The organism is Coralloluteibacterium thermophilum (assembly GCF_042654365.1).
Classification (GTDB): Bacteria; Pseudomonadota; Gammaproteobacteria; order Xanthomonadales; family Xanthomonadaceae; genus Coralloluteibacterium; species Coralloluteibacterium thermophilum.
Genome location: NZ_JBHSGG010000014.1, coordinates 108127 through 162139 on the forward strand (window position 1 = coordinate 108127; position 54013 = coordinate 162139).

Consider the following 54013-nt stretch of genomic DNA (forward strand, 5'->3'; position numbering starts at 1 on the left):
GAGAACGACCCCGGTGCCGACGACGGCCCCCCCGGCCCGGAGGACAACAACGGCCACGGCTCGCACACCGCGTCCATCGCCGCCGGCAACGTGCGCCTGGCCCGGGTGCCGGGCGGCCCGGAGCGCCTCGTCAGCGGCGTCGCCCCGCGGGCCAACCTGGTCGTCTACGACACCTGCTACGTGGCCGGGGACGGCCGGGGGCTCTGCCCGAACGTGTCCACGCTGGCCGCGGTCGAGCAGTCGATCGTGGACGGCGTGGTGACCGCCATCAACTACTCCATCGGCGGCGGCACCTCGCCCTGGACGCAGGCCGGCTCGCTCGCCTTCCTCGACGCGCTGGAGGCCGGCATCAGCGTCGTCGCCTCCACCGGCAACAGCGGCCCCTCCAGCGCGACCCTCGGCCATGTCGAACCCTGGACGCTGAGCGTCGCGGCCGCGAGCCATACCCGCGGCCCCTTCGCGAACGCGCTGCGGATCACGGGCCCGGCACCGGTGCCCGCGCCGCTGCAGGCGATCGACATCACGTTCCCGGCGAGCAGTACGCCGCTGATCGAGCCCATCGCCGGCGGCCTGGCCTACGACCCGCAGGACCCGCTGCTGTGCACGCCGCCGGCGCCGGGCTCGATGGCCGGCCGCGTGGCCATGGCGCGCCGGGGCGACTGCACCTTCGTGATCAAGGTGGAGAACGCGCAGATCGGAGGCGCCAGCGCGGTGATCCTCGCCAACAACGTCGACGGAGCGCTCAACCCGGCGCTCGACGGGACGGTCATCCCGGTCGGCGTGGTGGGGCGGGCGGACGGCGACCGCCTGCACGACTTCCACGTCGAGCGCGGCGAGGCCCAGGTGCTGCTGGACTACCCGGCCGAGGCGCGGGCGAGCGAGCCCGACGTCATCGCCACCTTCAGTTCGCGCGGGCCGAGCGGCTACGCCCTGCTCAAGCCGGACGCGACGGCACCGGGCGTGAGCGTGCTTGGTGCGGTCGCGGGCGAGCCCGGCGCGATCGGCCTGATGAACGGCACCTCGATGGCGTCGCCGCACGTCGCCGGCGCGGTCGCGCTGCTGCGGGCGCGGCATCCGGACTGGACGCCCGCCGAGGCCAAGTCCGCGCTCATGCTCACCGCGACCGAGGAGGTGCTCGATGCGGCGGACGGCCTGCCGGCGACGCCGCACGAGCGCGGGGCAGGGCGCATCCGCCTCGACCTCGCGGTGGAGCCGGGGCTGGTGATGGACGAGACCGCGGCGCGCTTCCGCGCCGCGGATCCCGCGCAGGGCGGCGATCCGTCCGCGCTCAACCTGCCCAGCATCGGCGCACTGTCCTGCATCGGGACCTGCACCTTCGAGCGGACCGTGCGCGCGGTGAGCGCCGGCCAGTGGAGCGCCGAGCTCGACGGCATCGCCGGCAGCGTGACGCCGTCCCGCTTCACCCTCCGGGCCGGCCAGAGCCAAACCCTCACCATCGTCATCGACGCGGCCGGGGCGGAGCAGGGCGCCCATGCCTACGGCGCGGTGCGTCTGACGCCGGCCAGCGTGCTCCTGCCGCCGCTGCAGATGCCGGTCGCCGTCCACGTCGATGCGATGGCCCTTGAGGTGGGGCCGGACCACATCGAGGCGAGCGCACCGGCCGGAGGCCGCGCGCAGGCCACGCTGGAACTCGGCAATGCCGGCAACGACGGCCTGGGCTGGTCGCTGTACTCCGGGGTGCGCGCGGTGCCGGCGATCGACCAGCCGGCGACGACGCTCAACGGTCTGGTCAGCACGCAGTACGCGGACACCGGGACCGGCGCGCTCGTCGCCGACGACTTCGAGCTGTCCGTGGAGACGGCGTTCGAGACCCTGAGCGTCGACGGCTTCCTGTTCGCCAACTACGGCGACACCCTGGACATGTACGCCAGCGCGCTGACCTGGAGCATCCATGCCGACGCGGACGGCCGGCCCGCCGGCGCACCGGGGCAGGGCGAGGCGCCGGTCTGGAGCTTCACCGCCGCGCCGGGAACCCCCGGCGTCGCCGGCGGCACCACGCGCATGGATCTCGATCTGGTCGAGGCCGGGCAGAGCCTGGTGCTGCCGCCGGGCCGCTACTGGCTCGTGGCCTACCCGACCTTCGACTCGCTCTCGGTCGGCGGCGTGCCGATGGTGATCTGGTACCGCTTCCTGCGCGACGTGCAGGACGGCCTCGTCGGACAGGAACTCAATACGGATCCCGAATTCGGCGGCAGCCCCGACGCCACCTGGGGGCCGCTGGACGGCGCTTCGAGCGGGCACTACGGCGCCGCCATGACCGCGCTCGCCGAAGGCATCTGCACGCCCCCATGGCTCAGTGCCGCCGAGACCGCAGGCAGCCTCGCTGCCGGACAGAGCAAAAGCGTCGCGCTGACTCTGGACGCAGCGGCACTGGAGCCCGGTACGCACACCGGACGCCTGTGCGTGGAGAGCAACGACCCCGCACGTCCGCTGACGGTCGTGCCGGTGACCTTCCGCGTCGGCTGAGCGTCGCGCCGGCAGGCGGAAACGAAGAAGGCCAGCCTCGCGGCTGGCCTTCTGCGTCGATTGGTGGAGGTGGCGGGAGTCGAACCCGCGTCCGAAGGCACTCCATCTCCGGTCCTACATGCTTAGCTCACCGTTGTATCTCGTCCCGCGACAGCACGGTGTGCGAAGCGCGTCCCGGAACCAGCCTGCTGAGTCTTTACCGGTTGCCGACAGGCGGCGGCTTCCCGGTGCGTCCCGTGATAGTGACCCTACATCCACGAGCACGAGCACAAGTGGGTTCGGGGCTTACGCCTTAAGCGGCGAGAGCGTAGTTGTCGTCGTTGGCAACTAAAAGTTTGCCGCTGGATTAACGAGGAAAGCTGCCCCCTCGGCATGCACCAGACAACTTCGCGACCCCCGTCGAATCCGGAACACCCCCGGGTAGAACAGGTATCGGCTGTCCGATCGTCCAGCAGTATAGGGACATCGGTCCCCGCATCAAGGCCGGTCGCGGCGGGGCGCGACCGGGCGTTCAGGCATTGCGGTTGTGGCTGCGCATGACGCGCTGCTTGTCGCGCTGCCAGTCGCGCTCCTTGGTGGTCGCGCGCTTGTCGTGGGCCTGCTTGCCCTTGGCCAGCGCGATCTCGAGCTTGATCTTGCCGTTCTTCCAGTACATCGCCGTCGGCACGAGGGTGTAGCCCTCGCGCTCGACGCGGCCGAGCAGGCGGTCGATCTCGTGCCGGTGCAGCAGCAGCTTGCGGTCGCGGCGGTCGTTGGCGACCACGTGGGTCGAGGCGGAGATCAGCGGCGTGATCTGCGATCCGTAGAGGAAGATCTCGCCGTTGCGCACCATGGCGTAGCTCTCGCCGATGTTGGCGCGGCCGGCGCGGATCGCCTTGACCTCCCAGCCCTGCAGGGCGAGCCCGGCCTCGAAGCGGTCTTCCAGGTGGTAGTCGTGGCGGGCGCGCTTGTTGAGGGCGATCGTGCCGCCGCCGCCCTCCGTGCCCTTGTCCTTCTTCTTGTTCGACATGAATCCCTCGTTCGACGCGCATTCTGGACCAGCGCGCATGGATGTGGCGAGCGTGGCGCCGCGGCGTGCGTCCCTGCACGTGGCCGTGGCGGCATCGGCTTACACTGCACGGCTTTCCTCCGCGGCAGCCGCCTGCTCCGAATCAAGAGCCTCGATGACCCACGTCCACCGTCACGCCCTGGTCCGTCACTCCGCCGAGCGCATGTACGCGCTCGTCAACGACGTCGCCGCCTATCCCGCGCGCTTCGCCTGGTGCGAGAGCGCGGACATCCTGGAGCAGTCGCCGGAGCACATGGTGGCGCGCCTCGGCGTACGCCTCGGGGCGCTGCGTACGGCGTTCACGACCCGCAACACCCTCAGCGAGCCGTTGCGCATCCGGCTGGAGCTGGTGGACGGCCCCTTCCGCAGCCTCACCGGGCTGTGGGAATTCCACGCTCTCGACGAGGACGCCTGCAAGGTGAGCCTGACCATGGATTTCGAGGCCTCGAACCGGCTGATCGGCTCCGCGCTCTCGCTCGGCTTCAAGACGCTCGCCGATCGCATGGTCGACGACTTCCGCCGCGCCGCGGACGCCGAGGCCTGAGAGCATGACGCAGGCGCTCAGGGTCGAAGTGGTGTTCGGGCACGCGACGCAGGTCTGGCGGCAGCAGGTCGCGCTGTCGCCCGGCGCGACCGTGGCCGATGCGTTGGCGGCTGCCGACCGCGTGCGCGAGGCGGTCGCGCGCTGCGATGCGGACCTGCTCCATGATCCGTCGGCACTGGCTGTCCATGGCCAGCCGGTCGTGGGAACACGTACGGTCGCCGACGGCGAGCGGGTCGAGATCGTCGGACGGCTCCGGATCGACCCCAAGGAGGCGCGCCGGCGGCGCGCCTCGGGAGGCTGATCAGCGGCGGCCGCGGCGGTTGTTCTCGCGCGGCAGGTTGCCGCCGAAGATGCGGATGGCGACCTGGGCGAGCTCCTGGTCCTGCTTCGGGAAGTACTCGCCCTCCCACGCGGCCAGGCTGTCGCCCTCGAAGAACACCGTGAGGTTCTTGACCTCGGTCTCGTCGCGGCGGCCCACCCGCTGCGTGGCGACGTAGTCCCAGCGCGACTGGTGGAAGGGGTCGGCGACCATCGGCGAGCCCAGCAGCACCGCGACCTGGCGCCGGGTCATGCCCTCGCGCAGTTGCTCCACGTTCTCGGCATTGAGCAGGTTGCCCTGGTAGATCGGCTGCTTGTAGAGGATTCCGCAGCCGGCGAGCAGGCCGGCGGTGAGCAACGTGATCAGGATCTTCTTCATCGGGCGCGGAGTGCCTTGCGGGGAGCCGGGTGACGAGTGCGCGATGATACACTAGCGCCCCGGCTGCGCCCTTGGCGGCGGGGCAATGTTCACGTGCCGTTGGAGGGCCCATGGAATCGCAGGAACTACGCAAGGTCGGCCTCAAGGTGACGCATCCGAGGCTCCGGATCCTCGCGCTCCTGGAGGCCGCGAGCCCGCGCCACATGACCGCCGAGGACGTCTACCGCAACCTGCTGGAAGCGGGCGAGGACATCGGCCTGGCCACGGTCTACCGCGTGCTCACCCAGTTCGAGGCCGCCGGCCTCGTCCTCAAGCACAACTTCGAGGGCGGCCAGGCCGTGTTCGAGCTCGACCGCGGCGGCCACCACGACCACATGGTCGATCTGGACACCGGCAAGGTCATCGAGTTCACCAGCGAGGAGATCGAGCGTCTCCAGCACGAGATCGCCGAGAAGCACGGCTACATCCTCGAGGAGCACTCGCTGGTGCTCTACGTGCGCCAGAAGGCGCAGAAGAAGGCAAGCTAGCCACGCGCCGGCAGGCGCACCGGACAGGGAGGTCGGATACATGGTTCTGCGACGCGCTTTCGGGATCGTCCTCGCGGCAGTGCTTCCGTTCGCCGCGGCCACGACGGCAGCGGCACGCGAGGCGCCTGCGCCGGGGTGCATGGACGCCCGCCGCATGGTCTCGGCCCATCAGCTCGACAGCGCGCTCTTCGCGGTCGCCCTGGACGATGGCCAGCGCTTCCGCATCGATCTCGTCGAGGACTGCCCGCTCGAGGCGGGAGCAGGGCTCGACGGCCTGCAGATCCTCGCGCCCGACGCCTGGCTCTGCCCGGGCAGCGTCGGGCTGGTGCAGCGGGGCGAGGTGCGGTGCCCGGTGCGCGCGCTGGCCGAGCTGGATGCGCGCGACTATGCGGCCCTCGGCCGCCTCTCTGCGCAGCGGGACGTGGCTCTGCTCGACCCTGTGGAAGTGCGGGGCGCGCGTCGCCATGGCTTCAGGGGATCCCCGGACTTCTGTTTCGCGCCGCGTTTCATGCGCGGCTGGTCGGAGGACAGGAAGGGGCTGCTCGTCGAGGTGTCGCCGATGCGTTCCGGCGGGAACCGCTTCTACCGTGTGGAACTGGCAGGTTCCTGTCCCGCCCTGGCCAGCGCACGCCGGATCGAGCTGCACTCGGGGCCGATGAACGGGCTGGTCTGCGGCAATGCCGGCGACCACGTCAGGATCCTGCCTACGCCGGAAGGGCTCGGCGCCGGCCTGTTCGACCACGACGCGGGCCTGACGTCCAGCATCATGGATCAGGTGGCTTCGCTGGGCACCTGCCCGGTCGTCGCGGTCTATCCCCGGGAGGAGGATCGGGCGCGCTGAGCCGGCCTAGCCGGCCTGCGCGCGCTCCAGCATCTGCCGCGCATGGGCGCGGGTGGTCTCGGTGATCTCGACCCCGCCGAGCATGCGGGCGATCTCCTCGACGCGGTCCTCGGCATCCAGCCTGCGCACGCCGCTGTGCGTGCTGCCCTCGGCGACGTCCTTGCTGACCCGGTAATGCCCGTGGCCCTGGGCGGCCACCTGCGGCAGGTGGGTGACGCACAGGGCCTGGCGGCGCGCGCCGAGGGCGCGCAGCTTCTGTCCGACGACCTCGGCCACGGCGCCGCCGATGCCGGTATCCACTTCGTCGAACACCATGGTCGGCACCGCCTCGGCATCCAGCGTGGCGACTTCCAGCGCAAGGCTGATGCGGGCCAGTTCGCCGCCCGAGGCGACCTTGCGCAGCGGGCGGGGCGGCTGGCCGGGGTTGGCCGAGACCATGAACTCCGCCCGCTCCGCGCCCTGGGCGTCCGGGCGGGCGTCGGCGTTGGGTTCGAGCGCGACCTCGAAACGCCCGCCGCCCATGCCGAGTTCCTGCATCAGTTCCGCGACCTGCGCGCCCAGGCGGGTCGCCGCCTCGGCACGCGCGGCGCTCAGCGTCGAGGCGCATGCCTGCCAGGCCTGCTGCGCCTCGGCCATGCGCAGCGCCAGCGTCTCGCCGTCGATCCCGGCGGCGCGCAGGCTCTCGAGTTCCTCGGCCAGCGCGTCGCGCCGCGCCGCGAGCCCCTCGAGCGGGACGCGGTGCTTGCGGCCGAGCTCGTGCAGGCGCGCGAGCTGGGCCTCCAGGCTCTGCAGGCGCTCCGGATCAAGGTCGAAGCCGTCGCGCAGCCGTTCGACCAGCGCCGCGGCCTCGTCGATCTGGATCTGTGCGCTGTCGAGCAGCGCCGCGGCCTCGCCCAGCGCGGGCTCGTCCGCCGCCAGTTGCTGCAGCTCCGAATGCGCCTGGCGCAGCAGGGGGGAGATGCCGAAGCCGTCGTCTCCCGAGAGTCGTGCCAGCACGCGCTCGCAGCCTTGCAGCAGGCCTGCCGCGTTGGCCTGGCGGCGGTGCAGGGCGATGAGCTCCTCGATGGCCTCCGGCGCGAGGTTCTCGCGCTCGAGTTCGTCGAACTGGTGCTGAAGCCAGTCGATGCGCTCGCCGGGATCGCCGTCGCGCGCCAGCTCGGCCTGCCGCCGCGCGAGCGCCGCCCAGGCCTCCGCCGCCGCACGGACCTCGGCGACGAGGTGGCCGTGCCCGCCGAAGCCGTCGAGCAGGGCCAGCTGGTGGGCGCGCGAGAGCAGGGCCTGGTGCTCGTGCTGGCCGTGGATCTCGACCAGCAGGGCGCCGAGTTCGGCCAGCTGGCCGACGGTCGCCGGGCGGCCGTTGATCCAGGCGCGCGAGCCGCCGTCGGCGCGGATCACCCGGCGCAACTGGCACAGCCCGTCCTCGTCCAGCTCCGCCTCGCGCAGCCAGGCCGCGGCGGCGGGGGTGTCGTCGAGTTCGAACTCTGCGGCCAGTTCCGCGCGCTCGGCGCCGTGGCGCACCATGCCGCTGTCGCCGCGGCCGCCCGAGAGCAGCATCAGCGCGTCGACCAGCAGCGACTTGCCGGCGCCGGTCTCGCCCGAGACCACCGTCAGGCCGGGGCCGAAGGTCACCGTGGCCGCGCTGACGACGGCGAAATCCTTGATCTGGAGTCGGGTGAGCATGGAGGCAGGGAATGGAAAAACCGGCAAAGCGTAACGGCCGGCCCCGAACCCTGAAAGCGTCCCGTCTCGTGGACTGCGACGGCTTGCGCCGCCGCGGCGGGGCCCTTATGTATGCGCGACGTCCCAGGTAGCCGTGCCCGCCGCGCGATGACCCGCTCCAGCCGCCAGCTCGATTCCCGCGCACGCCACCTGCTGCGGACCCTGATCGCCCAGTACGTGCGCGACGGCCAGCCCGTGGGCTCGCGCACGCTCGCCGAGTCCTCGGGCCTGGACGTGAGTCCCGCGACCATCCGCAACATCATGAGCGACCTGGACGAGATGGGGCTGGTGCAGGCGCCGCACACCTCGGCGGGGCGCGTTCCCACCGTGCAGGGCTACCGCGTCTTCGTCGACAGCCTGCTGCAGGTGAAGCCGCTGGGCGAGGGCGAGATCGCGCGGATGCGCGCAAATCTGCCGGCCGGCGCGGGCACCCAGGCCCTGCTCGGCAACGTCTCGGACATGCTCTCGGCCATGAGCCGCTTCGTGGGCGTGGTCACGGTGCCGCGGCGCGCGCAGTTCGCGTTCCGCCACATCGACTTCGTGCCGGTGGACGGCAACCGCGTCCTCGCCATCCTGGTGTTCACCGACAACGAGGTGCAGAACCGGCTGTTCGAGACGCGCAGGCCCTACGGCCGCGACGAGCTCGAGCAGGCGGCCAACTACCTCAACGCGCACTTCGCCGGGCGCACGCTGGCGGAGATCCGCGCCCAGCTGCTGCGCGAGCTGCGGGAGACCCGTTCGGCGATGGAGCGGACGCTCTCGGCCGCGGTCGAGCTCTCCGAGCACGCCCTGAGCGGGGACGACGAGGACATGCTCGTGGCGGGACAGACCCGGCTGATGGGCCTGCAGGACCTGTCCGACCTCGACCGGCTGCGCGAGCTGTTCGAGGCCTTCTCCAGCAAGCGCGAGATCCTCCAGCTGCTGGAGCGCACCCAGAAGGCGCAGGGCGTGCGCGTCTTCATCGGCGAGGAGGCCGGCCTGCCGTCCCTCGGCGGCTGCACGGTGGTGACCGCACCCTACGCGGCCGAGGGCCAGGTGCTCGGCGTGCTGGGCGTGATCGGGCCCACGCGCATGGCCTACGAGCGGGTCATCCCCATCGTGCAGGCGACGGCGGACGTCCTCGGCGCCGCGATCCAGCCCGGGCGCGCCGCCGGGGCTTGAAACGCACCGTTGCGTCCGCATGTGGCGCTCCGGGGCGCGGCGACATGCCGTGCCGCGACACAGACACGGCCTACAGGACGCACCGAATGCAGCATCCCGAGAACGAGCAGGGCGCACGCACGCCCTACGACGATATCCCCAAGGACCAGGAGAACGCCGCCGAGCAGGCCGGTCTGGCGGAGGATGCCGCCGCGGGCCTGGCCGCCGCGCGCGAGGAGATCGCGCGGCTGCGCGAGGACGGCCTGCGCGAGCGCGCCGAGCTGGAGAACCAGCGCCGCCGCATGAGCCGCGATCTGGAGCAGGCGCGCCGGTTCGCCAACGAGCGCCTGCTCGCCGAGCTGCTGCCGGTCTTCGACAGCCTCGAGGCGGGACTCGCAGCGGTGCCGGAGGCGGGCCCCGTGCGCGACGGCCTGGAGCTGACCCTGCGCCAGTTGCAGAAGGTCACCGGCGAGCACGGCCTGAGCGTGGTCGATCCCGCCGGCCAGCCGTTCGATCCGGAGCACCACCAGGCGATCGGCGTGGTGGACCCCGCCGGGCATGCGCCCAACACGGTGGTGCAGGTCGCGCAGAAGGGCTACGTGCTCAACACGCGCCTGCTGCGCCCGGCGCTGGTGCTGGTGGCGCGCGACGGCGACTGAACCGGCGCGCGGCAGCGCCCGCGGCAGGGCGCTCCGGCGCTTGAACCCGTGAAGGCGGCCCCCAGATCCGGGGGCAGAACAGGCGGCCGCGGTCGCCCAGCTTTTCAAAGACATCCGGTATTCGGCGACGGCCTGCGTGCCGTCCATGCACTTCGAGGGAGCACTCACATGGGCAAGATCATCGGCATCGACCTGGGCACGACCAATTCGTGCGTCGCGGTCATGGAGGGCGGCAAGGCCAAGGTCATCGAGAACAGCGAGGGCGACCGCACCACGCCGTCCATCATCGCCTTCACCAAGGACGGCGAGGTGCTGGCCGGCGCCTCGGCCAAGCGCCAGGCGGTCACCAACCCGAAGAACACCTTCTACGCCGTCAAGCGCCTGATCGGCCGCAAGTTCGAGGACGCCGAGGTCCAGAAGGACATCGGCCTGGTCCCGTACGCCATCGTCAAGCACGACAACGGCGACGCCTGGGTGCAGTCGGCCGAGGGCAAGAAGATGGCCGCGCAGGAGATCTCCGCGCGCGTGCTGGAGAAGATGAAGAAGACCGCCGAGGACTACCTGGGAGAGAAGGTCACCGAGGCCGTCATCACCGTCCCGGCCTACTTCAACGACTCGCAGCGCCAGGCGACCAAGGACGCCGGCAAGATCGCGGGCCTCGAGGTCAAGCGCATCATCAACGAGCCCACCGCGGCCGCGCTGGCCTACGGCCTCGACAAGAAGGGCGGCGACCGCAAGGTCGCGGTCTACGACCTCGGCGGCGGCACCTTCGACGTGTCGATCATCGAGATCGCCGAGGTCGACGGCGAGAAGCAGTTCGAGGTGCTGGCCACCAACGGCGACACCTTCCTCGGCGGCGAGGACTTCGACAAGCGCGTCATCGACTACCTGGTGGACGAGTTCCAGAAGGACCAGGGCATCGACCTGCGCAAGGATCCGCTGGCCCTGCAGCGCCTGAAGGACGCGGCCGAGCGCGCCAAGATCGAGCTGTCCTCGTCGCAGCAGACCGAGGTCAACCTGCCGTACGTCACCGCCGACGCCTCGGGCCCCAAGCACCTCAACATCAAGCTGACCCGCGCCAAGCTCGAAGCGCTGGTGGACGAGCTGGTCCGCCGCACCATCGAGCCCTGCCGCATCGCGCTCAAGGACGCCGGGCTGCGCGCCTCGGACATCGACGAGGTCATCCTGGTCGGCGGCCAGACCCGCATGCCGAAGGTGCAGGCGGCGGTGGCTGAGTTCTTCGGCAAGGAGCCGCGCAAGGACGTCAACCCGGACGAGGCGGTCGCCATCGGCGCCGCGGTGCAGGGCGGCGTGCTGGCCGGCGACGTCAAGGACGTGCTGCTGCTCGACGTGACCCCGCTGTCCCTGGGCATCGAGACCCTGGGCGGCGTGTTCACCAAGATCATCGAGAAGAACACGACCATCCCGACCAAGGCCTCGCAGGTGTTCTCGACCGCCGAGGACAACCAGTCCGCTGTGACGGTGCACGTGCTGCAGGGCGAGCGCGAGCAGGCCCGCTTCAACAAGTCGCTGGCCAAGTTCGACCTGTCGGGCATCGACCCGGCGCCGCGCGGCATGCCGCAGGTCGAGGTGTCCTTCGACATCGACGCCAACGGCATCCTGCACGTGTCGGCCAAGGACAAGAAGACCGGCAAGGAGCAGAAGGTCGAGATCAAGGCCGGCTCGGGTCTCTCCGAAGAGGAGATTCAGCGCATGGTCGCCGACGCCGAGGCGCACCGCGAGGAGGACAAGAAGTTCCAGGAGCTGGTCGCCGCGCGCAACGGCGCCGACGCCCTGATCCACTCCACGCGCACCGCCATCGCCGAGCACGGCGAGAAGGTGGGCGGCGAGGTGATCGCCCGCGCCGAGGCCGCGCTGTCCGAGCTCGAGAGCGCCATGAAGGGCGACGACAAGGCGCAGATCGAGGCCAAGTCCAAGGCGCTCGAGGAGGCCGCGCAGTCGCTGTACGCGGCGGCCGCCGCTTCCGCGCAGACCGGCACCAGCGGCGATGCCGCCAGCGGCCCGAACCAGGGCGGCGTGGCCGACGACGTGGTGGACGCCGAGTTCACCGAGGTCAAGGGCGACGACAAGAAGTCCTGAGCGCAGGACACGGGGAAGCGGCCGTGGGACCGGTAGCGGAGGCTTCCGGTCTCCGGTCCATGTTCTGCAGCCAACAGTAGGTATCGAAGCCATGCACATCCTGCCGCCGGAGGCTTCTGGCTCCGGGTCCCGGACCCCGAGTCCCGCACCATGACCAAGCGCGACTACTACGAGGTGCTGGGCGTCAGCCGCACCGCCTCCGACGACGAGCTCAAGAAGGCCTACCGCCGCCTGGCGATGAAGCACCACCCGGACCGCAATCCGGGCAACGCCGAGGCGGAAGCGGCCTTCAAGGAGGCGAAGGAGGCCTACGAGGTGCTCTCCGACGCCGGCCGGCGGCGCGCCTACGACCAGCACGGCCACGCGGCCTTCGAGCACGGCATGGGCGGCGGCGGTGCCGCCTACGGCGACGTGGGCGACATCTTCGGCGACATCTTCGGCAGCATCTTCGGCGGCGGTCGCGGCAGCCGCGGTCCGGCGCGCGGCGCCGACCTGCGCTACGTGCTCGACATCGACCTGGAGGAAGCGGTCGCGGGCGTCGAGCGCGAGATCGTGGTGCCGAGCCTGGTCGGCTGCAGGAGCTGCGGCGGCTCCGGCTCGGAGGACGGCGCGGTCGAGACCTGCGGCACCTGCAGCGGCATGGGCCAGGTGCGCCTGCAGCGCGGGATCTTCTCGGTGCAGCAGCCGTGCCCGACCTGCGGCGGCCGCGGCAAGGTCATCAAGAATCCCTGCCGCCGCTGCCACGGCAACGGCCGGGTCGAGGAGGACAAGACCCTGCAGGTCAGGATCCCGCCGGGCGTGGACACCGGCGACCGCATCCGCCTGCAGGGCGAGGGCGAGGCCGGGCCGCCCGGCGCCGCCAACGGCGACCTCTACGTGGAGATGCGGGTGCGCGAGCACCCGATCTTCCAGCGCGACGGCGACGACCTCTACTGCGAGGTGCCGATCCGCTTCTCGCAGGCGGCCCTGGGCGCGGTGATCGAGGTGCCGACGCTGACCGGTGCGGCGGAGATCCGCCTGCCCGCCGAGACGCAGACCGGGAAGATGTTCCGCCTGCGCGGCAAGGGCGTGAAGTCCGTGCGCAGCGCCGCCCCCGGCGACCTGATGTGCCGCGTGGTGGTGGAGACGCCCGTCAACCTCACCGCAGAGCAGCGGCGCCTGCTCGAGGAGTTCGAGGCGACCTTCGAGGGCGAGCACGCGCGCCGGCACTCGCCGAAGTCGAGCACCTTCCTGGACGGCGTGAAGTCCTTCTGGGAACGCATGACCTCCTGATGCGGCACCGGGCGCCACGCCCGGTTTCGCTTGTCGGTTCGCGGAGCGGCGGCTAGCCTTCCGCGATGCGCGACGACAGCCCGATCCGACTTCTCATCCACGGCGCCAGCGGGCGCATGGGCCAATCCATCGTGCGCCTGCTGCACGGCGACGGCCGCTTCGCGCTGGTGGCGCTGGTGGCGCGCAGCCCGGTGCAGGCGCCGGACGGGGTCGAGGTGCTGGCGCCCGACCGGCTCGACGCCGCGCCCGAGTTCGATCTCGCGATCGACTTCAGCCTGCCCGAGGCGTTCGACGCCATCCTCCACGTCTGCCACGAACGCCGCTCGGCGCTGGTGAGCGGCACCACCGGCCTCGCGCCGGCGCAGTGCGCGGCGCTGGACGCCGCGGCGCTCGACATCCCCGCACTGTGGGCGGCGAACTTCAGCCTGGGCGTCGCCGTCATGGCCGCACTGGCGCGTCGTGCCGCCGCGGCGGTGCCGGGCTGGGACTGCGACATCGTCGAGGCTCACCACGTACACAAGAAGGACGCGCCCTCCGGCACCGCACTGGCGCTGGGCGCGGCGGTGGAGCAGGGGCGCGGGCGGGAGCCGGCCTACGCGAGCCTGCGCGCCGGCGACATCGTCGGCGAGCACACCGTGCAGTTCGCCACCGCGGGCGAGCGCATCGAGCTGGTCCACCGCGCCACCAACCGCGACATCTTCGCCCGCGGCGCGATCGAGGCGGCCGCCCGGCTCGCCCAGCAGCCGCCGGGCCAGTACCGCTTCGCGGACCTCATGTTCCCCGGGCTCGACTGAGCCCGGTCCGCGGCGTGCGTGGAGAGGAGTGAGAAGCGAGGACGCCTGTGCCGCGTTTGCGCGGCCTGCTCCTTCTCCGCCAGGCAGGATTCTGCCTTGGGGTGAACGCGAAGCGCCCAGGGAACCAGGGCGGTCGCCCAGCCTTTCCCGCTCCTGATTCTCGCTCCTTGCCTGAAGGTCGTGAACGGCGGCCGCGGGGCGATGTCATCCGGTCGTCATGCCGCTGGCGTGAAGCCCCCGCGCCCGCTAGAATTCCGGCTCGCCGTAACCCCCTACCTCGACCCGCCCGGATCGGTTCCTGACGCCGCATCCGCGGGTTTTCGCGCATCCAAAGGCAGCGCGGCGAGGCCCAGCCTGGCGAGACCCCAAGTGACCCAACCCGCAATCCTCGCACTCGAAGACGGCAGCGTATTCGAGGGCGTCTCCGTCGGCGCAGCCGGCAGCCGTGTCGGCGAGGTGGTGTTCAACACCGCCATGACCGGCTACCAGGAAATCCTGACCGATCCCTCCTACGCGCGGCAGTTGGTCACGCTGACCTATCCGCACATCGGCAACACCGGCTGCACCGACCAGGACAACGAGTCGTCCCGGGTCTGGGCCTCCGGCCTGATCTGCCGGGACGTGCCGCGCCGGCCCTCGAACTGGCGCAGCCAGCTGTCGCTGCCCGAGTGGCTGCGGAAGAACGACACCGTCGCCATCGCCGACATCGACACCCGCCGGCTCACCCGCCTGCTGCGCTCGACCGGCGCGCAGAACGGCTGCCTGGTGGCGGGCGAGGGCATCGATGCCGACGCCGCCGTGGAGGCGGCGCGCAAGTTCCCCGGCCTGAAGGGCATGGACCTCGCGAAGGAGGTCGGCGTGCGCGAGCGCTACACCTGGACCGAGGGTCGCCTCGACATGGACACCGGCACCTTCGCGCAGAGCGAGGGCCGCTTCCACGTCGTCGCCTTCGACTACGGCGTCAAGACCAACATCCTGCGCATGCTCGCCGAGCGTGGCTGCCGCATCACCGTGCTGCCGCCGCAGACCCCCGCGTCCGAAGCGCTGGCGCTGCAGCCGGACGGCATCTTCCTGGCCAACGGCCCCGGCGATCCGGCGCCGTGCGATTACGCCATCGCGGCCATCCGCGAGGTGCTCGCGGCGAAGGTCCCGACCTTCGGCATCTGCCTCGGCCACCAGCTGCTGGCGCTCGCCGCCGGCGCGCGGACGGTCAAGATGAAGCACGGCCACCACGGCGCGAACCACCCGGTGATCGACCTCGACACCGGCCGCGTGATGATCACCAGCCAGAACCACGGCTTCGCGGTGGACGAGACGACGCTGCCGCCCAACGTCCGCGTCACCCACCGCTCGCTGTTCGACAACACCAACCAGGGCATCGCCTTGACCGACGCACCCGCCTTCGGCTTCCAGGGCCACCCCGAGGCCAGCCCGGGCCCGCAGGACGTGGCCGGCATGTTCGACACGTTCGTTTCGATGATGGAGGCCCGCTGAGATGCCGCGTCGCACTGACATCCAGACCATCCTCGTCATCGGCGCCGGCCCGATCGTCATCGGCCAGGCCTGCGAGTTCGACTACTCCGGGGCGCAGGCCTGCAAGGCGCTCAAGGCCGACGGCTTCCGCGTGGTGCTGGTCAACTCGAACCCCGCCACGATCATGACCGACCCGGAGACGGCCGACGCCGTCTACATCGAGCCGATCAACTGGCGGACGGTCGAGAAGATCATCGCCAAGGAGAAGCCCGACGCGCTGCTGCCGACCATGGGCGGCCAGACCGCGCTCAACTGCGCCCTCGACCTCGCCGACAACGGCGTGCTCGAGAAGTACGGCGTCAAGCTGATCGGCGCGTCGCGCGAGGCCATCCGCACCGCCGAGGACCGCGAGCTGTTCCGCGTGGCGATGGGCGAGATCGGCCTGGAGTGCCCGAAGGCCGAGGTCGCCAAGACCTTCGAGCAGGCGGTCGAGATCCAGGCCAAGGTCGGCTTCCCGACCATCATCCGCCCGAGCTTCACCCTCGGCGGCTCGGGCGGCGGCATCGCCTACAACCGCGAGGAGTTCGAGGAGATCGTCAAGCGCGGCCTGGAGCTGTCGCCGGTGCACGAGGTGCTGGTCGAGGAGTCGGTGCTGGGCTGGAAGGAGTTCGAGATGGAGGTGGTCCGCGACACCGCGGACAACTGCATCATCGTCTGCTCGATCGAGAACCTCGACGCCATGGGCGTGCACACCGGCGACTCGATCACGGTGGCGCCGGCGCAGACCCTGACCGACAAGGAGTACCAGCGCCTGCGCGACGCCTCGATCGCCGTGCTGCGCAAGATCGGCGTCGACACCGGCGGCTCGAACGTGCAGTTCGGCATCAATCCGAAGAACGGCCGCGTGGTCGTGATCGAGATGAACCCGCGCGTCTCGCGCTCCTCGGCGCTGGCCTCCAAGGCCACCGGCTTCCCGATCGCCAAGGTCGCCGCCAAGCTCGCGGTGGGCTACACGCTGGACGAGCTGAAGAACGAGATCACCGGCGGCCTGACCCCGGCCTCGTTCGAGCCGTCGATCGACTACGTCGTCACCAAGATCCCGCGCTTCGCCTTCGAGAAGTTCCCGCAGGCCGACGCCCGCCTCACCACGCAGATGAAGTCGGTCGGCGAGGTCATGGCGATCGGCCGCAGCTTCCAGGAGTCGGTGCAGAAGGCCCTGCGCGGCCTGGAGACCGGCAAGGTCGGCTTCGACCCCACCGGCATCGATCTGGGCACGGAGGAGGGCATCGCCACCCTCCGGCGCGAGCTCAAGGAGCCGGGCGCCGAGCGCATCTTCCACCTGGCCGACGCCTTCCGCGCCGGCATGAGCGTCGAGGAGGTGTACGCGCTGTCCTTCGTCGACCCGTGGTTCCTCGACCAGATCGAGGAGATCGTGCATCTGGAGCAGGCGGTGGCCGCGGACGGCCTGGCCGCGCTCGACGCGCGGCGGCTGCGCACGCTCAAGCGCAAGGGCTTCTCGGACGCGCGCCTCGCCCAGCTCGTCGGCACCGACGAGGCCGCGGTGCGCGCGCTGCGCCACGCCTTCAAGGTGCAGCCGGTGTACAAGCGCGTGGATTCCTGCGCCGCCGAGTTCGCCACCGACACCGCCTACCTCTACTCGACCTACGAGGAGGAGTGCGAGGCCAACCCGTCCGACCGCCGCAAGATCATGGTGCTCGGCGGCGGCCCCAACCGCATCGGCCAGGGCATCGAGTTCGACTACTGCTGCGTCCATGCCGCGCTCGCGCTCCGCGAGGACGGCTACGAGACCATCATGGTCAACTGCAACCCGGAGACGGTCTCCACCGACTACGACACCTCCGACCGCCTGTACTTCGAGCCGCTGACGCTCGAGGACGTGCTCGAGATCGTCGCGCTGGAGAAGCCCGAGGGCGTGATCGTGCAGTACGGCGGGCAGACCCCGCTGAAGCTGGCGCGCGCGCTGGAGGCCGCGGGCGTGCCCATCGTCGGCACCTCGCCGGACTCCATCGACCTCGCCGAGGACCGCGAGCGCTTCCAGCAGCTGGTCGAGAAGCTCGGCCTGGAGCAGCCGCCGAACCGCACCGCGCGCACCGCCGAGGAGGCCCTGGTGCTCGCCCGCGAGATCGGCTACCCGCTGGTGGTGCGTCCGAGCTACGTGCTCGGCGGCCGTGCGATGGAGATCGTCTATTCCGACGCGGACCTCGCCCGCTACGTGCGCGATGCGGTGAAGGTGTCGAACGACTCGCCGGTGCTGCTCGACCGCTTCCTCGACAACGCGGTCGAGGTGGACGTGGACATCATCGCGGACAAGGACGGCAAGGTCCTGATCGGCGGCATCATGGAGCACATCGAGGAGGCCGGCGTGCATTCCGGCGACTCCTCGTGCTCGCTGCCGCCGTACTCGCTGTCCAAGGGCATCCAGGACCGGCTGCGCGAGCAGGTGGCCCAGCTCGCCAAGGGCCTGAACGTCGTCGGGCTGATGAACACCCAGTTCGCGATCCAGGACGAGACGATCTTCATCCTCGAGGTGAACCCGCGCGCCTCGCGCACGGTGCCGTTCGTGTCCAAGGCGATCGGCCGCCCGCTGGCCAAGATCGCCGCGCGCTGCATGGTCGGGCAGACGCTCGCCGAACAGGGTGCGACCGAGGAGATCGTGCCGGGCTACCACTCGGTGAAGGAGGCGATCTTCCCGTTCGCCAAGTTCCAGAACGTCGATCCCATCCTCGGCCCGGAGATGCGCTCCACCGGCGAGGTCATGGGCGTGGGCCGCGGCTTCGCGCAGGCCTTCGCGCGTGCGCAGGAGGCGGCCAGCATCCGCGCGCCGCAGGTCGGCAAGGCCTTCGTCTCGGTGCGCGACCCCGACAAGGCGCGCCTGCTGCCGGTGGCGCAGGAGATGGTCCGCCGCGGCTACCAGCTCGTGGCGACCACCGGCACCGCCGCCTACCTGCGCGAGCAGGGCGTGGCCTGCGAGGTCGTGAACAAGGTGGTCGAGGGCCGCCCGCACATCGTGGACCTGATCAAGAACGGCGAGATCGTGTACATCGTCAATACGACCGAGGGGCGGCAGGCCATCTCCGACTCGTTCTCGATCCGTCGCGAGGCGCTGCAGCACCGGGTGACCTATTCCACGACGATCGCCGGCGCGCGCGCGCTGGTCCAGTCGCTCGATCATCGCGGCGAGGGCGAGGTCGCCTCGCTGCAGGAACTGCACAAGGAGTTGCACGGATGACCACACGCATCCCGCTGACCGCCGCAGGCGCCGCGCGCCTGCGCGCCGAACTCGACGAGCTGACCCGGGTGAAGCGCCCGGCCGTCATCGCCGCCATCGCCGAAGCCCGCGAGCACGGCGACCTCAAGGAGAACGCGGAGTACCACGCGGCCCGCGAGCAGCAGGGCTTCATCGAGGGGCGCATCAAGCAGCTCGAGGGCGACCTGTCGCACGCCGAGATCATCGATCCCGCCAAGCTCAACCCGGGCGGCAAGGTCGTGTTCGGCGCCACCGTGGTGCTGGCCGACGTGGAGACCGACGAGGAGAAGACCTACCAGGTGGTGGGCGACCTCGAGGCCGACATCAAGCAGAACCGCATCTCCATCTCGTCGCCGCTGGCGCGTGCGCTGATCGGCAAGGAGGCGGGGGACACGGTCGTGCTCGACGCGCCCGGCGGGCAGCGCGAGTTCGAGCTGGTGGACGTCCGCTACGACACCTGAGCGCCGCGCGCGCGATGCTGACCCTGCTGCTTCCGCCGGCCGCCCGGCTCGGCGGCGCCCTCGGGCGCGACGCGGGCCTGCGCCTGGCCCGGGCCGACCGCGGCCCGGCCGGGCGCGAGGGCTTCCGTGCGCAGCTCGAACGCCACTTCGAGCTGCTCCCGCGGGGCTGGCCGATGGCCGCGCTCACGCGGCAGCAGGACGCGGGCGACGCGGGGGGGCAGGTCTGGCTGCGCGCCGATCCGGCGCACGTGCGGGTCGAGATCAACGGCGGACGCCTGCTCGCCTGCGGCGGCTTCGGCCTGGCGCCGGCCGAGGTGGAGGACCTGCTGCGTCCGCTGAAGCCGCTGTTCGGCGATGCGGGATGCCCGATCTCCGCGCCGCATCCCGACCGCTGGTACCTGATGCTGCCGCCCGGGACGCCGCTGCCGGCGTTCTCGGAGCCGGATGCGGCGCTGGGCGACGAACTGCTCGACCATCTGCCCGAAGGCCCTGAGGGGCGCCGCTGGCGCGCCCTGATGAACGAGGCGCAGATCGTGCTGCACAACCATCCGCTCAACGCCGCGCGCGCCCAGCGCGGCCTGCCGGCGATCAACGCGCTGTGGTTCTGGGGCGGCGGCGTGCTGCCCGACGCGGTGCGCAGCCAGGCCGGGCACGTGCGCAGCGGCGATGCCGAACTGCGCGCGCTGGCGGCCGCGGCCGGCCTGCGCCTGGACGATGCGGCGGATGCCGGCGACGCGCTGCTGGACCTGCGCGGCGTGCGCGACGCGGGCGAGCTCGAACGCGACTGGCTGGCGCCGGCGTTCGCCGCCCTCGATGCAGGGGACCTCGACACGCTCGTGCTCGACCTCGCCGACGGCCAGCGCTGGACGCTGCGCCGCGGCCAGCGCTGGCGGCTGTGGCGCCGGCGGCCCGCCGCGTTCGCGTCCTGAGACCATCGGGGTGAGCGCAGCGCTTCGCATCCGCCGACGGGTGGTGCCGCCGCACGGGCCGTGGGTCTCCACCCACCCGGTGCTGCAGCGGATCTACGCCGCGCGCGGTGCCTGCGACGAGGCCGCCGCGGAACTGCGGCTGGCGCGCCTGCATGCGCCCGACAGCCTCGGCGGCCTCGACGCGGCGACCGGCCTGCTCGCCGACGCCATCGAGAACGACCGCCACATCGTCGTCGTCGGGGACTTCGACTGCGACGGCGCCACCGGCACCGCGGCCGCCGTGCTCGGCCTGCGCGCGCTCGGCGCGCGCCGCGTGTCCTATCGCATCCCGCATCGCGTGGAGCACGGCTACGGCCTGTCGCCCGCGCTGGTCGAGGACCTCGCCGCGCTGGCGCCCGACCTGCTGCTCACCGTCGACAACGGCATCGCCTGCCTGGCCGGAGTGGCGGCGGCCCGCGCGCGCGGCTGGCAGGTGGTCGTCAGCGACCACCACCTGCCGGGCCCCGCGCTGCCGGAGGCCGACGCCATCGTCAATCCGAACGCGCCCGGCTGCGGCTTCCCGAGCAAGTGCGTGGCCGGCGTCGGCGTCGTGTTCTACCTGCTGCTGGCGCTGCGCCGCGTCCTGCACGGGCGCGGCCGCTTCGCGGGGCCGCCGCCGGATCTGGCCGAGCTGCTGGACCTGGTCGCGGTCGGCACCGTCGCGGACCTGGTGCGCCTCGACTACAACAACCGCGTGCTGGTCGCCGCCGGCCTGCGTCGCCTGCGCGAGGGGCGCTGCCGCCCGGGGCTGCGCGCCCTGGCGGAGGTCGCCGGGCGGCCGCTCGCGCTGCTCTCCGCCACCGACATCGCCTTCGCACTGGCGCCGCGGCTGAACGCGGCGGGGCGCCTGGAGGACATGAGCGTCGGCGTGGAATGCCTGCTCGCCACGGACCCCGACCACGCCCGCCAGCTCGCGGCGGTGCTCGACGGGATCAACGGCGAGCGGCGCGCCCTGCAGCAGCAGATGGTGGACGAGGCCGACGCGCTCGCCGCGGCGGTGGCGCTCGATGCGGGCGCACTGCCGCCGGCGCTGTGCCTGTACGACCCGGGCTGGCACCCGGGCGTCGTGGGCCTGGTGGCCTCCAAGCTCAAGGAGCGCCTGCACCGGCCGGTGATCGCCTTCGCGCCGGTGGAGCCGGGCAGCGACGCGCTGCGCGGCTCGGCGCGCTCGATTCCCGGCTTCCACATCCGCGATGCGCTGGCGGCGGTGGACGCGCGCTGCCCCGGGCTGATCCCGCGCTTCGGCGGACACGCCATGGCCGCCGGCCTCTCGCTGCCGCAGGCGGCGCTGCCCGCGCTCGCCGAGGCCTTCATCGGCCACGCGCAGGAGACCCTCGACGCCGCGCTCCTGCAGCGCGAACTGGAGAGCGACGGGCCGCTGGACCCGCAGGACTTCTGCCGCGAACTCGCGGAGCTGCTGCGGGCGGCCGGACCCTGGGGGCAGGGCTTCCCGGAGCCGGTCTTCGACAACGAGTTCGAGGTGCTCGACGTGCGGGAGCTGGGTGGCGGCCGCCACCTGCGCCTGCGCCTGCGGCTCCCGGGTTCGCCGGTCACGGTCACAGGGCTCCGCTTCGGCTGGGACGGCACCATGCCGCCCGGGCGCGTCCGCGCGGCCTTCCAGCTGGACACCGACGACTACCGCGACCGGCGCGACATCCAGCTCCTGCTGCGGCACATCGAGCCGGCCTGAGCGGGCGGTCCCTGCGGCCGCCTGTCGCGGGTTTCATCTTCGTGATGACGGAGTGACGATATCGGCGGAGAATGGCAGGGTGCCGCATCCCGCGGCCTCCGGCCGCGGGCCGGCACGATCAAGAACAAGGACAGGACGTGCGAATTCCGATGCTCTCCCCGCTGGTGCTGGCACTGGCGATCGCCCATGGCGCACAGGCCGCGCCGCTCACCGACGTGCGTCCGCAGGACCTGCGCCTGGATGTCGACGCGCGTGGCGAGATCACCACCGCCAACCGTATGAACCTCTCGGACGGCAGCCGCAGCGCGGTGTTCCGCGTGCGCCTCGCGGCGGGACAGGCGGTGCGCCTCGAGCTGTCCGGCTCCCTGCGCGGCCGCCTCGCCGTGCTCGACGACGGCACCTTCGTCGCGGGCGCCGAGGGACGTGGCCTGACCTACCGTTCCGAGCGCGGCGGCGAAGTGCTGGTCGCCGTCAGCGGCGCCGACGGCGACGCCTACGGGCCCTTCGTCCTGCGGGCGACGGAGCAGGCGACCTATGCCGGCGGTCCGCTGCGCCCGGGCATGGACGTCAGCGACTGGATGCAGGGGGGCGGCAGCAAGCACTACGTCCTGGAGATCGCGGAACCGGCGCTCTACACCATCGACATGGCATCGACCGAGTTCGACTCCGTGCTGGAGCTGTCCGGTCCGTCCGGGCGCTTCAGCGACGACGACAGCGGGGAGGGCAGCCTCGACGCCCGCATCACGGCGGTCCTCGAACCCGGCACCTATGCCCTGGAAGCCAAGTCCTACGGCTCGGGCGGCGGCCAGTTCAGCCTGACGATCGCCGAGCGGGCGTTGCCCGAAGGCGTCTCGCTCCAGGGCGGCGGCGTGCTGCCCCTGGACGGCAGCACCGTCACGGGCTTCGCGACCCAGAGCGGCACCGAGTACACCCTGACCCTGTCCGAGCGCGCCGCACTCACCGTCGACATGCGCAGCAGCGAGGTGGACTCCTATCTGGAGCTGAGCGGCGAGGGCGTATCGATCAACGACGACGACGGCGGCGACGGGCTGGATGCGCGCATCGGCACCGTGCTCGGGCCGGGCACCTACACCGTGAAGGCCAGGAGCTTCAGCAACGACGCCGGCATGTTCACGCTCTCGGCGACGCTCGGCGAGGTGCCGGCCGACATCGGCGGCGGCGAACTGCGGGTCGGCACGCCGCACGAGACGATCCTGATGCCCGGGGCGAGGGATGCGTACAGCTTCAGCATCCGGCGCGCCGGCAACTACGTGATCGACATGACCTCGGACGCCATCGACAGCATGTTGAGCCTGCACCGCGACGGCGAGGAGATCGCCAGCGACGACGACGGTGGCGACGGGCTGAACTCGCGCATCTCGATGCGCCTGGAGCGCGGCAGCTACACCCTGTACGCGCGCGCCCTGGGCTCGCGGAGCGGTGCCTACACGGTCTCGGTCCGCGCCGAGTGATGCGGCGCCGGACGCGGCGCTCCGTCGCCGCGTCCGGCCCGACGCTCTGGTATCCTTCGCGGTCTTTTTTCACGCACACCGCAGGACACCGGGCCCATGATCGAGCTCAATCCCGTCCGCCAGCGCATCGTCGACCTCAAGGGTCGGCTGGATGCGCTGAGGGGGTATCTTTGACTACGACCTCAAGGTCGAGCGGTTGGAGGAAGTCGACCGCGAACTGGAACACCCCGACGTCTGGAACGAGCCGGAGCGCGCCCAGGCCCTGGGCCGCGAACGCGCCTCGCTGGAGCGCGTAGTCGGCGGCATCCGCCGCATGAGCGAGGGCCTGACCGGCGCCGAGGAGCTCCTCGAGCTCGCCGAGGCCGAGAACGACGAGGACACCGCGCAGGCGGTGGTCGAGGACGTGGACCGCTACGCCCGCGAGCTCGAGCAGCTCGAGTTCCAGCGCATGTTCTCCGGGCAGATGGATTCGGCCGCGGCATTCGTCGACATCCAGGCCGGCGCCGGCGGCACCGAGGCCCAGGACTGGGCGGAGATGCTGCTGCGCATGTACCTGCGCTGGGCGGAGTCGCGCGGCTGGAAGGCCGAGCTCATGGAGGCGTCCGCGGGCGAGGTCGCCGGCATCAAGTCCGCCACCTTCCGCGTGGAGGGCGACTACGCCTACGGCTGGCTGAAGACCGAGACCGGCGTGCACCGGCTGGTGCGCAAGAGCCCGTTCGATTCCGACAACCGCCGGCACACCTCGTTCACCTCGGTGTTCGTGTCGCCGGAAGTCGACGACGACATCGAGATCGACATCAACCCGGCCGACCTCAAGACCGACGTGTACCGCTCCAGCGGCGCCGGCGGCCAGCACGTCAACAAGACCGAATCGGCGGTGCGCATCACCCACGTGCCGAGCGGGGTCGTGGTGGCCTGCCAGACCGAACGCTCGCAGCACGCCAACCGCGACCGCGCGATGAAGATGCTCAAGGCCAAGCTGTACGAGCTGGAGCTGCAGAAGCGCAACGCGGAGAAGGACGCGCTGGAAGCCTCGAAGTCGGACATCGGCTGGGGCAGCCAGATCCGCAACTACGTGCTCGACCAGTCGCGCATCAAGGACCTGCGCACGGGCGTCGAGCGCAGCGACACCCAGAAGGTGCTCGACGGCGACATCGACGACTTCGTCGAGGCCGCGCTCAAGGCCGGACTGGACGCCGGCGCCAAGCGCATCGACGCCTGACCGGCGGGCCGCACGGCGGAGGCCGGGCCGGCAGGCCCGCCTCCGTCTCCTTCCGTTCCTCCATCCCTCCTCACTGTCCACGCCGTCCCATGTCCACTCCCGTCCCCGAAGCCGCCCTCGACGAGAACAAGCTGATTGCCGAGCGCCGCTCCAAACTCGCGGCGCTGCGCGCCCGGGGCAATGCCTTTCCGAACGACTTCCGCCGCGACGCGCTGGCGGGCGACCTGCAGGCCGCCTTCGCCGACGCCGAGGCCTGGACCGCGGAGGCGATCGAGGCCGAGGGGCGGCGGGTGGCGCTGGCGGGCCGGCTCATGGCCAAGCGCATCATGGGCAAGGCGAGCTTCGCCCAGATCCAGGACGAGTCCGGGCGCATCCAGCTGTTCCTGCAGGCCGGGGCCCTGGGCGAGGCCTACGACGCGTTCAAGCACTTCGACGTCGGCGACATCGTCGGCGTCGCCGGCACGCTGACCCGCACCCGCACCGGCGAGCTGTCGGTGCGTGCCGACGCCCTGCGCCTGCTGACCAAGTCGCTGCGCCCGCTGCCGGACAAGTGGCACGGCCTCGCGGACGTGGAGCAGCGCTATCGCCAGCGCTACGTCGACCTGATCGTCACGCCGGAGGCGCGGGAGGTCATCGTCAAGCGCTCGAAGATCATCCGCGCGATCCGCGCCTGGCTCGATGCGCGGCGCTTCCTCGAGGTCGAGACGCCGATGATGCACTACATCCCCGGCGGGGCCACGGCGCGTCCGTTCGTGACCCACCACAACGCGCTCGACCTCCAGCTGTACCTGCGCGTGGCGCCCGAGCTCTATCTCAAGCGCCTGGTCGTCGGCGGCCTCGAGCGGGTCTACGAGATCAACCGCAACTTCCGCAACGAGGGCGTGTCGACCCGGCACAACCCCGAGTTCACGATGCTCGAGCTCTACGAGGCCTACGTGGACTACCACGAGGTCATGGACCTCACCGAGAACGTGATCCGCGACGTGGCCCGCGAGGTGCTGGGCACGACCCGGGTGCACTGGGACGGCGCCGACATCGACCTGGCGCCGGCGTTCCGGCGCTGGCGCATGGACGAGGCCGTGCGCCACCACAACCCCGAGATCACCGCTGCCGACTGCCGCGACCGCGACGCGCTGCGTCGCCACTGCGAGCGCCTGGGCATCCCGTACAAGCCGGGCTACGGCTGGGGCAAGCTGCTGCTGGAGATCTTCGAGAAGACCGTCGAGCACACGCTGGTCCAGCCGACCTTCATCACCGACCATCCGGTCGAGGTGTCGCCGCTGGCCCGCGCCAGCGACGGCGACCCGGGCTTCACCGACCGCTTCGAGCTGTTCGTGAACGGCCGCGAGCTGGCCAACGGCTTCTCCGAGCTGAACGACCCGGAGGACCAGGCTGCGCGCTTCCAGGCGCAGGTGGCGGAGAAGGAGGGCGGCGACGACGAGGCCATGCACTACGACGCCGACTACATCCGCGCGCTGGAGGTCGGCCTGCCGCCGACCGGCGGCCTGGGGATCGGCATCGACCGCCTGGTCATGCTGCTGACCGGCGCCACTTCCATCCGCGACGTGCTGCTGTTCCCCTACATGCGCCCGGAGGGCGGCGCCTGAGCCGGGGCCCCCGGCGGCCCGGCCGCCCGCCCGCGTGCGGACCGGGCGCCACGGCAGCGGCGGCCCTTCCTGTGCCAGCCCGCCGGCGTTAACCTCGGGATCGCTGGCGCCTCCGGCCGGTGGGATCGCTAAGGAGTCCAGTCCATGAACGTCCTGATCGTCGACGACCTTCCGTCGCAGCGGACCATGCTGCGGCACGTGATCGAGGACATCGGGTCCGAGATCAAGGTCACCGATTTCGGCGACCCGGTCGAGGCCCTGCTGTGGTCGCAGACCGCGCATCCCGACCTGCTGCTCCTCGACTACCGCATGCCCAAGCTCGACGGGCTGGAGTTCGCGCGGCGCTTCCGGCGCCCGCTGACCCACCGCGACGTGCCGGTCGTGCTGATCACGGTGGTGGGCGACGAGCCCGTCCGCAACGCGGCGCTGGATGCCGGGGTGATCGACTTCATGGTGAAGCCGATCAAGCCGCGCGAGCTGCGCGCGCGCTGTCGCAACCTGCTCGAACTCCGCCAGCAGCAGCAATCGCTGAAATCGCGCACCCGCGTGCTGGAGCGCCAGCTGCTGTCGAGCATGCACGAGCTGGAGGAGCGCGAGCGGGAGATCCTGCTGCGCCTGGCCCGCGCGACCGAGCACCGGACCGGCGCCAGCCTGCAGCAGACCGAGCGCATGAGCCGCTACGCCGGCCTGCTCGCCGAGGCCCTGGGGCTGCCGGACGAGGACGTGCGCACCATCGAGATGGCGGCGCCGCTGGTGGCGATCGGCAAGATCGCCGTGTCGGACGCCATCATGCTCAAGGCCGGGCCGCTCGACCCGGAGGAGTTCGAGGCCGTCAAGCGGCACCCGCTGGTCAGCCACGAGATCCTGCGCGACAGCCGCAGCCGCTTCGTCCAGGCCGGCGCCACCATCGCGCTGCACTACCGCGAGCGCTGGGACGGCAGCGGCTACCCGGCGGGGCTGCGCGGCACCGACATCCCCATGCCGGCGCGCATCGTCGCCGTCGCCGACGTGCTCGAGGCGCTGACCAGCCCGCGCCCGTACCGCGAGGCCTGGAGCCTCGACGCCGCCTTCGACCACCTGCGGCAGCAGGCCGGCGCCCAGTTCGACCCGGAGGTGATCCGCGTGGCGCTGGCGTGCCGTCCGCGGCTCGAGGAGGTGTACCGCTACTTCTCCGGTGCGCCGGAAGATGCGGATGCCGCTGCCGGAGGCGCCTGCTGACCGGCAGGCGGAGCATGGATGTCGTCCCGAGCGCCGATTCCCATCACGTCCCTGCGCACGCTCGTGGCGCGCTTCAGGGGGCGCCCGGACAGTGAGCACGAGCAGGCGCTCGTGCGCCTGGTCATCCTCGGCCTGGTCCTGACCTACCTGCTGGTGGTGGTGGCGGGCACGCCCGAGGTGGCGGAGCCGCTGCGCATCTCGCTGGGCTTCCTGAGCGTCGCCTTCGTGGTGGCGGTCTCGATCCTCGTGTCGATCGCGTTGCACCCGGGCGTGTCGTACGTGCGGCGGGTGGTCGGGATGATCTCCGACTACAGCCTGATGGGCGTGGGCATGGTGCTGATCGGCGACATGCTGGCGCCGCTGTACGTCGTGATCCTGTGGGTGACGGTCGGCAACGGCCTGCGCTTCGGCACGCGCTTCCTGTACGCAGCCGTGGCCATCGCCTGCGCCACCTTCACCACGGTGCTGCTGATCACGCCGTACTGGCAGGCCAACCCCTGGCTCGGCTGGGGCCTGCTCGGCGGCCTCGCGGCGGTGCCGCTGTACCTGAGCTCGCTGCTCAAGGCGCTGATGCGGGCGACCGAGGACGCCAAGCGCGCCAACGAAGCCAAGAGCCGCTTCCTGGCCAACATGAGCCACGAGTTCCGCACGCCGCTCAACGGCATCGTGGGCATGTCGGAGCTGCTCATCACCACGCCGCTGACCCAGGAGCAGCGCGACAGCGCGGAGGTCATCCAGACCTCCGCGCGGGCGCTGCAGCTGCTGGTCGAGGACGTGCTCGACATCGCCACGATCGAGGCCGGCAAGCTCAAGCGCAGCGACGCGGACTTCGACCTCCAGGAACTGGTGCGCGGCATCCACGTCATGCTGCTGTCGCAGGCCCAGGACAAGGGGCTGGCGTTCGAGACCAGGATCGCGCCCGGCGTGCCCGAGCGGGTGCACGGCGACGCGGGACACCTGCGCCAGATCCTGGTCAACCTGCTTTCCAACGCGATCAAGTTCACGGAGGAGGGGCGGGTCTCGCTGGACGTCGAGGCGATCGAGCGCAACGACGCCGGTGCGCGCCTGCGGTTCTCCGTGCGCGACACCGGCATCGGCATTCCGCCGGCGGCGCTGTCGCGCATCTTCCGCGCCTTCGAGCAGCTCGACAGCGGCCACGCGCGCCGCTTCGGCGGCACCGGGCTGGGCACGACCATCGCCAAGGCGCTGACCGAGCTGCTGGGCGGCAGCATCTCGGTGCAGAGCAAGGAGGGCGCGGGTTCGCTGTTCCAGGTGGAGCTGCCGTTCGCCAATCCGCAGTCCGAGGCCGTGCCGGCGGGTGGCGACGCCGGCAACGTCATCGCCTTCGACGATCCCTTCGTCAGGCATCGGGCGCGGGTCAGGCCGCTCAAGGTGCTGGTGGCGGACGACCAGCCGGCCAACCTCATGGTCATGCGTCGCCTGCTCGAGAAGGCGGGGCACCAGCCGCGGACCGTGGACAACGGCGACGAGGTGCTCGACGCGATCGAGACCACCCGCTTCGACGTGGTCATCGTCGACCTGCACATGCCGGGCCTGTCCGGCATCGAGATCATCAAGCAGGCGCGCTTCATCGAGGCCGGGCGCAAGCGCACGCCCTTCATCGTGCTCACCGCCGACGCGACGTCGGAGACCCTGCTGGAAAGCGAACGCGCCGGCGCCTATGCGTTCCTCACCAAGCCGGTGGTGGTCGGCAGGCTGCTCGACCACCTGGCGGAGATCGCCAGCACCGGCGGCAAGTCCGGCGCGCCCATGGCCGCGCCGGCGGCCGACGCGGGACTGGTGTCCGACAGCATCCTGCAGGAACTCGCGGAGCTCGGCCTGGGCGAGGAGTTCCTCGCGCGCTTCCTCGGCGAGTGCGCGCGCGACGCGCGCAGGTGCATCGGCGAGCTCCAGGACTCCGGGGAGGCCGGGCGCTGGGACGAGTTCAGGGACGCCTGCCATGCGCTCAAGGGCGTGGCGGGCAACATGGGCGCCATGCAGCTCGCGGCGACGGCCTCGGACGCGATGCGCCTGGCCAACTGGCAGTTGCCGCGCGAATGGAAGCCGCGGGTCAAGCTCTGCCGGCAGCAGCTCGAACTCACCCTTGCCGCCCTGCGGCAGCGCGGGCAGGCCATCGCCCTGGAGGGCGACGGGGAGGCTCCGAACTAGGAGCGGGAACGTCGGCGAGGTCGGTCGCGGGTGGCCCGGAGGGGCCGGTCCTGCCGACGCGCAGGCGGCATCGCTCGGTTGCGTATCGAAGTACGCGCTCTCGCTCTTCCCTGTCCTGCACGCCAGGCAGAACCGGCGCGGCGTACGCCAGAGTGCCTTCGATCCCGAAGGCTCAGAACGTCCCCAGCGCGGCCCGCTCGTCCAGGCCGGGCGACACGGCGTCCGGGCGGCGCAGCTGCGCGCGGATCAGTCGGTCCATCATCCTGAGCGAGCGGTCGCCGAGCTGCAGCGCGGTGTCCACCCACACCTCGACGATGCGCATCAGCTCGTCGTGGCGCACCGGCGCCACCGTCTCGCGCACCCGGTGCAGCGCGAGGCGCGCGGTGGCGATGCGACGGTTGCGGCGGACCAGGTCCTCGACCGCGCGCACGCCTTCGCCCTTGCCGACCAGCACGTCGACGATGCCCATCGCGTGCAGTTCGTCGCTGGAGTACATGACGCCGTTGAGCATCATCTCCTCGGCGAGCTTCGGGCTGACCCGGCGCGAGAGCAGGGTGTAGGCGCCCATGCCGGGGAACAGGCCGAACAGCACCTCGGGGAAGCCCATCTGCACGCCGGTCTCGGCGACGATGGTCTGGCAGGCGAGGGCGAGTTCCAGCCCCCCGCCCAGCGCGTCGCCTTCCACGAGCGCGACGGTGTGCAGGTTGGGGTGGATGCGGCTGGCGAGCAGGTGCACCGCGTCCACGCATTCGCGGGCGTAGCGGGTGAGGTGTTCGCGGTCGCGCCTGCGGATGGCCTCCGCGAACAGGCCGAGATCGCCGCCGAGGTTGAAGACGTGCGCATCGGAGGCGAGGACGACGTGACCGAGGTGCCCCGGCGTCGCGTCCGCGCGGCGACCCACCTGTTCGATGGTCCGCTGCGCGAACAGCCGGAGTTCCTTGAGCAGCCGGGGAGAGAAGCAGGGCCGGTAGGCCGGGTCGGCGAACGCCTGCGCAGCGTGCATGAAGCACCAGTGGGTGTCGGCTGCCGAGTCGGTCTGGATGCGCAGCGCGCTGCCGGCGGATTCGCGGTGGAGGACTTCGATGTTGTTCATGGCGACCCCTGTCGGACGGGCCTGGGCGAGCGGTACGGGCGCAGGCCGATGGTGGGAAGGTGTGCTCGCCGCGATTACTAGATCGCGGCCCTCGAGCAAAGTAAAGCTGCCCGCGGGGTGTCCTTCGCGATGTCAAGGCCGAAAGGTCTGGGGTGCGCGGGCGTGGCGGCGACGCCCGCAAACGAAAAGACCCGCCGTGCGGCGGGTCCTTCGGATGCGGAGCGGGGCGGCGGTCAGGCCGTTTCGGTCTCCTTCGGGACGATCTGCTCGCGGAGCTCGCGGCGCAGGATCTTGCCCACGTTGCTCTTGGGCAGCTCGTCGCGGAACTCCACCAGGCGCGGCTGCTTGTAGCCGGTGAGGTTCTCGCGACAGAAGGCCTGCACGTCCTCGGCCGTCAGCGAGGCATCCTTGCGCACGATCACGGCCATCACCTTCTCGCCGGAGCGTTCGTCGGGGACGCCGATGACCGCGACCTCGAGCACCTCCGGCATCTGCGCGATGACGTCCTCGACCTCGTTCGGGTACACGTTGAAGCCGGACACCAGGATCATGTCCTTCTTGCGGTCGACGATGTAGACGAAGCCGTCGGGATCGATGCGCGCCATGTCGCCGGTGTGCAGCCAGCCGTCCGCGTCGATCGCCCGCGCCGTTTCCTCCGGCCGGCGCCAGTAGCCCGCCATGACCTGCGGGCCCTTGATGCACAGCTCGCCGATCTCGCCGTGGGGAAGGATCTGCCCCTCCTCGTTCTTGATGCAGGCGTCGGTGGAGCAGATCGGCAGGCCGATCGAGCCGCTGTACTCGGCGATGTCCATCGGGTTGATGCAGGCCGCGGGGGAGGTCTCGGTGAGGCCGTAGGCCTCGACCAGCGTGCAGCCGGTGACCTTCTTCCAGCGCTCGGCCACCGCGCGCTGCACGGCCATGCCGCCGCCCAGGGTCATCTGCAGGTGGGAGAAGTCCACCTCGTCGAAGCCCGGCGTGTTGAGCAGGCCGTTGAAGAGCGTGTTGACGCCGGTGATCGCGGTGAAGCGGGCGCCCTTGAGCTCCTTGACGAAGCCCTTCATGTCGCGCGGATTGGTGATGAGGAGGTTCAGCCCGCCGAACTTCATGAAGACCAGGCAGTTCGCCGTCAGCGCGAAGATGTGGTACAGCGGCAGCGCCGTGACGATGACCGTCTCGCCCGGCCTGGCGTTGTTGCCGAGCCACGCCGAGGCCTGCTGCATGTTGGCCACCATGTTGCGGTGGGTGAGCATGGCGCCCTTGGCGACGCCGGTGGTGCCGCCGGTGTACTGCAGGAAGGCCACGTCGCCGTTGTCGATGCGGACCTCGGGCAGCGGCCGCTGCGCGCCGATGCGCAGCGCCTCGCGGAAGCGGATGGCGCCGTGCAGGGTGTAGTCCGGGACCTGCTTGCGCACGTACTTCAGCACGAAGTTGATGAGCGGGCCCTTCGGCAGGCCGAGCATGTCGCCCACGCCCGTGGTGACGACCTGCCTCACCTGGGTCTCGCCGATGACCTGCTCGACCACGTGCGCGAAGTTGTCCAGCACCACGATCGCGGTGGCGCCGGAATCCACGAGCTGGTGCTTGAGCTCGCGTGCGGTGTACATCGGGTTGGTGTTGACCACGGTGAGCCCGGCGCGCAGCACGCCGAAGATCGCCACCGGGTACTGCAGCACGTTGGGCAGCATCAGGGCGACGCGGTCGCCCTTCTTGAGCTTGAGCTCGTTGAGCAGGTAGCTCGCGAAGTGGGTGCTGAGGCGGTCGATGTCGCCGTAGGTCAGGACCTTGCCGAAATTCGAGAACGCCGGCCTGTCGCGGAAGGTCTCGCAGGATGCGGACAGCACCGCTACGATCGACGGATACTCGTCAGGGTCGATCTCCGCCGGCACACCTGCCGGGTAGTTGCGCAGCCACGGGCGCTCCGAAGTCATGTTCTTTCCCTCCTGTTTCTTCTCGGCAGCCCGGTCGTCGCGACGGCCGCGCGTTGTGATCCGTCCGATTGGAGCACAGCCCCCAGGGGGTCGCAAGGCGATCCCGACGCTTCTTCTGGTGCTTCTCGCGACCCTCGCCGGATGCGCCGGCGATCCCACCGAGGCGGCGCTGCGGGCACGGCTGGAGGCGATGCGCGCCGCCATCGAGGCGCGCGACGCGGGCGCGCTGCTGGCGCCGGTGGCGGAGGACTTCGCGGGCAGGGACGGCATGGACCGCCGCGGTCTCGGCCGGCTCGCGCGGCTGCACTTCCTCCGCCACGGCGACATCGGCACCACCGTCGGCCCGGTGCGGGTGGAGGTGCAGGGCACGCGCGCGACCGCGCGCTTCGAGGCCGCGGTGACCGGCGGCAGCGGGCGCCTGCTTCCGGACACGGCCCGGCTCTACGCCGTCACCACCGGCTGGCGCTTCGAGGACGGCGACTGGATGCTGATCTCGGCCGACTGGGAGGCGCGGCTCTAGAGCCCGCCCGGCGCGCAGGAGCGGCTTCAGCCGCGACCGCCCCTGCTCGCAGCCACCCTCGGTCGCGGCTGAAGCCGCTCCCACAGGTGAGTGCCTCGCCCGGCCTGCGCAGGCTGGCGAGAGTCAGAACTCCAGGTCCAGCGCCGCGCAGAGGTAGTCCACCAGCGGCGCCGTGCCGCGGACGCCGCGCAGGATCTCGGCCTTGAGCGTCGGTCCGAGCACCGCGTCGGGACCGAAGCCGCGCGAGGCGACGAAGTCCTTGCGGCGCAGGTCGTCGATCAGCGGATGGTCCGCCGGGAAGCCGCGCGGCGGCCGCACCAGGCTGTCGCCGCCGAGTTCGAGGTCGCGCCGGAAGGCCGCGCTGCGGGTGGCGCGGGTCCAGGCGTCGGGGTTGTCGACCATGAACTCGCGGACCCGGCGCAGCGTCGCCGGCTCCGGGCGCCACAGGCCGCCGCCGGCGTAGCCGCCGTTCGTGTCGATGTGGAAGTAGAAGGTGGGTGCGTGCACGTCCCGCGCCCGCGCATGGAAGAGGCGCGCGGCCGCCCAGGTCTTGTAGGGCTGCTTGTCGTTGGCGAAGCGGGTGTCGCGCTGGATGCGGAACAGCGACCCGCCGACCTTGCGCGGCTCTGCGCGGAAGTGCGGGCTGATCTCCGCCAGGTCGGGCGCGAGGTCGGCGATCAGCTGCAGCATGGGCTCGCGCAGGTGGCGCTCGTAGTCGTCCCTGTGCGCCTGGAACCAGGCGCGCTCGTTGTTGCGCGCCAGGCCGCGGAGGAAGCGGAAGGTCTTCTCGGTGAAGTAGGTCGTCATCCCGCCATTATCCCCCGCCGCCGGCAGCGCCCCGCAGGCCCTGGGGTCCGCCCCAGCTTCCGTCGGCGCGCGGTCGTGGGCAGGCTCGGGCTACCCCGCCGCAGAGCCGCCCCGATGAACGTGCAGCCCAGCCTCGTCAGTGCCCTCGCGAACCGCCTCCCGCCGCTCGCCGACGCGGGCGCAGCGCGGCAGGCCGCGCAGCCGCTGCCGGCTTCCGGCGGCCGGCACGTCCCCGAGCCCGACTACAACCCGCAGCTGCAGGGCCTGCTGCAGCGGGCGTTCGGCGCGGTGCCGGCGGCGAACGTCCCGGCGTCCTTCGACGCCCAGGTGCGCGGGCAGGAGCCGCGGCCCATCGACATGGACCTCGCGCGCATCTGCGCCGACGTCCACGACACCGCGAGCACCGGCATCGACGGCTGGACCCGCCTGGGCGAGGCCGAGCTGCTGGCCGCAGGCATCGATCCCGCCTCCCTGGACGATCCGTCCACCGGCTTCCGCGCGGCGCTCTACCAGGACGACGGCGGCAACACGGTGCTGGTGTTCGGCGGCTCCAACGACGTGCGCGACTGGATCACCAACTTCCGCCAGGGCCTGGGCGTCGACGACGTGCAGTACAACCAGGCGGTGGCCCTCGCCGTGGACGCCAAGGCGGCCTTCGGCGACGACCTCGTGATCACCGGCACCTCGCTCGGCGGCGGCCTCGCCTCCACCGCAGCCATGGCCACCGGCAGCGCCGCGGTCACCTTCAACGCGTCGGGCGTCAACGGCAACACGCTGGAGCGGCTGGGGCTGGACCCGGCCCAGGCGCGCGCCGAGGCGGCGGACGGCCAGATCCGCCGCTACTCGGTGGAGGGCGAACTCCTGACCAAGCTGCAGGAGGAGAACATCGCCACCCGCGGGCTGATGCCGGACGCCATCGGGCACAGGATCACCGTGGACGACCCGGCGCCGCTGTCGTTCTGGGAGAAGCTCATCCCGGGACGCGCGCTGGCGCACGAGATCGACCTGCACATGATCCACAGCGTCATCGCCTCGTTCGAGCAGTCGCCGCCGTGGTGAGCGCGGCCCGGCCGCAGCCCTGGCGGCGCTAGTGCCGTCTCTCCGGTTCCCGGCGATGCGGAACGCGGCATCGCCGTCCCGGCGACGGTGATACGGTGCCGCCATCACCGGCGATAGCCCCGATCGAGGAGGATGCGCATGACCCGCGCGGCCCGCAGCCTGCACTGGCTTATCCTCGGGCTCCTGACGATGGCGACCGCCTGCGGCGGAGAGGGCAATGCGATGGACAAGGTCGAGGCCGCGTTCGGCAGCGGGCCCGTGGCCGAGATGGCGCGGGCCATCGCCGATGGCGACGAAGGCCGCATCCGCGTGCTCGCGCCGCGCACCGACCTGCGCGCGCGCGGCGACCGCGGGGTCACCCTGCTCGAATGGGCCGTGCTCAACCGGCGCCCTGCCAGCCTCGAGACCCTGCTTGAGCTGGGGGCCGACCCGGCGCAGCCCGGCCTGGACGGTGCCACCGTGGTGCACCTGGCGGCCATGGCCGACGACCCGCAGTACCTGCGCATCCTGCTGGCGCGCGGCGCCGATCCGGACACGCCGCATGCCGAGACGCGTGCCACTCCGCTGGCCGCGGCGCTGATGGGCGAGCGGGAGGCCCAGTTCGAGATGCTGCTCGATGCAGGCGCCGATCCCGATGCCGCGGATCGCCTCGGCAACACGCCGCTGCACGTCGCCGCCAAGCTCAACGAACCGGGCCGCGCCCTGCGCCTGCTGCAGGCGGGTGCCGACCGGCACGCCCGGAACGGGCAGGGCGCCGACTTCCTCCGCTACCTCGACATGACCCCCGCGGGCGTGCGCAGCGCGCAGGCCCGCGCCGAGCGCGAGGCGCTGGATCTCTGGCTTCGCCAGCAGGACGGCGCGCCGGCGGCGCGCCAGGTGCATTGATCGCGGCGCGGGCGGTCGCGGCTGAAGGCGTTCCTGCGCCCTTGTCCGCAGGAGAGGGGCCGGAGCGCTCGCCGGGCGCTCACGCCGGCAGCGACGCGCGCAGCTGCTGCCCCCAGTCGGCGTAGGCGTCCATGAGCACCTGCACCTCGCCGTCCGGATGCTGCGCGCGGATCGCGGCGATCTCGGCGAAGTAGGACTCGAAGTCGTACTCCGAGCATTCGTTGCCCGGCGCCAGCCGTCCGGCGCGGAAGGCGTCCCAGCGGGCGCGGTCGGCGGCGTCCAGCGACTCGGGCCAGTTGCGGGCACGGTAGCGGAACAGGAGTTCCACGAAGCGCGCGTCGCGGAACGGGAAGGCGTCGGGCGTCAGTGCCTCGGGCGGTGCGGCGCGCACCCGCGGGAAGCTCGCGCGGTCCGCGTCGGGAATGAACCCGTCGTACAGCGCGCCGTCCGCATCGCCACCGCCGCTCCGCGGCGGGCGCGCGAAGACCCGGCGCAGCTTCTCCGGCAGGTCGGGATCGGCCCGCAGCCGCGCCGCGCGCGCGCGCGCGGTGTCCGGGTCGATGCCCAGCCGCTGGAAGTCCGGCGCCCGCAGGTGGCGGATCGGCACCAGCGCCGGGCAGCGGTTCAGATGCACCTCCTTGAGCCCGATGCGCGCCTCGCCCTCGGGCAGGTCGGCGCGCGGGGTGTAGAGGCGGTCGGCGATGGCCTCGGCGTCCAGCGCGAGCAGGGCATCCGGCTCCTGGTCGAGGTCGACGACGATCACGCGGTTGCCGATGGAGGGGTGCTGCGCGATCGGCAGCACCAGCGCCGCGCAGTGGCGCGAGGCGGGATAGCGGCCGGACACGTGCAGCACCGGCTCGCCCTCGACCACGCCCATCATCGCCGCGCAGCGCTTCTTGTCGCGCAGGCCGAGGTAGTAGTCCCACAGTCGTGGCTGTGCCGCGCGCAGGCGTCGCGCGAGGCCGATCAGCGCCTCCACGTCGGACAGCGCCTCGTGCGCGCGCGTCTGGGTCACGCCATTGGCCCGGGCGAGGTCTTCCAGCTTGAAGCTCGGGGTGCCGTCCTCGCGCTTCGGCCACTCGACGCCGTCGGGGCGCAGGGCCTGGGCGAGGCGCATGAAGTCGAGCAGGTCCCAGCGCGAGTTGCCGCCGCGCCACTCGCGCTCGTAGGGATCGTAGAAGTTGCGGTACAGCGCGTGGCGGATGAACTCGTCGTCGAAGCGCAGCGAGTTGTAGCCCACCGCGCAGGTGCCGGGCATCGCCAGCTCCTCGTGCACGCGCGCGACGAACTCCGCCTCGATCAGCCCGTCGCGCCACGCCTGCTGCGGCGTGATGCGGGTCACCAGCGCAGCGCCAGGCGAGGGCAGCAGGTCGTCCGCCGGCCGGCAGAACAGCGACAGCGGCTCGCCGACGATGTTGAGGTCCGCGTCCGTGCGGATGCCGGCGCACTGCGCGATGCGCGTCTGCCGCGGATTGCGGCCGAAGGTCTCGAGGTCGTACCAGAAGAAGGTGGGAGCGGTCATGACCCGCCACCATTTCACAACGCGGGCGGTCTTCGCCAGCCCGAGGAGCGGGATACGAAGAGCGGGAGCCGGATGGCGTCGCCATTCTTGTCGCTCACCGCGCTCCACACTCCTCAAGCAGCGCGCTGCGCGCGCTTCACCCCCATCGCGGCCTTCCCCCGCAGGCGGGGGAAGGGCGGGTCGCGCGGGCGTGGAGGTCCCCGTGCGGTGCTCGGTTCTCGATGGAATGGACCGCCGCCCGCCTATGCGCAACATGCTTCCTTCCCCGCTTGCGGGGGAGGGCTGGGGTGGGGCGTTTTTCGGCGAGGAGCGGGACATGAGGAGTGGGAAGTGAGTGGGAGCGCAGTCGCGCTCTCCCTCCTCTCACTTACCCTTCGGGTAGTGCGCTGCGCGCGCTTCACCCCCATCCCGGCCTTCCCCCCGCAGGCGGGGAAGGGGTGGGTCGCGCGGGCGTGGAGGTCCCGTGCGGTGCACGGTTCTCGATGGAATGTACCGCCGCCCGCCGATGCGCAACATGCTCCCTCCCCCGCTTGCGGGGGAGGGCTGGGGTGGGGGCGCTTTTCGGCGAGGAGCGGGACATGAGGAGTGGAAGCGAGGGAAGCCCGACTGCCCCATCCTCGTTTTTCACTCCTCTTCGCTCACTCCTGAGCCCGCCAGGGCTCAGGCGGGTTCGGCGACCTCGTCCAGCGGCGCGAGCCGTTCGAGCACCGCGCGCTCCGCGGCGTCGATGTCCACCTCGGCCAGGGTGGCCTTGCCTGCCGTGGCCTCGGCGAGGAGAGCCGCCTGCACCTGCCCACGGGCGTAGGCCACGGCGTAGGGCACGCGCATGAAGGTGACCATGGTGTAGCGCGGCACGAAGCGCGCGGGCTGGCGCGCGGCGAGAGCCGCGGCGAGTTCGCGCTGCAGCAGATAGTCGGCGTCGTCGACGCGGTCGCGCATCTCGACGTAGTTCTCCAGCGCCATCGCCTGGATCGCGGCGGCGTTCGGTGCGCGCTCCGCGGCGAAGGCGGCGAAGGCGGTCTCGTGGTCGCCGTGCTCGGCGAGCAGACGGTCCAAGGCGACGCAGTCCTCGAAGGCGCAGTTCATGCCCTGGCCGTGGAAGGGCACCATGGCGTGCGCGGCATCGCCCAGCAGCACTGCGCGGCCGTCCAGGTGCCAGCGGTCGAGGTAGAGCGTGCCGAGGGTGCCCACCGGATGCAGCGCGAAATGCTCGGCGAGGTCCGGCATCAGCGGCAGCGCGTCGGGGAAGTCGCGGGCGAACAGCGCGCGCGCCTCGCCGCCGGTGACCACGCTCGCGAAGCTGGGGTCGCCCCGGTTGGGCAGGAACAGGGTGACGGTGAAGCTGCCCTCCGCGTTCGGCAGCGCGATGCACATGTAGCCGCCGCGCGGCCAGATGTGCAGCGCGTGCGGCTCGATGCGGAAGCCCCCGTCCTCGGTCGGCGGGATCTCGAGTTCCTTGTAGCCGTGGTCGAGCAGCTCGGCGCGCTGGCCCAGCGGCGCCACCGCGTCCATCGCCCGGCGCAGGGCGGAGCCGGCGCCGTCGGCGCCGATCAGGGTGTCGAAGTCGAGCCCGATGCGCGCGCGGTCGTTGATGCCCTCGAACACCGCGTGGCGCCGCGCGAAGTCCGCCTCGACCAGGCGGCGGTCGAAGTGGATGCGCGCGCCGGCCCGCTCGGCGGCGTCCAGCAGCAGCATGTTGAGCGTGGCGCGGCTGACCGACCAGATCACCTCGCTGTCGTCGCGACCGTAGCGGTGCAGCGCGGGCGGCTGGCCCTCGGCGTGCACCATGCGCCCGCGCATCATCACCGCGCGCTCCATCACCCGCTCGCGCAGGCCGGCCTGGCCGAGCGCGTGCAGACCGCGCTCGGCGAGCGCCAGATTGATCGAGCGCCCGGTCTCGGTGCCGTGCACGCGCGGGTCGGGACGGCGTTCGTAGACCTCGACGCGCCGGCCCCGGCGCGCGAGGAGGGTGGCCATCAGCGCGCCGGCGAGGCCGCCGCCGACGAGGGTCAGGGGCCGGTCAGGGGAAGGATTCAAGAGGGACGGTCCGTCAGCGCGCGTCGCGCCATGTTTCGATGGCCGCGACCAGCCGCTGTACGTCGAGGAAGCGGTTGTAGAGCGGGGCGGGCGAGATGCGGATGACGTCCGGCTCGCGCCAGTCGCCGATGAAGCCGCGCTCGACGAGATGGTCGAACAGCGCGCGCCCGGCCGCGCGGCCCTCGCGCACGCGCAGCGAGAGCTGGGCGCCGCGGCGCGCCGTGTCGCGCGGGGTCACGATCTCCAGCACGTCGCCGATCCGCGCGTCGATCAGCGCTTCGAGGTAGCCGGTCAGTTTCAGCGACTTTTCGCGCAGTGCGGGAAGGCCCGCCTCGGCGAAGAGGTCGAGCGAGGCGCGCAGCGGCGCCAGCGCGAGGATCGGCGGGTTGCTGAGCTGCCAGCCGTCGGCGCCCGGCGTCGGCACGAAGTCCGGGCGCATCTCGAAGCGCGTGGCCTTCTCGTGGCCCCACCAGCCGGCGAAGCGCGGCAGCACGGCACGCGCATGGCGCTCGTGCACGAAGGCGCCGCCCAGGGCGCCCGGGCCGCTGTTGAGGTACTTGTAGTGGCACCACACGGCGAAGTCGGCGCCGCTGTCGTGCAGGGCCAGGGGCAGGTTGCCGACGGCATGGGCGAGGTCGAAGCCCACGGCGGCGCCCTGCGCGCGGCCGAGCCGCGCCACCTCGGCGAGGTCGAAGGCCTGGCCCGTGCGGTACTGGATGCCGGGCCACAGCACCAGGGCGAGGCGCGGCCCGTGCTCGGCGATGGCGGCCGCGATGGCTTCGTCCGAGAACAGGCCGCCGGGCAGGTCGGGCTCCACCTCGATCAGGTCGGTCCGCGGGTCGAAGCCGTGGAAGCGGATCTGCGACTCCACCGCGTGCCGGTCGGACGGGAAGGCGCCGGCCTCCATCAGGATCGCCGGGCGCGCCGCGGTCGGCCGGTAGAAGCTCACCATCATCAGGTGCAGGTTGACGGTGAGCGTGTTCATCGCGATCACCTCGTCGGGGTGCGCGCCGACGAGGGTCGCCAGCGCGTCGCGCACCGCGTGGTGGTAGTCCATCCACGGCAGCCGTCCCTTGAAGTGCCCTTCGACCGCCAGCTCGCCCCAGTAGTCCAGCTCGGCGTTCACCGCGGCGCGCGTGGCCCTGGGCTGCAGGCCGAGCGAGTTGCCGCAGAAGTAGGTGGCCTCGCCGCCGGCGTGCACCGGCATGTGGAAGGCGTCGCGGAAGCGCGCCAGCGGGTCCGCCGCATCGAGCGCGCGCGCGTGGGCTTCGGTGTGGAGTTCGGTCATCGTGCGGGGAAGGCTGGTGGCGATGGACGCCGCCCGTGACCGGGCGGCCGGACAGTGTAGCCGCGCCCGATGAAGCGGCGTGCGGTGCGGTGCAGCAGGGCTGGGCGACGTCGTCCGCTCCCGCCTCCGCGGAGTGGCTGCTCCTTCGCCCGGACCGGGTGCAATGAATGCGCGCGCCGCCATCCCGCTCCCCCTCAGCGGGAATGGCCGTTGCCTCTGGCTTGAGGGCGTCCGGTTCCTCGGATTCTTCCCGACGTGCATCACCCGCACCCACCCCTGCGAAGCGGGGGAAGGGCGGGGAGGGAGCGCTTGCACCGAGTGAGGCACCTGGACGTCCGCGCTCCGTTCTCCCGGCAGCCGCGCTCGCGCTCCGCCGATGCGCGATAATCCCGCGCTTCCTCCGCCGCCCCCGCCACCATGTCCGACGCCCCGCATCCCGCCCGCATCCTCGATGGCCGCCGCATCGCGGAGGATCTGCTCGACGGGCTCAAGGCGCGGGTGGACGCGCGGGTCGCGGCGGGCAGGGCGCGGCCCGGCCTGGCGGTGGTGCTGGTGGGCGGGGACCCGGCCTCGGCCGTCTACGTGCGCAACAAGCGCCGCGCCTGCGAGAAGGTCGGCATCAACGCCATCGACTACGACCTCCCCGAGGGCACCACCGAGGGCGAGCTGCTGGACCTCATCGACACCCTCAATGCCGACCCGGCCGTTCACGGCATCCTCGTGCAGTTGCCGCTGCCGGGCATTCCGGACGCCACGCGCCTGATCGCCCGCATCGATCCGCGCAAGGACGTGGACGGCTTCCACCCGCAGAACGTCGGCCACCTCGCGCTGCGCCAGTTCGGCCTGCGGCCCTGCACGCCGCGGGGCATCACCACCCTGCTGGCGTATACCGACCGCCCCGTGCGGGGGCGCAGCGCCACCATCGTCGGCGTCAGCAACCACGTCGGCCGGCCGATGGCGCTGGAACTGCTCATCGCCGGCTGCACCGTGACCTGCTGCCACAAGTTCACCCCGGCCGACGAGCTGCGCCGTCACGTCGGCGAGGCCGACATCCTGGTCGTGGCGGTGGGCAAGCCGGGGCTCATCCCCGGCGAGTGGGTGAAGGAGGGCGCCGTGGTGATCGACGTCGGCATCAACCGCCTCGACGACGGACGCCTGGTGGGCGACGTCGGCTTCGACGCGGCATCGCGCCGCGCCAGCTGGATCACGCCCGTCCCCGGCGGCGTGGGCCCGATGACCGTCGCGACCCTGATGCAGAACACCATCGAGGCCGCGGAGGCGGCGGAGCAGGGGCTGGACTGAGCCTGGCGGGCATGGTCGCCCCCTCCCCCGCGCAGCGGGGGAGGACTGGGGTGGCGGCGCTTTTGCTGCCGCTGTTCCGGGCGCTACCGAAGCGGCCGCTGCGCGGCTTCACCCCCATCCCAGCCTTCCCCCGCAGGCGGGGGAAGGGGGCCTGACCTCATCCCAACCTTCTCCTCAGGCGGGGAAGGGGGGGTGCGCGTCGGCGTGGCAGTCGCTGAGGACAGCGCCCTCGTCTGCGCGGGGCATGGCTGCTCCCTCCCCCGCGCAGCGGGGGAGGGCTGGGGAGGGGGCGCTTTTGCTGTCGCTGCCGGGCGCCACCGAAGCGGCCGCTGCGCGGCTTCACCCCCATCCCGCCTTCCCCCGCAGGCGGGGGAAGGGGCCTGACCCCATCCCAACCTTCTCCTCAGGCGGGGAAGGGGCTGTGTGCGTCGGCGTGGCGGTTCGATGCGGACAGCGCCCCCGTCCGCGCGGGCATGGCCGGCTCCCTCCCCCGCGCAGCGGGGGAGGGTTGGGGCGGGGGTGCTTTTGCTGTCGTTGTTCCTGACGCCGCCGAAGCGGCCGCTGCGCGGCTTCACCCCCATCCCGACCTTCCCCCACAGGCGGGGGAAGGGGCCTGACCCTCATCCCAACCTTCTCCGCAGGGGGGAGGGCAGTGCCCGTCGGCATGTCGGTTCGCTGAGGACAGCGCCCTCGTCTGCGCGGGGCATGCCTGCCCCCTCCCCCGCGCAGCGGGGGAGGGTTGGGGTGGGGGCGCTTTTGCTGCCGCTGTTCCGGGCGCTACCGAAGCGGCCGCTGCGCAGCTTCACCCCCATCCCGACCTTCCCCCGTAGGCGGGGGAAGGGGGCCTGACCTCATCCCAACCTTCTCCTCAGGCGGGGAAGGGGGTGTGCGCGTCGGCGTGGCAGTCGCTGCGGACAGCGCCCTCGTCTGCGTGGGGCATGGCTGCCCCCTCCCCCGCGTAGCGGGGGAGGGCATGGGGAGGGGGCGCTTTTGCTGTCGCTTCCGCGTACCGCTTCGGCACCCCGCGGACACCAATCCGAACGCCGACCACACCGTCCCGATGCTCCGGCTCCAGCGGCGGCCCGTTTCGGCGTAAAATGCCGCGATTTACCCCGGAGCCGCCCATGCTGCGCATCCAGGCCGAAGCGCTGACCTTCGACGACGTCCTCCTCGTCCCGGCGCATTCGACGGTCCTTCCGAAGGACGTCCGTCTCTCCTCCCGGCTGACCCGCGGGATCACCCTCAACCTGCCGATCATCTCCGCGGCGATGGACACCGTCACCGAGGGGCGCCTGGCGGTGGCCATGGCCCAGCTCGGCGGCCTGGGCATCATCCACAAGAACATGACCATCAAGCGGCAGGCCGACGAGGTCCGCCAGGTCAAGACCTTCGAGGCCGGCGTCATCCGCGAGCCGTTCACGGTGGGGCCCGACGCCACCATCGGCGAGGTGCTCAAGCTCACCCGCGCGCGCAACATCTCCGGCGTGCCGGTGGTCGACGGCGAGCAGCTGGTCGGCATCGTCACCGGGCGCGACATGCGCTTCGAGAAGAAGCTCGACGACCCGGTCCGCCACATCATGACGCCCAAGGACAAGCTCGTGACCGTGGGCGAGGGCGCCTCCGACGAGGAAGTGCTGGCGCTCATGCACCAGCACCGCATCGAGAAGGTGCTGGTGGTCAACGACGCCTTCCAGCTGCGCGGGCTGATCACCGTCAAGGACGTGCAGAAGGCGCGCGACAACCCGCATTCCGCCAAGGACGCCTCCGAGCGCCTGCGCGTCGGCGCAGCGGTCGGCGTGGGCGGCGACACCGAGGCGCGCATCGAGGCGCTGGTGGCCGCCGGCGTGGACGTGGTGGTGGTCGACACCGCGCACGGCCACTCGCAGGGCGTGCTCGACCGCGTGGCCTGGGTCAAGAAGACCTTCCCGGATCTCCAGGTCGTCGGCGGCAACATCGTCACCGGCGACGCCGCGCTCGCGCTGATGGACGCCGGCGCCGACGCGGTCAAGGTGGGCGTGGGCCCGGGCTCCATCTGCACCACGCGCATCGTCGCGGGCGTGGGCGTGCCGCAGATCACCGCGATCGACATGGTCGCCGAGGCCCTGCAGGACCGCATCCCGCTCATCGCCGACGGCGGCATCCGCTACTCCGGCGACATCGGCAAGGCCCTGGCCGCGGGTGCGTCCACGGTGATGATCGGCGGCCTGTTCGCCGGCACCGAGGAGGCCCCCGGCGAGGTCGAGCTGTTCCAGGGCCGCAGCTACAAGAGCTACCGCGGCATGGGCAGCCTGGGCGCGATGGAGAAGGGCAGCTCGGACCGCTACTTCCAGGACGCCTCCGACGCCGACAAGCTGGTTCCCGAGGGCATCGAGGGCCGCGTGCCCTACCGCGGCTCGCTGCGCGGCATCGTCCACCAGCTCGCCGGCGGTCTGCGCGCCTCCATGGGCTACGTGGGCGCGGCGACCATCGAGGACATGCGCACCAAGCCCAGGTTCGTGAAGATCACCGGCGCCGGCGTGAGCGAAAGCCACGTCCACGACGTGCAGATCACCAAGGAACCGCCGAACTACCGCATGCGCTGACGGCGGGGCAGGGGAGCGCCGCCGTGCCAGCACCGACAGGACCTGCACAGCCGGCGCCACGCGCGCCGGCGGCGGTGCGGCGTGTCCTGACGGCGCTCGTCTGCGCCGGTGTCCTGGCGCCCGCGACGGCGAAGGAAGCGGCGCAGGCGGCGGACGACGCCGGTTACCGCACCCGGCTGGCCCCCGACATTGCGTCGGCGCACGCGCCCGGCGTGTTCGATGCCTGCGGCATCCGCTTCGCGCTCGCGCCGGAACAGGTCCCCGAGGCGCAGGGCGAGGACTTCATCCTGTTCAACCAGATCGACGACGGCGAAGCCGGGGCTCTCGTCACCTGCCTCGCCGAGGCGCCACCGGACCCCGAGGCGGCATTGCGCGCCTATAGCCGGCCGCTTGCCGGGGACGGTGCCGTGCGGCCCGTCGTGCTCGACGCCAACGGTCGGCGCTACACCGGCGTCCAGCGCAGCGAGACGCAGAGCGGTGGCAGGACGTACGGCATCGAAGCCTGGTACCTGCCCAGCAGCGAGGGCGGTGCGATGCTGATGCTGTTCGCCACGCAGGGACCCGCGCACGTCGCCGCCCGCGAGGCCTTCCGCGCGCGCCTGCAGGCCAGCCTGGTCACGGACGTGGTCCCATGAGCGTGCGCCGGGTCCGATGGGCGCGAAGCTGCACGCGGTTGCGGCCTGGTCCGCCGGCACATGCCGCGGCGACGACGAACCCGGCACTCTGCACATCCCCCGCGTGCATGGAGCGTTCCGCATGAACCAGCCGCCTCGCATCCGCCCGCTGATCCTCGCCGTCGCCGTCTGCGCCGTCCTCGCCGCCTGCGACCGCGGCGAGGCCGAACCGCAGTCGCGCAGCGAGATCGGGACACGGCAGCCGACCGGGGAGGGCGCCGCCGCCCAAGCGGGCGCGGCGATGCATGCCGCCAGTGCCGCAACCGCCCGCATGCGCGGCCGCTTCGAAGCCTGCGGCGTCATCTTCGACCTGCCGGGCACCTGGGCCCCGGAGCAGGACGGCACCCACTGGACCCTGACCGACCAGGCGGACGACAGCGGCTACTTCCGCGTCGTGCTGGAGTGCCTCGACGAGGCGCCCGCCGACGTGACCGCAGCCCTGGGTTCCGCGACCGCGGGCGAGGGCAGGAGCGCGCCGCAGGCGCAGGCACTCCAGGGCCAGCGGCACCGCTATGAGGGCGTGCGGCGCACCAGCCCGGGCCCCCGCGGCACCCGCTGGCACGACGCCTACTACCTGCGCACCGCCGGCGCCGGCGCCATCCTCACCATCACCTCGTCGGACGGCGCCCAGCGCCAGACCCACCTCGGCTTCGAAGCCCGGCTGACCGAGAGCCTGCGGACGGACGCGGTGCCATGAATCCCCATGCCCGCGCACACAGCGCCTTGCCCCGCCTGCCGGGGAAGGTCGGGATGGGGGCGAGGCCGCGCAGCGGCTGCTTCGTTCTTGCTCCAGAACAGCCACAGGACAGCCAAAGCGCCCCCACCCCAACCCTCCCCCGCTGCGCAGGGGAGGGAGGCGGTGACGCCATGCAGGCGAGGGCGCTCTTCGGAACGAACCCCCGCGCCGACGCGCCCGGCCCCTTCCCCCGCGTGCGGGGGAAGGTTGGGATGGGGGTGAAGCCGCGCAGCGGCTGCTTCGTTCTTGCTCCAGAACAGCCACAGGACAGCCAAAGCGCCCCCACCCCAACCCTCCCCCGCTGCGCAGGGGAGGGAGCCGGTAATGCGGCGCAGGCGAGGGCGTTCTTCGGAACGAACCCCCGCGCCGACACGCCCAGCCCCTTCCCCCGCTTGCGGGGGAAGATTGGGATGGGGGCGAGGCCGCGCAGCGGCCGGCTCGTCCTTGTTCCAGAACAGCCACAGGACAGCCAAAGCGCCCCCACCCCAGCCCTCCCCCGCTGCGCAGGGGAGGGGGCCGGTAATGCGGCGCAGGCGAGGGCGCTCCTCGTAGCGAACCCCCACGCCGGTGCGCCCAGCCCCTTCCCCCGCCTGCGGGGGAAGGTCGGGATGGGGGCGAGGCCGCGCAGCGGCCGCCTCGTCCTTGTTCCAGAACCGCCACAGGACAGCCAAAGCGCCCCCACCCCAGCCCTCCCCCGCTGCGCAGGGGAGGGAGGCGGTGACGCCATGCAGGCGAGGGCGTTCTTCGGAACGGACCCTCACGCCGACGCGCCCGGCCCCTTCCCCCGCGTGCGGGGGAAGGTTGGGATGGGGGTGGGGCCGCGCAGCGGCCGCTTCGTCCTTGTTCCAGAGCAGCCACAGGACAGCCAAAGCGCCCCCACCCCAGCCCTCCCCCGCTGCGCAGGGGAGGGGGCCGGTAATGCCGCGCAGGCGAGGGCGCTCTTCGTAGCGAACCCCCACGCCGACGCACACATGCCCTTCCCCCGCTGCGCGGGGGAGGGGGCCGGTAATGCGGCGCAGGCGAGGGCGTTCTTCGGAACGGACCCTCACGCCGACGCACACAGCCCCTTCCCCCGCCTGCGGGGGAAGGTTGGGATGGGGGTGAAGCCGCGCAGCGGCCGCTTCTCCCTTGGCCTCGCCAGCCGCCAGACGGCCGGCCACGACGACACGCCTGCTCGCGGCTGAAGCCGCCCCTGCACCCCAGACCCGCACCACTCACCTACGCAAAGCCCCACGCCATGACCGACCTGCACAGCGACAAGATCCTCATCCTCGACTTCGGCGCGCAGTACACGCAGCTGATCGCGCGCCGCATCCGCGAGCTGGGTGTGTACTGCGAGATCTGGGCGTGGGACCACGACCCGGAGGAGATCGCCGCCTTCGCGCCCAAGGGCATCGTGCTGTCGGGCGGGCCCGAGTCCACCACGCAGGAGGGCGCGCCGGCCGCGCCGCAGCAGGTGTTCGACGCCGGGCTGCCCATCCTCGGCATCTGCTACGGCATGCAGACGCTCGCCAAGCAGCTCGGCGGCAACACCGAGTCCGCCGACGCGCGCGAGTACGGCCATGCCGAGGTCGAGCTGGTCGCGCAGGACCTGCTGTTCGAGGGCCTCAAGGACCACCCCGGCTCGCCGCCGCGCCTGGACGTGTGGATGAGCCACGGCGACCACGTCACCGCCGCGCCTCCGGGCTTCGTGGTGACCGCGCGCACCGACCGCGTGCCCGTCGCCGCCATGGCCGACGACAGCCGCCGCTGGTACGGCGTGCAGTTCCATCCCGAGGTCACCCACACCAAGCAGGGCCAGGCGCTGCTGCGCCGCTTCGTGGTGGACATCTGCGGCTGCCAGACCCTCTGGACCGCCGAGAAGATCATCGAGGACCAGATCAGGCAGGTGCGCGAGCAGGTCGGCGGCGACCACGTGCTGCTGGGGCTCTCCGGCGGCGTGGATTCGTCCGTCGTCGCCGCGCTGCTGCACCAGGCCATCGGCGACCAGCTCACCTGCGTGTTCGTGGACACCGGCCTGCTGCGCTGGAAGGAAAGCGAGCAGGTGATGGCCACCTTCGCCGAGCACCTCGGCGTCACCGTCATCCGCGTGGACGCGCGCGAGCGCTTCTTCGACGCGCTGGCCGGCGTCACCGACCCCGAGGCCAAGCGCAAGATCATCGGCCGCCTGTTCGTGGAGATCTTCGACGAGGAGGGCCTGCGCCTGGCCGAGGCGGTGGAGGGCAGGCAGGTGAAGTGGCTCGCGCAGGGCACGATCTATCCCGACGTCATCGAGTCGGCCGGCAGCAAGACCGGCAAGGCCCACGTCATCAAGAGCCACCACAACGTCGGCGGCCTGCCCGAGCACATGAAGCTCGGCCTGGTCGAGCCGCTGCGCGAACTGTTCAAGGACGAGGTGCGCCGCGTGGGCGTGGAGCTCGGCCTGCCGCCGGAGATGGTCTACCGCCACCCGTTCCCGGGCCCGGGCCTGGGCGTGCGCATCCTCGGCGAGGTCAAGCGCGAGTACGCCGAGCTGCTGGCGCGCGCGGATGACATCTTCATCAGCGAGCTGCGCGCCGCCGGCCTGTACGACAAGGTGAGCCAGGCCTTCGCCGTGTTCCTGCCGGTGAAGTCGGTCGGCGTCGTCGGCGACGCCCGCGCCTACGAATGGGTGATCGCGCTGCGCGCGGTGGAGACGGTGGACTTCATGACCGCCCACTGGGCGCACCTGCCGTACGACTTCCTCGGTCGCGTCTCCAACCGCATCATCAACGAACTGCGCGGCGTCTCGCGTGTGGTCTACGACATCTCGGGGAAGCCGCCGGCGACGATCGAGTGGGAGTGAGGCGGGCGCCGGCTTGAACCTCGGCGTGGGGCAGGCGCATGCGTTGCGAATGCAACGCATGAGGCGTCGCATGAAGACCGCCGCGCTTCCATCGCTTCGCGTGGACCCGGCACTCCGCCAGGCGGCGGGGAGTCGGTGCTCGAGAGGGAAGGGCTCTTTCCAGCTTCGTCGGGCATCCAGTGCGGGCGCAGGTGCGGCTCCTACGGTGCTCGCGGTGCGGCACCAGCGTGAGGACGGTTGGCACTGGCCCGCGGGCCGACATCTTCATCTGACCTCTCGGCACGGTGATCCAGGTCTTCGCCCTGCTCCTTACCTGTGAAGCCCGTCGGCATCGTGGGCGGCGCCGCACCTGCAAGTGGGTGACCGCGCTGTGCGGTGGAGACGGTGGATTTCACATGCCCCTACATTGGGCACGCGCGCGCCCCGCCACGTGTGCCCGTTCCTTCCAGAGTGTGCGATGACGCCTTTCCCCTCGCTCCGCCCCCGCGCGCTGGCCATGGCCGTCGCGCTGCTGCTTCCCGTGTTCGCCCAGACCGCCATGGCGCATCGGGCGCATGGCGACGGGCACGATCATCACGACCACGATGCGGTGGAGCTCGATGCGGTGATCGTCCAGTCCACCCGCTCCGGGCGGCGCGTGTCGGACGAGCCGATCCGCGTGGAGGTGATCGACCGCGAGGAGATCGAGGAAAAGCTGCTGATGTCGCCCGGCAACATCTCGATGCTGCTGGCGGAGACCGCGGGCGTGCGCGTGCAGAGCACGGCGCCGGCGCTGGGCGCCTCCAACATCCGCATCCAGGGCCTGCGCGGCCGCTACACGCAGCTCCTGGCCGACGGGCTGCCGCTGTACGGCGGGCAGTCGTCGTCGATCGGGCTGCTGCAGATTCCGCCGACGGACTTGGGCCGGGTGGAGATCATCAAGGGCAGCGCCTCGGCGCTGTATGGACCCTCCGCGCTCGGCGGCGTCATCAACCTGATCACCCGCCGCCCGCACGACGAACACGAAGCGGAAGTGCTGCTCAACGCCACCAGCCGCGGCGGCCAGGACGTGACCGGCTACGCGGCGGCGCCGCTGGGGGAGGCCTGGGGCTATTCGGTCGTCGGCGGCTACCACACGCAGGACCGGCAGGACCTCGACGACGACGGCTGGGTCGACATGCCCGGCTACGAACGGTGGACGCTGCGGCCGCGGCTGTTCTGGGAGACGCCGGAGGGGGCGAGGGCGCTGCTGACCTTCGGCGCCACGAAGGAGGACCGCACCGGCGGCACGCACGGGCAGCGGCCGATGCCGGACGGGCAGCCCTTCCCGCTGACCCAGGACACCACCCGCTACGACGCCGGTGCCGTGGTCGAGATCCCGCTGCGCGAGACTGATCGCCTGCACCTGCGCGCCTCGGCCATGAGCGCCGACCACGCGCACCGCTTCGGCCCGCTGCGGGAGGACGACCGCCACCGCACCGGCTTCCTGGAGGCCGCCTATGCCTCCGGCTTCGGCGACACCACGTGGCTGGCCGGCGCCGCCGTGCAGGCCGACCGCTTCGCATCGCGCGCCTTCCCCGCGTTCGACTACAGCCACACCGTGCCCGGCGTGTTCGCCCAGGCCGAGCACGCGCTGCGCGAGGACCTGGTGCTCGCCGCGAGCGCGCGCTGGGACGACCACGACACCTACGGCTCGCACCTGAGCCCGCGGCTTTCGCTGCTGTACCGGCCGGGGCGGTGGACGCTGCGCACCTCGCTGGGCCGCGGCTTCTTCGCGCCCACGCCGTTCGTGGAGGAGATCGAGGCCGCCGGCCTGTCGCGCCTGGTGCCGCTGGACGGCCTGAAGGCCGAAACCGCCAACACCGCCTCCTTCGACATCGGCTATGCCCACGGCCGCTGGGAAACAAGCGTCTCGCTGTTCGCCTCCGAGGTGGACCGGGCCATCCGCCTGGCGCCGGCACCCGCCGCCGCCGACGGCACCGACCGCGTGCGCCTGATCAACGTGCAGGGCATCACCCGCACCCACGGCGCCGAGGCCCTGCTGCGCTACCGCTGGCGGGATTTCGTGGCGACGGGCAGCTACGTGTTCACCGAGGCCAGCGAGCCACTGGCCGATGCGCCCGGCCGCCGCAGCGTGCCGCTCACCCCGCGCCACACCGCCGGCGTGGTGGCGATGTGGGAACAGCACGGCCGCGGCCGCGTGGGCATCGAGGCCTACTACACCGGCACCCAGCCGCTCGACGGCAACCCGTACCGCCGCACCGGGCGCCCCTACGTGGAACTGGGCGCACTGGGCGAGATCACCCTGGGCCGCGTGAGCCTGTTCCTCAACCTGGAGAACCTCCTTAACATCCGCCAGACCCGCTACCACCCCATGGTGCTGCCCGGGCGCGCGCCCGATGGCCGCTGGACGGTGGATGCATGGGCGCCGACGGATGGATTCGTGGCGAATGGGGGGGTGAGGGTGAGGTTCTAGGGTGTGCGCAGGGGGGCTCATGCTCTGATTCGCGTCGCCATCCACTCGGACCTACAGCGAGCCTTAGCTCGTTCAACAAGTGAACCCGCCCTCTTCCTTTTGGGTGGCGGGAAATGCCACCCAAAGGCGCCGGAAATGGCGCAAAAAAATGGGCGCCATTTTGGCCAGTAAGGCGGGAATGGCATCGGGGCGCGTTGTTCAGGGCCTCCCTATCTGACTATCAGGCTCTTGATTAGCATCTCTATTCATCAGAGCCCGGATGCGTGGTTAGGTTGAGGGCCTCTCTCATCCACTGGGAGTGCCGAGTAAGGGTAATTGCTGCGTTCTGCTCGAACCCTAGGTGCGAGAGCAGCTCAAGGCTCGACAACGCCATGAGGAAATCACCGTACCTGAGCAATAACCATCCCTTCGCTGCTTTCTCGCGGAGGTCGCTCGCGGCGTGCGCATGGTAGTGGCGGCTGTCCTTGATATGCTGCAGCACTTGGTCATCTGGTGGCTGGTCGAAAGCGCCCTTCCAGCGTTGAACCATCTCCCTCAGTCGATACAGTAAATCACGCTTTTCCCTCCTGTAGCGCATCTTGTGCAGCTCTTCAAGCGCGGCGACATTCCATACGAAGTGCAAGACGCGGTCCTCTCGAGCTCTGTCAAATGCATGAAAATAGTGCTCGAATGGTGCTGGATTCGCGTCGATCAAGCGAACCCAGCGGCCAATCAGTTCCTCGGTCTGCACATCGATTTCATGGGCGTGTACTAGGAAGTTAATCGGATTTGGTTCATTTCGGTTCCGCTGTGTTGTTGCGTTATGAATTAGGACTCGAGATTTATGCCCGGCCGCAAGGTCGTCATGGTGGATTTCGACGTTTTCGTAGCTCAAATGGCTCTGGGTGACAAATTCAAAGAACTTCTGGAGCGACCATATTAATGTCCAGCATCGACCTAGCAGGAGCTTGGATCTCGATCGGAGTTCATAGTGCATCCTCCTCTCAACTGAGTAGACTTCAATGCCAGATGTGCCTGAAGATATTGTGGCCGCATAAGTTCGGGTCATCATTAAAACTGGGGTGAGCTGACCTTTGTAATGCTCAATGGGCTTGAAGCGCACCGCGACATCTAGGTCTTCGCGCATTACGTGGAAGCAGTTATCATTCAGCCACCGCTCGCTTCCAGGGATGCGGAAGGTCAGTGTATCTGTCTCGATAATTTCCGTCGTGCAGCCGAGGGCGGTCAATGTCGAGTTAATGGTGTATTTTATTACTTCGCCATTGCTGTCTTTTATCCAGGAGTCATAGCAATTAAGTAGTGTGGCGCGGCGATGGGGTCCCTTGAGTTCAGCAAAAACTACCGAGTCTTCTAGATGACCCTGGGTCAGCGCATCATGTAAATGGACCGTGGCACCGTTCTTGTGCAGCACCATCATCCCGTATGCCGCGCTGTCTTCTCCCTTGTGGGGGAGCCAGAATTTTCCGATATAGGTGTTGTCTTGGTTTATCGCGGTCATCTCTAGCCGCCTTTGGCAGATGTGGCCAATGTCTTGATTTGTGTCGATGAGCTGTTGCTTCGAGGGGCGGGGTTGGCAATGTTCGCTTTAGGCCGAGATAAATAATTGAAGTGACCACACATGACACCCCTTCCTCTCGGACCCATCAGCGTCTTGTAAGTATTCCGCACCACCCGATCCACGCGCTCGCGGGTAGCGTCGGGGTCCTGCTTCATCAGGGTCTTGTAGCCACGGATCGACCGGTCCATGCGCGAGCGTGATTCGGGAAACACCCTCGGCTTGCCGTCGATCCACCGCAGGTCCGGCCCGATGATCACGCCGACGTAGTCCAGCTCCAGCCCTTGGCAGGTGTGGATGCAGCCGACTTCCTCCACCGAATCTGGCGCCACGATCCACAAAAAATGAACCTGACCCGTCGTTCCCGGCTCCTGCTGCTGACCGGCATCAAGATGCTGCTGACGGCCGGCAAGGCGCCGGACCTTAAGACGAACCCCGTGCTGCGCTGGATCACCGGCCACGTGCTGATGACGCGGAGATACGAGGGCGGCGCGCTTTCCGTGGTGCGCGACGGCCGGCGGTTGTACACCCCGTTGTTCGTAGTGATCGTCATGATCGGCATCACCGACGTGATCTTCGCTGTGGATTCGATCCCGGCGATCTTCGCCATCACCAGCGATCCCTTCATCGTACTCACGTCCAACGTGTTCGCGGAGCTGGGCCTGCGCGCGATGTTCTTCCTGCTGCAGGGCATGGCCGACCGCTTCCACCTGCTGCCCTACGGCCTGGCCCTGGTGCTGATGTTCATCGGCGGCAAGATGCTGCTGGTGGACGTCTACAAGGTGCCCATCACTGTCTCGCTGGGCGTGGAAGCCACGGTCGGCGCCGCCATCGCGCTAAGTTTGTTGCGGCCGGCGGTGGCGCAGCGATGAGGGGCCAGAGCATCACACGACCCGGAGGCGGCCCGTGTTTCCGGCGCGATGCGACGACAATTGCTCGTACGGGTTTCGAGGTGCTGCCTATGTCTTGCCCTCGACGACGCACACGTGGTCGAGTCGTCTAGGATGCCACAGCGTGCCGCTCACACCGCGCAAAACCGCGCGCGTGAACTGCACGGCCGCGATTGCGTCGTATCAAGCGCCACTACACCAGCACCCGTTGATCGGTTGCGAGCCTCGGATCTACTGAGCCGTCTTGCCGCAAAAAGTCGAGTCTAAGTCATTGCTTAGATTCTCTTCCGGCAGGCGCGACAACCATCTAGACCGTCTCTCTCACATGATCAGCTTTTGGCCAGAAGCGGGCGTTCGAGACAAGCAATCGTGCGCCGGAATGCTTGCCCGCTCAGCCTCCAAGACGCTCTTTCTACCGCGTCGGCCCTGAAGAATCCGCCTCTCATCCCCGTGCGGGTACCGTTGGCTGCGATCCAGCCG

General features: G+C 71.0%; 40 protein-coding genes, 1 other RNA gene and 1 pseudogene (1 of these 42 cut by a window edge). 30 read left to right on the plus strand and 12 right to left on the minus strand.

Features of this window, described 5'->3' with window-relative positions; all coding sequences use genetic code 11:
* Positions 1-2487 carry the 3' portion of a S8 family serine peptidase gene (locus ACFO3Q_RS05350; RefSeq protein ID WP_377003598.1) on the plus strand. It extends 777 nt beyond the left edge of the window, so 2487 of the gene's 3264 nt are visible here — the last part of the coding sequence; the start codon falls outside the window, past its left edge; its stop codon occupies positions 2485-2487.
* 61 nt (positions 2488-2548) lie between these two features.
* Here the strand turns inward: ACFO3Q_RS05350 and ssrA are convergent.
* Both ssrA and smpB read right to left on the minus strand, forming a co-directional pair.
* Positions 2549-2905: a transfer-messenger RNA gene (gene ssrA / locus ACFO3Q_RS05355) on the minus strand.
* Between the two features lie 93 nt (positions 2906-2998).
* Positions 2999-3496 carry an SsrA-binding protein SmpB gene (gene smpB / locus ACFO3Q_RS05360; RefSeq protein WP_377003599.1) on the minus strand — a complete coding sequence of 166 codons (498 nt, stop codon included), beginning with the start codon at positions 3494-3496 and terminating at the stop codon, positions 2999-3001.
* 154 nt (positions 3497-3650) lie between these two features.
* Here smpB and ACFO3Q_RS05365 point away from each other — a divergent pair, with 154 nt between their 5' ends.
* Both ACFO3Q_RS05365 and ACFO3Q_RS05370 read left to right on the plus strand, forming a co-directional pair.
* A complete protein-coding gene (locus tag ACFO3Q_RS05365) occupies positions 3651-4079 on the plus strand; it encodes a type II toxin-antitoxin system RatA family toxin (protein WP_377003600.1) in 429 nt (142 codons plus the stop codon).
* Positions 4080-4083: 4 nt separating this feature from the next.
* Positions 4084-4380: an RnfH family protein gene (locus ACFO3Q_RS05370; protein ID WP_377003601.1), complete on the plus strand. Its 297-nt coding sequence runs from the start codon at positions 4084-4086 to the stop codon at positions 4378-4380.
* Here the strand turns inward: ACFO3Q_RS05370 and ACFO3Q_RS05375 are convergent, their stop codons facing one another.
* Positions 4381-4776, minus strand: a complete 396-nt coding sequence (locus ACFO3Q_RS05375; protein WP_377003602.1) for an outer membrane protein assembly factor BamE — start codon at positions 4774-4776, stop codon at positions 4381-4383.
* A 110-nt stretch (positions 4777-4886) separates the two neighbouring features.
* Between ACFO3Q_RS05375 and fur the strand changes: the two genes are divergently transcribed.
* Both fur and ACFO3Q_RS05385 read left to right on the plus strand, forming a co-directional pair.
* Positions 4887-5303, plus strand: coding sequence for a ferric iron uptake transcriptional regulator (fur, locus tag ACFO3Q_RS05380; RefSeq protein ID WP_377003603.1), 417 nt, complete (start codon positions 4887-4889; stop codon positions 5301-5303).
* A gap of 40 nt (positions 5304-5343) precedes the next feature.
* Entirely contained in the window at positions 5344-6144 is an 801-nt protein-coding gene (locus ACFO3Q_RS05385; protein WP_377003604.1) for a hypothetical protein, read from the plus strand.
* A gap of 6 nt (positions 6145-6150) precedes the next feature.
* On the opposite strand, the gene recN is transcribed toward ACFO3Q_RS05385, so the two are convergent.
* Positions 6151-7824, minus strand: coding sequence for a DNA repair protein RecN (gene recN / locus ACFO3Q_RS05390; protein WP_377003605.1), 1674 nt, complete (start codon positions 7822-7824; stop codon positions 6151-6153).
* A gap of 147 nt (positions 7825-7971) precedes the next feature.
* Between recN and hrcA the strand changes: the two genes are divergently transcribed.
* The 15 genes from hrcA to ACFO3Q_RS05465 all read left to right on the plus strand — a co-directional run bounded on the left by hrcA (position 7972) and on the right by ACFO3Q_RS05465 (position 29376).
* Complete coding sequence (gene hrcA / locus ACFO3Q_RS05395; protein WP_377003606.1) at positions 7972-9024, plus strand: heat-inducible transcriptional repressor HrcA; 1053 nt, start codon at positions 7972-7974, stop codon at positions 9022-9024.
* An 86-nt stretch (positions 9025-9110) separates the two neighbouring features.
* Positions 9111-9662 carry a nucleotide exchange factor GrpE gene (grpE, locus tag ACFO3Q_RS05400; protein ID WP_377003607.1) on the plus strand — a complete coding sequence of 184 codons (552 nt, stop codon included), beginning with the start codon at positions 9111-9113 and terminating at the stop codon, positions 9660-9662.
* 168 nt (positions 9663-9830) lie between these two features.
* Positions 9831-11762: a molecular chaperone DnaK gene (dnaK, locus tag ACFO3Q_RS05405; RefSeq protein WP_377003608.1), complete on the plus strand. Its 1932-nt coding sequence runs from the start codon at positions 9831-9833 to the stop codon at positions 11760-11762.
* A 150-nt stretch (positions 11763-11912) separates the two neighbouring features.
* Entirely contained in the window at positions 11913-13034 is a 1122-nt protein-coding gene (gene dnaJ / locus ACFO3Q_RS05410; RefSeq protein ID WP_377003609.1) for a molecular chaperone DnaJ, read from the plus strand.
* A gap of 65 nt (positions 13035-13099) precedes the next feature.
* Entirely contained in the window at positions 13100-13828 is a 729-nt protein-coding gene (gene dapB / locus ACFO3Q_RS05415; protein ID WP_377003610.1) for a 4-hydroxy-tetrahydrodipicolinate reductase, read from the plus strand.
* A 369-nt stretch (positions 13829-14197) separates the two neighbouring features.
* Entirely contained in the window at positions 14198-15322 is a 1125-nt protein-coding gene (gene carA, locus ACFO3Q_RS05420) for a glutamine-hydrolyzing carbamoyl-phosphate synthase small subunit (RefSeq protein WP_377003611.1), read from the plus strand.
* Position 15323: 1 nt separating this feature from the next.
* A complete protein-coding gene (carB, locus tag ACFO3Q_RS05425) occupies positions 15324-18551 on the plus strand; it encodes a carbamoyl-phosphate synthase large subunit (RefSeq protein ID WP_377003612.1) in 3228 nt (1075 codons plus the stop codon).
* Positions 18548-19030 (plus strand): transcription elongation factor GreA, encoded by a 483-nt coding sequence (gene greA / locus ACFO3Q_RS05430; protein WP_377003613.1) that lies wholly within the window; start codon positions 18548-18550, stop codon positions 19028-19030. The genes carB and greA overlap by 4 nt, the downstream gene beginning before the upstream one ends.
* 14 nt (positions 19031-19044) lie before the next feature.
* A complete protein-coding gene (locus tag ACFO3Q_RS05435) occupies positions 19045-19959 on the plus strand; it encodes a phosphoglycerate mutase (RefSeq protein ID WP_377003614.1) in 915 nt (304 codons plus the stop codon).
* A gap of 10 nt (positions 19960-19969) precedes the next feature.
* Positions 19970-21688 (plus strand): single-stranded-DNA-specific exonuclease RecJ, encoded by a 1719-nt coding sequence (gene recJ, locus ACFO3Q_RS05440; RefSeq protein WP_377003615.1) that lies wholly within the window; start codon positions 19970-19972, stop codon positions 21686-21688.
* 137 nt (positions 21689-21825) lie between these two features.
* Positions 21826-23160, plus strand: coding sequence for a hypothetical protein (locus tag ACFO3Q_RS05445; protein ID WP_377003616.1), 1335 nt, complete (start codon positions 21826-21828; stop codon positions 23158-23160).
* 96 nt (positions 23161-23256) lie between these two features.
* Positions 23257-24382, plus strand: a protein-coding gene (gene prfB, locus ACFO3Q_RS05450) for a peptide chain release factor 2 (RefSeq protein WP_377003617.1) whose coding sequence is annotated in 2 segments (ribosomal slippage) — positions 23257-23331 and positions 23333-24382 — 1125 coding nt in all. Because the reading frame shifts where the segments join, the coding sequence is not laid out codon by codon here.
* Positions 24383-24471: 89 nt separating this feature from the next.
* Positions 24472-25989 carry a lysine--tRNA ligase gene (gene lysS / locus ACFO3Q_RS05455; protein WP_377003618.1) on the plus strand — a complete coding sequence of 506 codons (1518 nt, stop codon included), beginning with the start codon at positions 24472-24474 and terminating at the stop codon, positions 25987-25989.
* Positions 25990-26133: 144 nt separating this feature from the next.
* Positions 26134-27207, plus strand: a complete 1074-nt coding sequence (locus tag ACFO3Q_RS05460; RefSeq protein WP_377003619.1) for an HD domain-containing phosphohydrolase — start codon at positions 26134-26136, stop codon at positions 27205-27207.
* Positions 27208-27225: 18 nt separating this feature from the next.
* Positions 27226-29376, plus strand: a complete 2151-nt coding sequence (locus tag ACFO3Q_RS05465) for an ATP-binding protein (protein WP_377003620.1) — start codon at positions 27226-27228, stop codon at positions 29374-29376.
* A gap of 172 nt (positions 29377-29548) precedes the next feature.
* Here the strand turns inward: ACFO3Q_RS05465 and ACFO3Q_RS05470 are convergent, their stop codons facing one another.
* Both ACFO3Q_RS05470 and ACFO3Q_RS05475 read right to left on the minus strand, forming a co-directional pair.
* Positions 29549-30469: a crotonase/enoyl-CoA hydratase family protein gene (locus tag ACFO3Q_RS05470; protein ID WP_377003621.1), complete on the minus strand. Its 921-nt coding sequence runs from the start codon at positions 30467-30469 to the stop codon at positions 29549-29551.
* A gap of 233 nt (positions 30470-30702) precedes the next feature.
* The gene (locus ACFO3Q_RS05475) at positions 30703-32397 is read right to left on the minus strand and encodes an AMP-binding protein (RefSeq protein WP_377003622.1); all 1695 of its coding nucleotides are present in this window, start codon (positions 32395-32397) and stop codon (positions 30703-30705) included.
* Between the two features lie 118 nt (positions 32398-32515).
* Between ACFO3Q_RS05475 and ACFO3Q_RS05480 the strand changes: the two genes are divergently transcribed.
* The gene (locus tag ACFO3Q_RS05480) at positions 32516-32917 is read left to right on the plus strand and encodes a Cif family virulence factor (RefSeq protein WP_377003623.1); all 402 of its coding nucleotides are present in this window, start codon (positions 32516-32518) and stop codon (positions 32915-32917) included.
* A 123-nt stretch (positions 32918-33040) separates the two neighbouring features.
* On the opposite strand, the gene ACFO3Q_RS05485 is transcribed toward ACFO3Q_RS05480, so the two are convergent.
* A complete protein-coding gene (locus ACFO3Q_RS05485) occupies positions 33041-33724 on the minus strand; it encodes a DUF2461 domain-containing protein (RefSeq protein ID WP_377003624.1) in 684 nt (227 codons plus the stop codon).
* A gap of 114 nt (positions 33725-33838) precedes the next feature.
* Here ACFO3Q_RS05485 and ACFO3Q_RS05490 point away from each other — a divergent pair, with 114 nt between their 5' ends.
* Both ACFO3Q_RS05490 and ACFO3Q_RS05495 read left to right on the plus strand, forming a co-directional pair.
* Positions 33839-34783: a Tle-like phospholipase domain-containing protein gene (locus ACFO3Q_RS05490; RefSeq protein WP_377003625.1), complete on the plus strand. Its 945-nt coding sequence runs from the start codon at positions 33839-33841 to the stop codon at positions 34781-34783.
* Positions 34784-34921: 138 nt separating this feature from the next.
* Positions 34922-35668: an ankyrin repeat domain-containing protein gene (locus ACFO3Q_RS05495; protein WP_377003626.1), complete on the plus strand. Its 747-nt coding sequence runs from the start codon at positions 34922-34924 to the stop codon at positions 35666-35668.
* Positions 35669-35747: 79 nt separating this feature from the next.
* On the opposite strand, the gene sbcB is transcribed toward ACFO3Q_RS05495, so the two are convergent.
* From sbcB to kynU, 3 genes are all read right to left on the minus strand, one after another.
* Positions 35748-37190 carry an exodeoxyribonuclease I gene (gene sbcB, locus ACFO3Q_RS05500; protein WP_377003627.1) on the minus strand — a complete coding sequence of 481 codons (1443 nt, stop codon included), beginning with the start codon at positions 37188-37190 and terminating at the stop codon, positions 35748-35750.
* 660 nt (positions 37191-37850) lie between these two features.
* Positions 37851-39227, minus strand: a complete 1377-nt coding sequence (locus ACFO3Q_RS05505; RefSeq protein WP_377003628.1) for an FAD-dependent oxidoreductase — start codon at positions 39225-39227, stop codon at positions 37851-37853.
* Positions 39228-39240: 13 nt separating this feature from the next.
* Complete coding sequence (gene kynU, locus ACFO3Q_RS05510) at positions 39241-40515, minus strand: kynureninase (RefSeq protein ID WP_377003629.1); 1275 nt, start codon at positions 40513-40515, stop codon at positions 39241-39243.
* A 417-nt stretch (positions 40516-40932) separates the two neighbouring features.
* On the opposite strand from kynU, the gene folD reads away from it, so the two are divergent.
* From folD to ACFO3Q_RS05540, 6 genes are all read left to right on the plus strand, one after another.
* Complete coding sequence (folD, locus tag ACFO3Q_RS05515) at positions 40933-41817, plus strand: bifunctional methylenetetrahydrofolate dehydrogenase/methenyltetrahydrofolate cyclohydrolase FolD (protein WP_377003630.1); 885 nt, start codon at positions 40933-40935, stop codon at positions 41815-41817.
* Positions 41818-42941: 1124 nt separating this feature from the next.
* Positions 42942-44399: an IMP dehydrogenase gene (guaB, locus tag ACFO3Q_RS05520; protein ID WP_377003631.1), complete on the plus strand. Its 1458-nt coding sequence runs from the start codon at positions 42942-42944 to the stop codon at positions 44397-44399.
* Positions 44400-44422: 23 nt separating this feature from the next.
* Positions 44423-45034, plus strand: coding sequence for a hypothetical protein (locus tag ACFO3Q_RS05525; protein WP_377003632.1), 612 nt, complete (start codon positions 44423-44425; stop codon positions 45032-45034).
* A gap of 121 nt (positions 45035-45155) precedes the next feature.
* The gene (locus ACFO3Q_RS05530) at positions 45156-45770 is read left to right on the plus strand and encodes a hypothetical protein (RefSeq protein WP_377003633.1); all 615 of its coding nucleotides are present in this window, start codon (positions 45156-45158) and stop codon (positions 45768-45770) included.
* 1276 nt (positions 45771-47046) lie between these two features.
* Positions 47047-48633 (plus strand): glutamine-hydrolyzing GMP synthase, encoded by a 1587-nt coding sequence (gene guaA, locus ACFO3Q_RS05535; RefSeq protein WP_377003634.1) that lies wholly within the window; start codon positions 47047-47049, stop codon positions 48631-48633.
* Between the two features lie 457 nt (positions 48634-49090).
* Entirely contained in the window at positions 49091-51088 is a 1998-nt protein-coding gene (locus tag ACFO3Q_RS05540) for a TonB-dependent receptor plug domain-containing protein (protein WP_377003635.1), read from the plus strand.
* Positions 51089-51329: 241 nt separating this feature from the next.
* On the opposite strand, the gene ACFO3Q_RS05545 is transcribed toward ACFO3Q_RS05540, so the two are convergent.
* Both ACFO3Q_RS05545 and ACFO3Q_RS05550 read right to left on the minus strand, forming a co-directional pair.
* The gene (locus tag ACFO3Q_RS05545) at positions 51330-52586 is read right to left on the minus strand and encodes an ApeA N-terminal domain 1-containing protein (protein ID WP_377003636.1); all 1257 of its coding nucleotides are present in this window, start codon (positions 52584-52586) and stop codon (positions 51330-51332) included.
* Between the two features lie 2 nt (positions 52587-52588).
* Entirely contained in the window at positions 52589-52960 is a 372-nt protein-coding gene (locus ACFO3Q_RS05550; RefSeq protein WP_377003637.1) for a DNA/RNA helicase domain-containing protein, read from the minus strand.
* A 54-nt stretch (positions 52961-53014) separates the two neighbouring features.
* Between ACFO3Q_RS05550 and ACFO3Q_RS05555 the strand changes: the two are divergent.
* Positions 53015-53515: pseudogene (locus ACFO3Q_RS05555) on the plus strand (TerC family protein); the annotation flags it as partial.
* Between the last annotated feature and the right edge of the window lie 498 nt (positions 53516-54013).

Coding starts and splice junctions, on each gene's coding strand:
- smpB (WP_377003599.1), bottom strand. CDS start 3,496: ATGTCGAACAAGAAGAAGGACAAGGGCACGGAGGGCGGCGGCGGCACG.
- ACFO3Q_RS05365 (WP_377003600.1), top strand. CDS start 3,651: ATGACCCACGTCCACCGTCACGCCCTGGTCCGTCACTCCGCCGAGCGC.
- ACFO3Q_RS05370 (WP_377003601.1), top strand. CDS start 4,084: ATGACGCAGGCGCTCAGGGTCGAAGTGGTGTTCGGGCACGCGACGCAG.
- ACFO3Q_RS05375 (WP_377003602.1), bottom strand. CDS start 4,776: ATGAAGAAGATCCTGATCACGTTGCTCACCGCCGGCCTGCTCGCCGGC.
- fur (WP_377003603.1), top strand. CDS start 4,887: ATGGAATCGCAGGAACTACGCAAGGTCGGCCTCAAGGTGACGCATCCG.
- ACFO3Q_RS05385 (WP_377003604.1), top strand. CDS start 5,344: ATGGTTCTGCGACGCGCTTTCGGGATCGTCCTCGCGGCAGTGCTTCCG.
- recN (WP_377003605.1), bottom strand. CDS start 7,824: ATGCTCACCCGACTCCAGATCAAGGATTTCGCCGTCGTCAGCGCGGCC.
- hrcA (WP_377003606.1), top strand. CDS start 7,972: ATGACCCGCTCCAGCCGCCAGCTCGATTCCCGCGCACGCCACCTGCTG.
- grpE (WP_377003607.1), top strand. CDS start 9,111: ATGCAGCATCCCGAGAACGAGCAGGGCGCACGCACGCCCTACGACGAT.
- dnaK (WP_377003608.1), top strand. CDS start 9,831: ATGGGCAAGATCATCGGCATCGACCTGGGCACGACCAATTCGTGCGTC.
- dnaJ (WP_377003609.1), top strand. CDS start 11,913: ATGACCAAGCGCGACTACTACGAGGTGCTGGGCGTCAGCCGCACCGCC.
- dapB (WP_377003610.1), top strand. CDS start 13,100: ATGCGCGACGACAGCCCGATCCGACTTCTCATCCACGGCGCCAGCGGG.
- carB (WP_377003612.1), top strand. CDS start 15,324: ATGCCGCGTCGCACTGACATCCAGACCATCCTCGTCATCGGCGCCGGC.
- greA (WP_377003613.1), top strand. CDS start 18,548: ATGACCACACGCATCCCGCTGACCGCCGCAGGCGCCGCGCGCCTGCGC.
- ACFO3Q_RS05435 (WP_377003614.1), top strand. CDS start 19,045: ATGCTGACCCTGCTGCTTCCGCCGGCCGCCCGGCTCGGCGGCGCCCTC.
- lysS (WP_377003618.1), top strand. CDS start 24,472: ATGTCCACTCCCGTCCCCGAAGCCGCCCTCGACGAGAACAAGCTGATT.
- ACFO3Q_RS05460 (WP_377003619.1), top strand. CDS start 26,134: ATGAACGTCCTGATCGTCGACGACCTTCCGTCGCAGCGGACCATGCTG.
- ACFO3Q_RS05465 (WP_377003620.1), top strand. CDS start 27,226: ATGTCGTCCCGAGCGCCGATTCCCATCACGTCCCTGCGCACGCTCGTG.
- ACFO3Q_RS05470 (WP_377003621.1), bottom strand. CDS start 30,469: ATGAACAACATCGAAGTCCTCCACCGCGAATCCGCCGGCAGCGCGCTG.
- ACFO3Q_RS05475 (WP_377003622.1), bottom strand. CDS start 32,397: ATGACTTCGGAGCGCCCGTGGCTGCGCAACTACCCGGCAGGTGTGCCG.
- ACFO3Q_RS05485 (WP_377003624.1), bottom strand. CDS start 33,724: ATGACGACCTACTTCACCGAGAAGACCTTCCGCTTCCTCCGCGGCCTG.
- ACFO3Q_RS05490 (WP_377003625.1), top strand. CDS start 33,839: ATGAACGTGCAGCCCAGCCTCGTCAGTGCCCTCGCGAACCGCCTCCCG.
- ACFO3Q_RS05495 (WP_377003626.1), top strand. CDS start 34,922: ATGACCCGCGCGGCCCGCAGCCTGCACTGGCTTATCCTCGGGCTCCTG.
- sbcB (WP_377003627.1), bottom strand. CDS start 37,190: ATGACCGCTCCCACCTTCTTCTGGTACGACCTCGAGACCTTCGGCCGC.
- kynU (WP_377003629.1), bottom strand. CDS start 40,515: ATGACCGAACTCCACACCGAAGCCCACGCGCGCGCGCTCGATGCGGCG.
- folD (WP_377003630.1), top strand. CDS start 40,933: ATGTCCGACGCCCCGCATCCCGCCCGCATCCTCGATGGCCGCCGCATC.
- guaB (WP_377003631.1), top strand. CDS start 42,942: ATGCTGCGCATCCAGGCCGAAGCGCTGACCTTCGACGACGTCCTCCTC.
- ACFO3Q_RS05530 (WP_377003633.1), top strand. CDS start 45,156: ATGAACCAGCCGCCTCGCATCCGCCCGCTGATCCTCGCCGTCGCCGTC.
- guaA (WP_377003634.1), top strand. CDS start 47,047: ATGACCGACCTGCACAGCGACAAGATCCTCATCCTCGACTTCGGCGCG.
- ACFO3Q_RS05540 (WP_377003635.1), top strand. CDS start 49,091: ATGACGCCTTTCCCCTCGCTCCGCCCCCGCGCGCTGGCCATGGCCGTC.
- ACFO3Q_RS05545 (WP_377003636.1), bottom strand. CDS start 52,586: ATGACCGCGATAAACCAAGACAACACCTATATCGGAAAATTCTGGCTC.